The organism is candidate division TA06 bacterium B3_TA06 (genome assembly GCA_005223075.1).
GTDB lineage: Bacteria > Hydrothermota > Tepidihabitantia > B3-TA06 > B3-TA06 > B3-TA06.
This window is the reverse complement of sequence record NJBO01000011.1, coordinates 1-57,671: the sequence shown is the minus strand read 5'-3', so window position 1 is coordinate 57,671 and position 57,671 is coordinate 1. Positions and strand designations below refer to the sequence as shown.

At 51.9% G+C, this 57,671-nt stretch carries 47 protein-coding genes and 2 tRNA genes (1 of these 49 running past the window's edge); 17 read left to right on the top strand and 32 right to left on the bottom strand.

Annotation, left to right across the window (positions count from 1 at the left end; genetic code table 11):
- Positions 1 to 239: the beginning of a selenocysteine lyase gene (locus tag CEE36_07520; GenBank protein TKJ42063.1), read on the bottom strand. The gene continues 1,090 nt to the left of window position 1, outside the view; 239 of the gene's 1,329 nt are visible here — the first part of the coding sequence; the start codon lies at positions 237 to 239; its stop codon lies off the left edge, out of view.
- Between the two features lie 91 nt (positions 240 to 330).
- On the opposite strand from CEE36_07520, the gene CEE36_07515 reads away from it, so the two are divergent.
- On the top strand, positions 331 to 2,016 hold the full coding sequence (locus CEE36_07515) for a hypothetical protein (GenBank protein ID TKJ42062.1): 1,686 nt from the start codon (positions 331 to 333) through the stop codon (positions 2,014 to 2,016).
- On the opposite strand, the gene CEE36_07510 is transcribed toward CEE36_07515, so the two are convergent.
- The gene (locus CEE36_07510) at positions 2,000 to 2,212 is read right to left on the bottom strand and encodes a hypothetical protein (protein ID TKJ42061.1); all 213 of its coding nucleotides are present in this window, start codon (positions 2,210 to 2,212) and stop codon (positions 2,000 to 2,002) included. The genes CEE36_07515 and CEE36_07510 overlap by 17 nt on opposite strands.
- Positions 2,213 to 2,438: 226 nt before the next feature.
- Between CEE36_07510 and CEE36_07505 the strand changes: the two genes are divergently transcribed.
- Positions 2,439 to 3,674 (top strand): hypothetical protein, encoded by a 1,236-nt coding sequence (locus tag CEE36_07505; GenBank protein TKJ42060.1) that lies wholly within the window; start codon positions 2,439 to 2,441, stop codon positions 3,672 to 3,674.
- Positions 3,675 to 3,834: 160 nt separating this feature from the next.
- Here CEE36_07505 and CEE36_07500 read toward each other — a convergent pair whose 3' ends face one another.
- From CEE36_07500 to CEE36_07485, 4 genes are read right to left on the bottom strand one after another with little or no spacing between them, the layout of a single operon-like run.
- Positions 3,835 to 5,139 (bottom strand): hypothetical protein, encoded by a 1,305-nt coding sequence (locus tag CEE36_07500; GenBank protein TKJ42059.1) that lies wholly within the window; start codon positions 5,137 to 5,139, stop codon positions 3,835 to 3,837.
- 18 nt (positions 5,140 to 5,157) lie between these two features.
- Entirely contained in the window at positions 5,158 to 6,699 is a 1,542-nt protein-coding gene (locus CEE36_07495) for a hypothetical protein (GenBank protein ID TKJ42058.1), read from the bottom strand.
- On the bottom strand, positions 6,651 to 7,736 hold the full coding sequence (locus CEE36_07490; GenBank protein ID TKJ42087.1) for a UDP-N-acetylglucosamine 2-epimerase (non-hydrolyzing): 1,086 nt from the start codon (positions 7,734 to 7,736) through the stop codon (positions 6,651 to 6,653). The genes CEE36_07495 and CEE36_07490 overlap by 49 nt, the downstream gene beginning before the upstream one ends.
- Entirely contained in the window at positions 7,733 to 9,088 is a 1,356-nt protein-coding gene (locus tag CEE36_07485; GenBank protein ID TKJ42057.1) for a hypothetical protein, read from the bottom strand. Before CEE36_07485 ends, CEE36_07490 begins: the two co-directional genes overlap by 4 nt.
- Between CEE36_07485 and CEE36_07480 the strand changes: the two genes are divergently transcribed.
- From CEE36_07480 to CEE36_07470, 3 genes are read left to right on the top strand one after another with little or no spacing between them, the layout of a single operon-like run.
- Complete coding sequence (locus CEE36_07480) at positions 9,087 to 10,292, top strand: hypothetical protein (GenBank protein ID TKJ42056.1); 1,206 nt, start codon at positions 9,087 to 9,089, stop codon at positions 10,290 to 10,292. The two genes, CEE36_07485 and CEE36_07480, sit on opposite strands and share 2 nt — an antisense overlap.
- Entirely contained in the window at positions 10,289 to 11,371 is a 1,083-nt protein-coding gene (locus tag CEE36_07475; protein ID TKJ42055.1) for a hypothetical protein, read from the top strand. Before CEE36_07480 ends, CEE36_07475 begins: the two co-directional genes overlap by 4 nt.
- Before the next feature lie 13 nt (positions 11,372 to 11,384).
- Positions 11,385 to 12,446 carry a hypothetical protein gene (locus CEE36_07470; GenBank protein ID TKJ42054.1) on the top strand — a complete coding sequence of 354 codons (1,062 nt, stop codon included), beginning with the start codon at positions 11,385 to 11,387 and terminating at the stop codon, positions 12,444 to 12,446.
- A 138-nt stretch (positions 12,447 to 12,584) separates the two neighbouring features.
- On the opposite strand, the gene CEE36_07465 is transcribed toward CEE36_07470, so the two are convergent.
- Positions 12,585 to 13,142 (bottom strand): hypothetical protein, encoded by a 558-nt coding sequence (locus CEE36_07465; GenBank protein ID TKJ42053.1) that lies wholly within the window; start codon positions 13,140 to 13,142, stop codon positions 12,585 to 12,587.
- Positions 13,139 to 14,461 carry a hypothetical protein gene (locus CEE36_07460; GenBank protein TKJ42052.1) on the bottom strand — a complete coding sequence of 441 codons (1,323 nt, stop codon included), beginning with the start codon at positions 14,459 to 14,461 and terminating at the stop codon, positions 13,139 to 13,141. The genes CEE36_07465 and CEE36_07460 overlap by 4 nt, the downstream gene beginning before the upstream one ends.
- A 114-nt stretch (positions 14,462 to 14,575) precedes the next feature.
- Between CEE36_07460 and CEE36_07455 the strand changes: the two genes are divergently transcribed.
- Complete coding sequence (locus CEE36_07455) at positions 14,576 to 15,046, top strand: hypothetical protein (GenBank protein TKJ42051.1); 471 nt, start codon at positions 14,576 to 14,578, stop codon at positions 15,044 to 15,046.
- 98 nt (positions 15,047 to 15,144) lie between these two features.
- On the opposite strand, the gene CEE36_07450 is transcribed toward CEE36_07455, so the two are convergent.
- On the bottom strand, positions 15,145 to 16,233 hold the full coding sequence (locus tag CEE36_07450) for a hypothetical protein (protein TKJ42050.1): 1,089 nt from the start codon (positions 16,231 to 16,233) through the stop codon (positions 15,145 to 15,147).
- Between the two features lie 117 nt (positions 16,234 to 16,350).
- Between CEE36_07450 and CEE36_07445 the strand changes: the two genes are divergently transcribed.
- A tRNA-Leu gene (locus CEE36_07445) sits at positions 16,351 to 16,432 on the top strand.
- Positions 16,433 to 16,485: 53 nt separating this feature from the next.
- Here CEE36_07445 and CEE36_07440 read toward each other — a convergent pair.
- The 5 genes from CEE36_07440 to CEE36_07420 all read right to left on the bottom strand — a co-directional run bounded on the left by CEE36_07440 (position 16,486) and on the right by CEE36_07420 (position 22,333).
- Positions 16,486 to 18,927 (bottom strand): hypothetical protein, encoded by a 2,442-nt coding sequence (locus tag CEE36_07440; GenBank protein TKJ42049.1) that lies wholly within the window; start codon positions 18,925 to 18,927, stop codon positions 16,486 to 16,488.
- A gap of 35 nt (positions 18,928 to 18,962) precedes the next feature.
- Positions 18,963 to 19,337, bottom strand: coding sequence for a hypothetical protein (locus CEE36_07435; GenBank protein ID TKJ42048.1), 375 nt, complete (start codon positions 19,335 to 19,337; stop codon positions 18,963 to 18,965).
- Positions 19,334 to 20,272, bottom strand: coding sequence for a site-specific tyrosine recombinase XerD (gene xerD / locus CEE36_07430; GenBank protein TKJ42086.1), 939 nt, complete (start codon positions 20,270 to 20,272; stop codon positions 19,334 to 19,336). Before xerD ends, CEE36_07435 begins: the two co-directional genes overlap by 4 nt.
- On the bottom strand, positions 20,262 to 21,653 hold the full coding sequence (locus tag CEE36_07425) for an MBL fold metallo-hydrolase (GenBank protein ID TKJ42047.1): 1,392 nt from the start codon (positions 21,651 to 21,653) through the stop codon (positions 20,262 to 20,264). Before CEE36_07425 ends, xerD begins: the two co-directional genes overlap by 11 nt.
- 209 nt (positions 21,654 to 21,862) lie before the next feature.
- Entirely contained in the window at positions 21,863 to 22,333 is a 471-nt protein-coding gene (locus tag CEE36_07420; GenBank protein ID TKJ42046.1) for a hypothetical protein, read from the bottom strand.
- Between the two features lie 144 nt (positions 22,334 to 22,477).
- On the opposite strand from CEE36_07420, the gene CEE36_07415 reads away from it, so the two are divergent.
- Positions 22,478 to 23,308 carry a hypothetical protein gene (locus tag CEE36_07415; GenBank protein ID TKJ42045.1) on the top strand — a complete coding sequence of 277 codons (831 nt, stop codon included), beginning with the start codon at positions 22,478 to 22,480 and terminating at the stop codon, positions 23,306 to 23,308.
- Positions 23,309 to 23,442: 134 nt separating this feature from the next.
- A complete protein-coding gene (locus CEE36_07410) occupies positions 23,443 to 24,615 on the top strand; it encodes a hypothetical protein (GenBank protein TKJ42044.1) in 1,173 nt (390 codons plus the stop codon).
- Between the two features lie 521 nt (positions 24,616 to 25,136).
- On the opposite strand, the gene CEE36_07405 is transcribed toward CEE36_07410, so the two are convergent.
- The 7 genes from CEE36_07405 to CEE36_07375 all read right to left on the bottom strand — a co-directional run bounded on the left by CEE36_07405 (position 25,137) and on the right by CEE36_07375 (position 37,876).
- Positions 25,137 to 26,390 (bottom strand): hypothetical protein, encoded by a 1,254-nt coding sequence (locus CEE36_07405; protein TKJ42043.1) that lies wholly within the window; start codon positions 26,388 to 26,390, stop codon positions 25,137 to 25,139.
- The gene (locus CEE36_07400) at positions 26,387 to 27,106 is read right to left on the bottom strand and encodes a macrolide ABC transporter ATP-binding protein (protein TKJ42042.1); all 720 of its coding nucleotides are present in this window, start codon (positions 27,104 to 27,106) and stop codon (positions 26,387 to 26,389) included. Before CEE36_07400 ends, CEE36_07405 begins: the two co-directional genes overlap by 4 nt.
- On the bottom strand, positions 27,052 to 28,218 hold the full coding sequence (locus CEE36_07395) for a hypothetical protein (GenBank protein TKJ42041.1): 1,167 nt from the start codon (positions 28,216 to 28,218) through the stop codon (positions 27,052 to 27,054). The genes CEE36_07400 and CEE36_07395 overlap by 55 nt, the downstream gene beginning before the upstream one ends.
- Positions 28,215 to 29,486, bottom strand: a complete 1,272-nt coding sequence (locus tag CEE36_07390) for a hypothetical protein (protein TKJ42040.1) — start codon at positions 29,484 to 29,486, stop codon at positions 28,215 to 28,217. Before CEE36_07390 ends, CEE36_07395 begins: the two co-directional genes overlap by 4 nt.
- Before the next feature lie 443 nt (positions 29,487 to 29,929).
- Positions 29,930 to 31,009, bottom strand: coding sequence for a hypothetical protein (locus tag CEE36_07385; protein ID TKJ42039.1), 1,080 nt, complete (start codon positions 31,007 to 31,009; stop codon positions 29,930 to 29,932).
- Between the two features lie 9 nt (positions 31,010 to 31,018).
- Positions 31,019 to 34,690 (bottom strand): hypothetical protein, encoded by a 3,672-nt coding sequence (locus CEE36_07380; GenBank protein TKJ42038.1) that lies wholly within the window; start codon positions 34,688 to 34,690, stop codon positions 31,019 to 31,021.
- A gap of 12 nt (positions 34,691 to 34,702) precedes the next feature.
- Entirely contained in the window at positions 34,703 to 37,876 is a 3,174-nt protein-coding gene (locus CEE36_07375; protein ID TKJ42037.1) for a hypothetical protein, read from the bottom strand.
- A 371-nt stretch (positions 37,877 to 38,247) separates the two neighbouring features.
- On the opposite strand from CEE36_07375, the gene CEE36_07370 reads away from it, so the two are divergent.
- Positions 38,248 to 39,066 carry a hypothetical protein gene (locus CEE36_07370; protein ID TKJ42036.1) on the top strand — a complete coding sequence of 273 codons (819 nt, stop codon included), beginning with the start codon at positions 38,248 to 38,250 and terminating at the stop codon, positions 39,064 to 39,066.
- A gap of 143 nt (positions 39,067 to 39,209) precedes the next feature.
- Here CEE36_07370 and CEE36_07365 read toward each other — a convergent pair whose 3' ends face one another.
- Together CEE36_07365 and CEE36_07360 are read right to left on the bottom strand one after the other, a co-directional pair.
- Complete coding sequence (locus tag CEE36_07365; protein ID TKJ42035.1) at positions 39,210 to 40,169, bottom strand: hypothetical protein; 960 nt, start codon at positions 40,167 to 40,169, stop codon at positions 39,210 to 39,212.
- Complete coding sequence (locus CEE36_07360) at positions 40,166 to 40,924, bottom strand: hypothetical protein (protein TKJ42034.1); 759 nt, start codon at positions 40,922 to 40,924, stop codon at positions 40,166 to 40,168. The genes CEE36_07365 and CEE36_07360 overlap by 4 nt, the downstream gene beginning before the upstream one ends.
- A 399-nt stretch (positions 40,925 to 41,323) precedes the next feature.
- Between CEE36_07360 and CEE36_07355 the strand changes: the two genes are divergently transcribed.
- Both CEE36_07355 and CEE36_07350 read left to right on the top strand, forming a co-directional pair.
- On the top strand, positions 41,324 to 42,256 hold the full coding sequence (locus CEE36_07355) for a hypothetical protein (protein ID TKJ42033.1): 933 nt from the start codon (positions 41,324 to 41,326) through the stop codon (positions 42,254 to 42,256).
- Positions 42,253 to 43,032 (top strand): hypothetical protein, encoded by a 780-nt coding sequence (locus CEE36_07350; GenBank protein ID TKJ42032.1) that lies wholly within the window; start codon positions 42,253 to 42,255, stop codon positions 43,030 to 43,032. The genes CEE36_07355 and CEE36_07350 overlap by 4 nt, the downstream gene beginning before the upstream one ends.
- On the opposite strand, the gene CEE36_07345 is transcribed toward CEE36_07350, so the two are convergent.
- From CEE36_07345 to CEE36_07320, 6 genes are all read right to left on the bottom strand, one after another.
- Positions 43,029 to 44,255 carry a hypothetical protein gene (locus tag CEE36_07345; GenBank protein ID TKJ42031.1) on the bottom strand — a complete coding sequence of 409 codons (1,227 nt, stop codon included), beginning with the start codon at positions 44,253 to 44,255 and terminating at the stop codon, positions 43,029 to 43,031. The genes CEE36_07350 and CEE36_07345 overlap by 4 nt on opposite strands.
- Before the next feature lie 106 nt (positions 44,256 to 44,361).
- On the bottom strand, positions 44,362 to 44,799 hold the full coding sequence (locus CEE36_07340) for a hypothetical protein (GenBank protein TKJ42030.1): 438 nt from the start codon (positions 44,797 to 44,799) through the stop codon (positions 44,362 to 44,364).
- A gap of 305 nt (positions 44,800 to 45,104) precedes the next feature.
- Complete coding sequence (locus tag CEE36_07335) at positions 45,105 to 45,320, bottom strand: hypothetical protein (protein ID TKJ42029.1); 216 nt, start codon at positions 45,318 to 45,320, stop codon at positions 45,105 to 45,107.
- Between the two features lie 138 nt (positions 45,321 to 45,458).
- On the bottom strand, positions 45,459 to 46,097 hold the full coding sequence (locus CEE36_07330; protein ID TKJ42028.1) for a hypothetical protein: 639 nt from the start codon (positions 46,095 to 46,097) through the stop codon (positions 45,459 to 45,461).
- 123 nt (positions 46,098 to 46,220) lie between these two features.
- The gene (locus CEE36_07325; protein ID TKJ42027.1) at positions 46,221 to 46,988 is read right to left on the bottom strand and encodes a hypothetical protein; all 768 of its coding nucleotides are present in this window, start codon (positions 46,986 to 46,988) and stop codon (positions 46,221 to 46,223) included.
- A gap of 25 nt (positions 46,989 to 47,013) precedes the next feature.
- Positions 47,014 to 47,086, bottom strand: a tRNA-Gly gene (locus CEE36_07320).
- A 166-nt stretch (positions 47,087 to 47,252) separates the two neighbouring features.
- On the opposite strand from CEE36_07320, the gene CEE36_07315 reads away from it, so the two are divergent.
- Entirely contained in the window at positions 47,253 to 47,741 is a 489-nt protein-coding gene (locus CEE36_07315; GenBank protein ID TKJ42026.1) for a hypothetical protein, read from the top strand.
- A gap of 97 nt (positions 47,742 to 47,838) precedes the next feature.
- On the opposite strand, the gene CEE36_07310 is transcribed toward CEE36_07315, so the two are convergent.
- Positions 47,839 to 50,604 carry a hypothetical protein gene (locus CEE36_07310; protein TKJ42025.1) on the bottom strand — a complete coding sequence of 922 codons (2,766 nt, stop codon included), beginning with the start codon at positions 50,602 to 50,604 and terminating at the stop codon, positions 47,839 to 47,841.
- Between the two features lie 123 nt (positions 50,605 to 50,727).
- Between CEE36_07310 and CEE36_07305 the strand changes: the two genes are divergently transcribed.
- Complete coding sequence (locus CEE36_07305) at positions 50,728 to 51,324, top strand: hypothetical protein (GenBank protein ID TKJ42024.1); 597 nt, start codon at positions 50,728 to 50,730, stop codon at positions 51,322 to 51,324.
- 59 nt (positions 51,325 to 51,383) lie between these two features.
- Entirely contained in the window at positions 51,384 to 52,001 is a 618-nt protein-coding gene (locus tag CEE36_07300) for a hypothetical protein (GenBank protein TKJ42023.1), read from the top strand.
- 122 nt (positions 52,002 to 52,123) lie between these two features.
- Here CEE36_07300 and CEE36_07295 read toward each other — a convergent pair whose 3' ends face one another.
- Together CEE36_07295 and CEE36_07290 are read right to left on the bottom strand one after the other, a co-directional pair.
- A complete protein-coding gene (locus tag CEE36_07295; GenBank protein ID TKJ42022.1) occupies positions 52,124 to 53,053 on the bottom strand; it encodes a glucokinase in 930 nt (309 codons plus the stop codon).
- Entirely contained in the window at positions 53,043 to 54,218 is a 1,176-nt protein-coding gene (locus CEE36_07290; protein ID TKJ42021.1) for a hypothetical protein, read from the bottom strand. Before CEE36_07290 ends, CEE36_07295 begins: the two co-directional genes overlap by 11 nt.
- 168 nt (positions 54,219 to 54,386) lie before the next feature.
- On the opposite strand from CEE36_07290, the gene CEE36_07285 reads away from it, so the two are divergent.
- Positions 54,387 to 55,829 carry a hypothetical protein gene (locus CEE36_07285; GenBank protein ID TKJ42020.1) on the top strand — a complete coding sequence of 481 codons (1,443 nt, stop codon included), beginning with the start codon at positions 54,387 to 54,389 and terminating at the stop codon, positions 55,827 to 55,829.
- A 58-nt stretch (positions 55,830 to 55,887) separates the two neighbouring features.
- On the top strand, positions 55,888 to 57,336 hold the full coding sequence (locus CEE36_07280) for a hypothetical protein (protein TKJ42019.1): 1,449 nt from the start codon (positions 55,888 to 55,890) through the stop codon (positions 57,334 to 57,336).
- The last annotated feature ends 335 nt before the right edge of the window (positions 57,337 to 57,671 follow it).

Here is a 57,671-nt window from a genome sequence, read left to right as displayed (position 1 = left end):
CCGATAAGCTGTCTTATGGCCTTCCTGGACTCCTCGACCCCTTTATCCACCTGGGCAGCGAACCAGTGGGTGCTGCGCTCGCCGCAAGCCGGATATCGGTTGTAGTAATCAAGGATAGCATCAATAACCGGCTGAGGTTTAAGCGTCATGCAGGCGTTGTCGAAATAGATCGGCTGCCGCCCTCCTCGCTCCTGATTTAAGGATGGAAACAGATTCCGGTAATCTTTGAGTTCAGACATCCCCTAATCATAATAAAGATTAGCCGCCTGTCAATTGAGGAGACTTGACATCTTAGGTGGTTGAGTTAGGATAGAGCAAAGGAGGCGACTGATGAAAAAAGTGGTGTTGATTATGGGAGGGCTGATTTTATGCGGCTCACTGTGGGCAACCGCTCCGATGAGGCCAGGCAGTTATCCCCGTACCCCTAGAGTTTCGCCGCTGGCACAGGACACCATAGATCCCTTAAAGCTTCGCTTCAACTACCTGTACGAGTTCGCCCAGATAGCCGGGTTCTGCGCCCAATGGCAGCTTAACGATCCGGATTCGGCAGATCACGGCGGGATGATAGAGGCCGAGTCAGGCGAGCTGGAGAACACTATAGAGACCGACAACACCCAGGAGGCAATCTGGGTGTGGGCGAGATACGGGGAGCTGACCGGGGATACCGCAAGATTTAAGGAGAATATCGATAAAGCCTGGTTTTACTGCTCCAACTTCCCGGCATGGAAGGAAGAAGGAGGAAGCAAAGACTATTACCGCGCCCATAACTGCGCCTGGGGGATTGCCGCTGAGCAACGTTACAGAGCGGTCTACGAAGACGAAAGCTGGGCATGGTATCGTGATTCATGCGCTGAGTTCATAAAGACACACCCATTGGGGATGTACTGGGATATAGACCGCTTCGTCAAAGGCTGGTGTGCGGGCTGGCTCTATTCCTACGGGGTGGAGCGAGAAGACGGCGAGGCCCGGGACAGTGCGTGCTCGTTCGCCGACAGCCTGCTCAGCTTCATCGAACCCCAGATCGAGGCAAGGCTCGGGGACGAAAGATGGGCGATGTCCGCAGGAACCATGGTGTGGGGCATCTGTAACTCCGCCTTTCTGCGCGACACCCTCAGAGGTAAGGAATGGATCGAGGTAAACGGCCCCTACCTTGACACCTTCCAGGAATGGAAGAAGGTTGACTACTTCTCGTGGGATAACGCCTGGAACGTTGCCTACGCAAACGGGCACGGAGCGATGTACGATATATCGCACGACGAGACCTATGACCGCCACCACCGCTGGCTCACCCACAAGCTCCTATCCTATGACACCGACAATGACGGCGGTATCATGGCCACCACCCAGGACGCGGACACCACCGACATGAGCTGGGTCTCGGCCTATCTCTGCATGATGGGGCTGGATCGGTTGATTGGTGAGGTTTATGACTATGATGCAGGCGCGCTGGAACTTGTAGGGATCTGTGATGGAGATCAGATAGAGCCGGGTACGAGAATGGATCTGGTTGCTGTGGTTTCCAACTACGGCCGAGCCCTCCTCAGCAACGTAAAGGTAACGCTTTCAGGAGACGCCTGGGGTTCGGCTACATCCGACCTAGATTTCCTGGGTATGGACACGATAACCCTGGTTACAGACTGGTCAGTACCCGATTCGGCCGTGCTCACCCTGGCCCTATCTCATCCCCAGGACGAAGATCACGCTAACGACACATTGATCGTGCGGCTGAACAAAGCGGCAGGTGTGCTGGAAAAGCAAATCGCTTCTCTCCCCCTACGTTTGGAGGTTAAAAGCTTGACGAATTCTTCATGCCGCATCAGTTACGCCTTTCCATACGGAAGCAAAGGAAAGCTTGTGCTATACGACGTCCTAGGTAGCCGCATAAAGCAAGAGCACCTGAAAGATCCTGAAGGACAACTCATGTGGGATCTCTCGGATGTATCGCCAGGCGTCTACTTCCTACATCTCAAGATTGGTGAAAGAACTACCTGCGAGCGGTTTATCCTTTTGCGTTGAACTCCTGCCACGCCGGAAGGATGACTTTGTAGTAATAGTCCTCGGCCAGGCGTTTACGATCGAAACGCTCACCCACTTTTCTTGCCTGCTTTGACATCGCACGTAATCGAGCCGGATTTCTTAATAGAGCTGCAGTCTCTTCGGCTAGTCGTTTAGGGTCTTGATCCATTATTCCAGCACCATTGCCTACAATCAATTTACCTCTTTCTATATAAAACTCAGGATACATCAATCCAATTACTGGAAGTCCAGCAGCTAAGTATTCATGCTCTTTTGCTCCAACCGCTCCTATGCAAGTTGTACACCGCTGAATGAGAGAGTTGAAACACAACCCGAAAACAAGTTTGTTATGAAACTGTTAGACAAAACAGCGTTGCATAAGCCTTTAGTTGACTTACACCTACCGTTCAGTATAATACTTTGTGGTTAAACCTTTAAGACTAGGCGTTTTCCTTGATCACAGCCATCTAAGTGACGGGCGCTTTACCGTAACGCAAGATGAAGCTTTAAAGTTCATAGAAGGTTTGAACCTAGCTGAATCTATTACACAGGCAGTTTCGATAATTCCTGTTGAAAAATTAGATCCGGAAAAGTACAATATAGTCCTCGAGCAAAGAGGCGTAACTGTGATCCCTTTACCAAGTTGGAGAAACGCTGCCGAAAACGTTCTGTCTTTGTTTTGTGACTTCAGATCTCATTTTGCTAAAGCTTGTTTATTCGTAGAGAACTGTGACGTAATTTGGTTAAGAATTCCCTCGATGATTGGTCTGTTCTTTTGGTGGGTTGCGAGAAAAAAACGAAAACCACTAATTCTTCATGTGGTCAGCAACCTCCTTCTAGCGTCGAAACGATCTAAATATAAAGGGATAGTAAAAGTTTTAGCTCATTTGTTTTTTTTAATTTATCATCTAGCTGTTAAAATAATGACTCGTTATGGCCTTGTATTAACAGCCGGGGAAGAATTGAAGAGACTTTACTCGAATCCGTTACATCCCGCATTTTCAATAGACGACATTCTTATCAAGGAGAAGGATCTACAATCTGTAAAGAAAAAGAGCGGACAAGCGAAGGAAATACTATTTGTGGGAAGGTTTGCTTACGGTAAAGGGATAGATATTTTAATAGATGCAGTTGGAAATCTAAAATCTGAGTTTCCTGAAATACGTCTTACGATGGCAGGGGATGGTATTTTATTGGAGGAGATGCGTCAACGAGTAGCGACGCAAGGGTTGAATAAGCACGTGAAAATCCTGGGGTTCGTCTCCGCGAGCGGGCCGCTACAAGAGCTTTACAAAAAAACCGATATCGCTGTACTACCATCTGATAGTTATCCTGAAGGATTCCCAAGGGTAATTTTAGAGCTTTGGTCAGCCGGGTTACCTCTCATTGCAACTCGTCTAGCCGGGATACCTTATCGGGTTAAAGATGGCGTCAACGGTTTACTCGTAACGCCAGGGAATCTCAAGGAATTAACCGATGCAATCCGCAAGTTGATTGTCGATTCTGATTTACGACATCGACTTGCGGAGGGTGGTTCTCGGACTGTAAAAAAATTAACCTTTGAACATCAGACAGATATAATCAGAAAACTGGTAAAGAGATATTTCCCGGAGCTCTATACTCGGGTTGAAGCCAACGGGGACGCTGCTTTAGACTAAGATGCAGCACGAGTATGTGGCTTTAACCGGCAAAAATGTCACCATGCTTAGTGGGTTTTAGGAAGTGGGAGAAGCGCTGACCTGCAGAGAGAACCTGAATCCTGATATATCCAGTCGCCCGACGGCGTTTGCTTTATAAGGCCTGTGATTGGCTACTCAGCTAAAAATCAGAGATAGATTGTCTTTCGTTGAATTCCTTCCAACAAGGTAGGATGACTTTGTAGTAGTACTCCTCGGCAAGCTTCTTGCGGTCGAAACGCATACCCACTTCGCGGGCGCGTTTGGACATCTTGCGGAGCCGGGCAGGGTCTTTTAATAGGTCCACAGTCTTGCGAGCGAGACTTTCAGGATCAGGATCTAGGATGCCTGCACCATTATCAAGTATCAAACGTTTGGTTTCAACGTAAAAACCAGGATCAAGCAAACCAACGACCGGTAAACCCGCTGCAAGATATTCGTAGTCTTTCGCGCTAGCCACTCCTTTATGGTTATATACTTCAGGAAATAGGGAATCAATTCCTAATCTCGCTTTTCCAAGATAGTCCGGAATCTGCCGTAAAGAAGTCATCCTTTCAAATTCTACGTTCTTACTTAAATCAAACTGTCTTAGACCAAGAATAAACTGACTTCCTAACGCCGTCTCAAGAATATCCGAAAGAAAGAGTACTTTCAGTCTGGGATAAATATCCCTGAGGCAGTGTAAAAACTTAAGCATTAAGACTGGATTTCTTACGGGTATTAATGTTCCTGAGTAAACAAGGTCAAACTCCTTCTTCACCCGAAGCGCCTTTTCGAAAAGCCTCACATCGCTTCCGTTAGGGATCAAAAAGATTGGCTTTCGCCGATAGCTGAGGGTTTTTATCAACTCCTTCCGTAACCAATCGGTCACTGTTGCAATTCGTGACGCTTTGCAGAAAAGATGGTAAGAAACGAATCGCATAGAAAGGTTAAAGATGCGACGCACAAAAGAGCCTTCTTTGAGCGGGAACATCGCAGCAGGTAAGTCCCGTATATCAACAACCAGCGGGCATCCCAGACGACGGGATAAGAGATAGCCTTCCAGTATCTGCCATGTTGGTGGAAAACTTGCAAAAATAACGTCCACCTTCAAGCCTCGCACGAGGTGCAGCAACTTCGGGAATCTAGAGGGAAGCTTCAGAAAATCCATGCGTGGTCCAGTAAGAGGAAATGCTATTCGAGAGTAACCCTCGTCGGAGTTCCCAGACTTATCTGTAACTACTGTCACATAAGCGAGGTTGCTCCAATATCTCGCCAGAGAGTGAATGCGTGAGGATGCTGCCTTGTGGCTGGGGGGGAAATGTTTCTGCTCTACCAGGATGAGGATGTGAGGCTTACCCTTGTCTTCGCCAACCAAATCTTTGGGGATTCGAGAGAATGGTGTTCCTTTCGAAGCAGAGAGAGCGTACTCGGACATGGCAAGAATTGTATCCCTATCGATAACCATTGTCAATTTTTGAGATCTTCAGCTTTTGTTCCTGTTGCGCCTGAGCAGCTTGAGAATGAAATTGCGTTCGGATGGGAGAAGGAACCCGAGTAAGAAAAGAATCCCCAGGTAAGCCGCACTCCCCAGACCAAGCTTTAAAAGAAACCCTACCAGCGGAGAGGAAACATGCCAGAAGTAAGAAGCAGCGGTTATTCCTGCAGATATTAAGGCGATGAGAACAATCCTTTTTGTCTCAAATGGGATCCTCATCAAACGACGGCTGAAAAAGAACATTGACAAGGCCATCGCCCCATAGGAGGCGGCCGAAGCGATGGCCGCTCCCAAGAGCCCTATACGTGGCAGCAAAATCACGTTGGCCCCTACCGCTACACCCGCTCCAATAAACGTAACCAGCGTAAAGTAAATTGTCTTCCGTTGAAGATGGCAGGCGGTACCAAGAATAAAGTAGACCGCATAGAGACAAACCCCAAGAACCAGGAGAGGAACAAGAGGAGCTCCCTGCCAGTACTCGGGGCGCTTTGCAATGAGACGTAGTATCTCGGAGGCCGCTCCCCCAAGTATCACAAGAGCCCATCCCGCGAGGAAAAGAAAGTAAGTCAAGACACGTGAGATTATATCCGGAAGGTCAGGTTGCTCCTTGACGGAAAATGCGTAAGGCAACCACGCCAAGGAAAGGGGGACGACTAAAATAAAAGATACGATGTTGTGAAAATTTAAGGCAAATGCGAAGATACCCACATCTGTATGAGTAAGATAGAGTGGGATGAAGAGAAGTCGATCCAACATCCCTCTTCCCCAGAAGAAAAGAGAGGTAGGGATCAGGGGCAAAGAGTAAGCCAGCATACTCTTTAAGCTTGCAAAAGAAAATTTAATCCCTCGAGAATAGATATAGACAAAAGCTGAAGTAACGAGAAGAACAGGCACAACAAACAAAACATCTACCTCATAAAGCCCTTGTAGCCCTCGTCCGAGAACCACGAGAAAAACGATGGTCAGAGCCACGCGCACAAGGCTGGTGGAGATAGTAAAAATACTGTACATCCCCGGTCGTTTTTCACTGCGCAGCAAGGCAAGAAAAATTAAAACCGCAGGATTGCCCACCGTATAGATCCCGAACAGACGCAGGATCGACCTCAACTCCGCTGACTCAAGCCCCATTATTCTCTGAACGATGGAAGAATGAGACAGAAGTGGTGCAAAAACAAGAAGCAAACCGCCAAACAGCAATGAAGCCACTAAGGTGTAGGTAAACGCCGTGGAGACAAGCCGTCGGCGCTCCTCTTCACTCGTAGCCTTGTAGTAATCGGCGATCACAGCTTGGTTGAGTGCAAACAGAATAATTATCTGCAGAAATCTGTAAAAAGCTGCGGTGATGGAACGCACTCCGTAAAGATCTGCCGCAAGGTACGCTACATAAAGAGGAGCAAGCAAAACGCGAATGATCTGGTTGCTGGCGTTGCCTATCCCGTAGATCAGTGTATCTTTGGAGAGAAGTTTTAGATCACTAAGTTTCATGCAGCTTGATTTTCTAAGAAGCCAAGCATCTCGCGGCACATGCATTCTGCCGCCCTGCCGCCGCCGAAACTTTCGATATCCGGAGATTGTGTTGGGATCGTTTCTTCCCTAATTCCCTCAAGTATCCGTTCCGGATCGATCCCCACGAGGCGATTCCACCTATCCTTTAAGGTCTCGGGCCACTCGGTCTCCTCCCGAAGCGTAAGACAGGGACGGGAAAGGAAGTATGCTTCGCGCTGCACGCCGCCAGAATCCGTAAGGATCAAGGAAGCATGTTCCTCCAGCAAAAGCATATCGAGATACGGCAAAGGGGCGATGATATCGATATGGTCGAGTTCGCTACTGGAAAGCTTCTTCAGGGTCTTGGCCGTCCGGGGATGGCAGGGAAAAATGATACGGGGGTGATTGTCGTGAGCGAGACACTTAATGACCCTTCTCAGGCAGCGCTCCTCGTCGACGTTCGCGGGACGATGCATCGTGAGGAGCCAGAAAGGTTCTTCTTCGATCTCCAATTTCTTAAGGATGTTGGACTTTTCGCGAGCTATAGGGAGGAAGTGCTGGAGGGTATCCAAGAGGATATCTCCGGTGTGCGTTACACCCTCACTGCGCCCCTCGTTCTTGAGGTTGTCAACGGCGCTCGGGGTAGGACAGAAGCAGAGATCGGAACAAGCATCGGCAAGGATACGGTTAATCTCCTCAGGCATTCTCCGGTTACCGCTGCGTAGTCCGGCCTCTACGTGGACTCCAGGAACATGAAGCTTGACCGCGGCCAGTGCTCCGGCGAGCGTTGAGTTGGTGTCGCCGTAAACTATGACCAGATCAGGCTTCTCATCCATAAGCACCTTCTCAATCCCAATCATCGCATCGCCGGTCTGACGGGCGTGGGTTCCTGAACCTACCCCAAGATCGAAGTCAGGACGGTAGTCGAGTTCGTCGAAGAAGACCTGGGCCATGTCAGGACTGTAGTGTTGACCGGTATGAAGATGAAGGTGTGCAAGATCGGGAATTTCGGCAAGAGCCCGGGAAAGCATCGCCGCCTTGATGAACTGAGGACGAGCCCCAACAACCGACAACAATTTCATTCCGGCTTCCCTGACCCAATAACTCCTTCTATAACTTCGAGTTCATAATTTATGCGCTGTGCCCAACTCCTCATCTGGCTACGCGTTTTCTCCACCCCTTTCCGTAATTTTCCGTACAACTTGGGGTCCTGGGCAAGGCACACCAGAGCCGAAGACAGCTGTTCATTAATATCATCCGTATCTACCAATAAGGAATCCCTCATGTGTTCCAAAAACCCATCTAATGAACCATCATCCAAGGAAACGACCGGACGTCCCGCCATCACCGCTTCTAACGTACAATTAGAACGGTTGGTAACGTACTGGGTTGAGATGAGAACATCCGCCTGTCTTATGGTATCGATAACCATATCGTGAGGAATCACCCCTTGGAATTTAACGAACTCCTCCATGCCCGACTCTCTTACCAGATCCTCCAGGGCTTTGCGTTCGTTCCCGTCGCCCACGATAACGAGCCTCAAGCGTGGCTCTTTTTTTATCACAAGGGGGAAAGCCCGTATAGTCCTATCCACCCCCTTCCAGGGGACTAATCTGGTGACAGTTACCGCCAAAAATACATCCTTGCCGAACCCTTTCCTCAGATTCGCTTTCGATTTTCGCTCCCTCTGATAACCTATACCGTTCATTGTAAATAAGGACCTCTGCTTGGGGACCCCGAACGCCCTCATGACCTCTCCACCCCGCGTTCCGTCGTTACCTATAACCATAAGATCCCCAGGATACCTGTAGCTGTAAGTCTCTGGGGTGCTACGGATACGATCCCAGAGGTTGAGTCTGATGTGGCCAGTAGAATCGAGTTTTTCCCCTAATGCAGTACCGAACATCCGATAAACTAAAGGCACACCGGTGCGAAGTTGGAGGAAATGTCCGTTTAACGTATTGTAACCCATCTGATAAATGAACAGCGGTTTTATATGCTTGATCAATCTCATGTGAAACCCAAAGGAAAAAATCATTGTCAGGAATATAAACAAGAAGTTCAATAGAAAATTCCCTCGCCATCGGAACAGCTTTATCAACGGAGAAAAACACGCCGGTATCTTATAGGGATAGACTACTATCCTTCCTTCTCTCACCGTTCTTTTACAAGGGTATTCCCTTCCCAGAACGGGCAGGGTAATGTGTACCTGATAGCCGCGTTTTGCTGTCTCCCTTAAGAAGTTGACGATAGCAGGCATACCATCAGGGGGAACCCCTTCCATCAACCATCTTCTGAACCCTGTAAGATAATAACCGGGAAAGGGAACGGCTATCACGAGAATAGTCTTATGCACAGTTGAAATCATACCGGCTTTCCCCAACAAGTCAACAAATACATTGACACGGAGTTCAGACGAGGTATTATCTGTCATGCATAGGTTTTCGCGCTACGTTCTGCGGCAATACATCGTCCCTCTTGTGTTTGCCTGGGCGGTCCTTACCGGCGTATTCCTTATGGACAGGCTGTTTTTGCTCGTTGATCTCATCATCCGTAAAGGGCTGGCTTTGCAACACGTGTTCGAGATACTGCTTTACACCCTGCCCTTTGTCATGGCTATGTCTGTCCCCCTTGCCGCCCTTGCAGGAGCGATGATGACCTTTGGCCGATTGGCGCAGGACAACGAGATCCTCGCCTTGCGCTCGGCAGGGGTGCGGCTCTTTTCGGTCTTTGTGCCCATGCTTGGATTTACCGCCCTGCTTGCAGGGCTCATGGTGTTCTTCAACCTCTATGTGCTGCCTGAAGCCAACCACCGCGTAAGGAACATGCTCGCAGACGTCTCAAGCAAGAAGCCAACGGCGCGTCTTGAGGAGGGGCTATTTAACGAAGACTTTCCAGGCTACACCATCTACATCGGTCGAAAGGACGAGCGCCGCTCCAAGATCTACGATGTGATGGTATATGTAAAGAAGAGCACGGTTCCCACGATGATCACAGCACCACAGGGTAAACTTGAGGTCACCGCGGATGAACGCTACATGATAATGACTCTCTACGGGAGCGAGATCCATGAACAGGTGGGGGATAACTACCGGCGCATCCAGTCGGACACGCAGGTAATCAACCTTGAGATAAACACCGAACTTGTAAGGCGGGAACGCAGCAGGCGCTCGGAAAGGGAGATGACCCTGCCGATGCTTACAGTGGATATAGACAAACATAGAAAGAGGATAGAAGGATACGAAGCAGAACTCGCAGAAGTAGGAAGCAACAAGATTAAACGTGAGGAGCTCGATCGTCGCATAGCCAGCCTGGGGCGAAGGATCAACCGCCTGCGGGCTGAGATCCACAAATCCATTGCCTTTGCGATTGCGGGAATCATCTTCCTCTGCTTCGGTTCAGCCCTTGGAGGCAAGCTTCGCCGAGGCGGGATTGGACTTGCGATCGTGTTGAGTCTTATCTTCTTCGCATTCTACTACATCCTTCTCATAGGAGGGGAGAATCTTGCCAAGTCAGGCAAGCTGACCGCATGGATCGCGATGTGGATGCCTAACCTCATCTTCCTTCCATTCACTGTTGAGATCTTTGGAGAGGTGTTTTTCGAGAGCTCCCTCTTTTTGTGGAGGCTGCGCAGATGAACCGCATCGATCGCTTCCTTGCGCGAGAGTTCATCCTCTTTGCCTTGCTGGGGTTGGTGACCGTCGTGGTTATCTACGATCTAATCAACCTTATTGAACGAATGGGTTACTTCCTGCGCCACAAGTCCGCTGCAGTGGAGATATTGCTTTACTACGTCTACGATCTTCCTGCAACGATTGAACTTCTCCTGCCCGTGGGTTTTGCATTGGGGGTGTTCATAGTGATTGGACGTCTTATCCGCTCAAACGAGCTTGTCCCACTTCTCGCCTGTGGGGTGAATCTCTACCGCTTGTTCGCGGTTTTCATTGCCGTATCTCTGGCTGTGGCCGTACTGGCCTTCCTCCAGAGCGAGTTAGTGGCGCCTCGCACCAAGACCCGTTTTGTGGAATACAAGACCGAGACCATTGAAAAGCGCAAAACCAAACGCAAGCAGATAAAGAACCGGATCTTCTATATCTCGGAGAGTGGGCGTGTCTACTACATCCGCCAACTTCGTCTTCCCGACAGCCTCGCTCTGGACTGGGTAATATGGGAACTTGGCCCCAAACGCAAGATAGAACGCAGTATTCGTATAAGGAGCGCAAGATACTCCTCAAGCCAAGGCTGGAAGGGAGAGCAGGTTGAGATTCATGACTTCAGGGGGAGGCAAACAACCTTCACAAGTTACCCCAGCCGAATTATGCCTGAGGTTACGGAAACACCTGCAGAGCTTGGGGTTCGCACCAAGGGAACCGATGAGATGGGGGTTGGTGAACTTAGAGACTACATACAACGCATGAGAGCTGCGGGATCAAACGTGGCGGTGGAGCTTGTCGAGTACCACTTCCGCTTCTCCTCCCCTTTGATTATTGTAATCGTAACGGTGATCTCACTTGCTGCGGCTACCATGCTCAGAAGGGGGAATATAACCCTGGGGGTCGGCCTGGGGCTTCTTCTCAGTTTCCTTTACTGGGGTGCGCTCCAGGCGTCACGGGCCTTCGGTTACGCCGGCGCTTTGCCGCCGTGGCTTGCCGCCTGGCTACCGAATATCTTGTTTTCTGGTCTTTCAGGTGTATTATTGGCAAAAGTCAAACGCTAAGCTGGAGGTTTGTATGAAGAGGTTAGGACTTTGCCTCACATTTATCTTGGCTCTTGCAGGCTGCGGTAAGAAACCGGTGCATATAATCTACGAAGGCGATCCTATTGCTACCGATACCTTCGGAGGCCGTATATTTACAATAGCCTCGGATCCTTCAAGCGCGGGCTTGGCCATAGGATTCTCCGACAGCCTTGTTATGATATGGGATCCGGTTGAACGCAAATCCATAAAGAAAATTCGCCGACACCGCCACATCATCAACGACGTGGCCTTCTCACCCGACGGCAATCTTCTGGCGGTGGCAGGCGCTGATGAGGTATTAACCGTCAACGACTTGCGTACGGACCAACTCCTCGATTCGATAGTGCTCTTCAATGGTGCGGTGACCAGCGTGGACTTCTCATCCGACGGCCGCTTCCTGGCCGCCGGCTTCACCGGCAGTGATGTGGAGGTCTGGGACGTGGCTAAACGCGAACGTTTCGGCGAGTTCGATGGACACACCGGGGTAGTTACCGATCTGAGGTTCAGACCCGGAACATCCGAGCTCTACACCGCAGGACGCGACAGCCTATTCTATATTACAGATGTGGAGGACACCATCTCCTTCAAATCCAAACAGAACTACGGCTACCTCATAGTGATCGCCTTCTCTCCGGACGGGGAGTACTTCGGCACCGGAGGCACCGATAAACTCATAAAGGTATGGAGATGGCTGGGGGAAGAACTCAGCTCCATAGGTTGGTACCAGAGCGATCTCGGAAATGTGCTTGACCTTATCTTCTTGCCCGACGGCTCAAGGATGGTGGCTGTGGACCAGGAAGGACAGGTTGTCTTCCTAAAGCGCACCGAGCCGGTTGATACAACTAAGGAGAAGGGGCTTGCAAGCGGAGGGGCATTCAGACTTGGCATCGTTGAAGTCGGACGCTTCAAGGCGCATGATGGAGCCATCCGTGCCTGTGCAATCTCGGCTGACGGCAGCAAGCTTTACACAGGCGGCGATGACCGCACGCTCAAGGTGTGGGATACAGAGGCCATCCTTGCCCAACTGAAAGCCAAGGCACCTGAGGAGAAGTAAGCTCTTAAACTCACGAACCTAAAGGCTGCGGGGAGCATCCTAGATGGTTAGTGGTTGGCCGCTATCCAAGCAAAGAAAGAAAATACCCTAACCAGATTGAACTCCCCTCAAAAAGACCCTGGATACGCCTGGCTTGATCTAGTCTTTCTTCCCCTCGATCCGACGTGCCAGGGAACCAAGCTCATCTATCTTCGGTTGAATATTCTCTATCTCTTCACGAGGGATACCCTTTTCTTCGAAATCCTTCACCGCACGCTTCAGGCTCCAGAGCTTCATCAGAAAAACATTAAGCGCCCGTTTGCGTCTGCCTTCGGCCTTCTCTGCCTCCTCGTCTTCTTCCTCACCACGGGCCGCCTCGATCTCCTCAAGCTCGGCGGAGACCGCATCCCCTAAGGCCTCGATATGACGCAGTAAGCGCTTGGCATCCCCACGGGAAAGATCGTGTTCCAGAAGCACCACAGCCCCGGTAAGGCTCATGGTGCGAACGCCGCCCTCGCGCTTTAATAGGGTGTCAGAAACGGCCACTGTATCCACCACAACCACCGTGTCGACTATCGTATCCACCGCGTGCTGCTCGCTGGTATCTTCTGAGGTCTCCTCCTGGATTATGACCACTATCTTCTCTTCCCTCGCTTTCCGGCAAAAAATCGCTACCAGAAGCAAAGATAAGGGAAGAAGCAAAACTAACTTCCTCATGTCTTAACCTCCTTGGGTTGAAGTAGTTCAAATACCTCTATCTCGGCATCTCCGTAATCTTCTATTCTTATGCGCCGTGGAAGGAACGTCAAACGCTCGCCCACAAGCTCACGAGTACGAGCGGATACAAGTATCTCGCCCTGCATAGCCGACTCCTGCAACCGCTCGGCGAAGTTGACGCTCTCCCCTATGATTGTATACTCCATCCTGCGGGAAGAGCCGATGTTGCCTGCAATGGCCGTACCGGTATGTATCCCCATCCCCATCTGGATCTGGACCTTGCCTTCGTTCTCACGCTGGAAATTCAGCCTGGCGATTACACGTTTTATCTCAAGGGCTGCCTGGCATGCCCGCAAAGCGTAGTCACTCTGAGACAGAGGTGCATTCCAAAAAGCGAGGAAGCCATCGCCTATAAACTTATCCAGCACCCCTTCATTCTCGATTATCACGTCAATTATGGGGGCGAAGTAGTGGTTGAGCAAAGCTATGATCTCCTCGGGGGACATATGCTGGGAAAACTTAGTGAAGCCGCGGATGTCGGCAAAGAGAATCGAGACCTCTCGCCGATCACCCTTAAGATTAACGAATTCCTTTTCGGAGAGTATCTTCTCCGCAACCTGACGGGTCACGTATCGTTTGAAGATACCCTTAACGAACTCCCCCTCTTCCAGCCCGCGCATCATCCAGTTGAACGCCTCACTCAAGACACCAACCTCGTCTCTTGAGGTGATGCTGACCCGGGTAGAGAGATTCCCTCGTCCCACCTCCTGCATCGCCGAGGCAAGTGACCGCAGTGGCTTTGTGCTTTGCCTGACGAAAAGAAGGACAAGCGCTATCCCGACCACAAACGCGGCTGCCCCTACAACAACAATCCGCCAGACAAAACCCCATATCCCCCGCTCAAGGTTGGCCAACGAATAAACAAGGTCTATGGTATATGCCACCTTGTTTGTCTGCGGGTCTTGTATCTCAGTATGGTAACGTCTAGTACGCCCTCCCTCCGGCGTCTCGCGCTTCTCGCTTAAAACCGTACCGTCTGATGCTATAGCGATCTCCGTAAGCTCAAGATCGTACCCTGCTGCGCTAAACCGTCTGGTTAAGAGATCGGAGATATAAGCTTCAAGCTCCTCGGAAGCCATATACTTATGTGCAAGATCTATGGAGTTGATTACGTCAAGCACCCTGTATTGGGCATCGCGTTCCTTAGCCTGGATAAAGAAGTGGGCCGACATCACCAGTACCCCGGCCAGCAGTAGGGCGTAAAGCGCGCCAAAGATTATAACCAGCTTACCTGCAAGCCCCATGCCCTGCCTTTTCATTATTATAGCATACTCCCCATTAAGAACTTGTCAAGACTACAAGCCAAGATGCAGTAAAACGATTGACAAATCCTCCAGGTGGGATATGATTTAGGCATAAAAGACGGAGGCAAGATGAAGCATGTGCTTTTAGTGGTCTTGGTGTGTTCAACTGTCTTCTCAGGAGCAGCATTAGCCGCCCATTCAGACCACGGGAATATAGGGGCAGGTGTTGTTTTGGGAAAACCTACAGGACTCTCAGGCAAGTTCTGGCTCTCGAGGAAGGATGCTATTGACGCTGCACTCGGTTGGAACTTCGAGGAGGATCTGTTCGCCCTGCAGGCTGGATACCTGTACAACCATCCTATAGATGTGTCGTCAGGATTCCTTGCTGTCTACATAGGAGCAGGCGGATTATTTGAAGCCGTATCTCCATCAGACGAACGACCAATTGACAAGATTTACCTCTCTGGAAGAATCCCGCTGGGTCTTGAGTATATCTACGAACCGATAAGCTTCTTTGTCGAGGTCGATCCGCTTCTGCTCCTATATCCTGGCCTGGGCTTCGATTTCGGCGGCGGGGTGGGCTTCAGGTTCTATTTCTAATTTAAGAAAGTAAATAAAGGAGCGACCTAAAGGTCGCTCCTTACTTATCTTAAATCCGCTACACCGATTGCGTGGTCCAGCTTTGACTGACAGTGAAGCTACTCTTCACCAACGACAAAGCGCCAGGCCTTCAACCCCGTTGTATCTTGAGTTGCCTCCCATAAATCCGTGGGAACCGGGTACCAGTAGTAGGTAACACCCGCCGCCGATACCTCTACCGAATACTCCGCAGCCGTCATCAAACTATCCAGCTTCCCCAAATCCGAGACGAAGACTGTATCCTTTTCCGGATCGGGCGCGAAGTAGAGATCGTAGGTAAGTGGGTCACCGTCCGGATCATCGGGGCGCCAGAGCAGCTTTACAAAACCGCTGGCTGGAGGATCTATAGGAACGAAAGTGTCAGGGGGAGTTGGCGAATAGGCTGACGGGACCCTGTTCGTGCCGCGAGCAAAGTGATAGATGTCACTTTCAGTTCCCTGGCCATAGGGATCTCGACTCAAAATCATCCAGTAGTAATCCTGTTCGGGGTGAAGATAAGGGGGATCGTGTTCCCACTCGAGGGTTCCCCAACTGCCAGTGTCGGGATAGGTGCCCTTGGTGGCCATATTTACCAACTCCATCTTACCGGAACTCCCCTCGCCAAACCAAACCTCAAAGGTCAGTTCTTGTTTCGGGTACTTGTCAGGGTCACTACCCTGCCACTTCAGAATCAGGGAAGCCAGCTGAAGTGTTTTATCGTTCTCTGGAGTCATCAAATTAGCCTTGTTGGGGGGATCGTTTGGGATCCTGATGAGGTAGGAAAGGGAGTTGGAGACCCCTTCGTTTCTAGCCGCATCATACGCCTTTGCACCGATGGTGTATACAACGTTGTCCTCAAGCTCTTGAGTCTGCCACTTGTAGACGTATTCATTCTCCCCTTCCCCGTTTGGCTCTGTCATGGGTTGTCCCACGTGTTCATCGTTTACAAAGAACCTTACCGTATCTACACCGACGTCGTCAGTGGCTGTTGCGATTACTTCCACTATTCCTTTGATGCTATCACTGAAAAGCTCTGAGCGGTAGTTGTCAGTTGCCTTAACGGTAATCGATATCTCAGGGGGGGTGGTGTCTTCCGGCTTACAGCCTACGAACACTCCCATAACCACAACCAACATCAAAGCACCCAGAACCACAAAGGTCTTCTTCATTATGCACCTCCTAACGTGCTTTATTTCATCCTAATACTAAAGAATACCCGTGGAGTGAAGCTTGTCAAGACCTGCGGGCTTGACTTCCTGCTTTAATCAGTTATATTTATGATCCGCGCCGGGGTGGTGGAATTGGCAGACACGTACGTTTGAGGGGCGTATGGGTAACTCCGTGCGGGTTCAAGTCCCGCCCCCGGCATAAGAATAAAGGGCCAACCGTTTAGGGTTGGCCTTACCTTTTCGTTCCGCGATTTACCCGTCTTCCTCGGAGAAACCTAGCGATGCCTGTTTTGGTGACTTATATTTGGGATTACTGGATAGGTTGAGCAAGTCCCCTAGTGTGATACCCTTCCGCCTCTTATGCTCCAAGTAGAAATCCTCAAGATCACGGTAGAAGATGAAGTGCCAATCACTAATACCTAGCTCTTGTAAACCGGGTTCTTGTATTTTTCGGGAAATCAAATTCTCTCGCTCCTCCGGAATTACGATAAACCGATGAGGCTTATACTCGGAAGGAATGTTGGCACCCCTCACAATCGCCTCTGTGATAGTAGTGGTGTTTTCTACCTCAAATTCGATCCTGATTACCCCCTCGGACAGCCAAAGTACGTCGATCTCTTTGATTCTGTCTAATTGTTCTTTGGGAAGCGAATCTGCTAGCTCCAGTTCCTTTTCGCTGTACTCAGAAAGTTTATGTCCCTTGTAAGTATCTCCTTGTTCCCTGGAGCCAATCCAAATCTTGTAGCCCATCTTTTCCCCTATTTTAGCGAGGAAGAAAATCATCTTACTATGCTGTCTTTCTCTTGCCGCTACCTCTGGTTTCAACCGCCACAATCCCTTCTCTGCCTTAGTGGCATACTCTTCGAGAATAGACTTAATTTTTTGAGTTTCTGGTGTAAGTGCATTGGGGAAGGCGATGAAAATCTCCTGCAAGATGTCATCAAAATGAACGGTGATTTCTCTATTAAGCACATTGATTACAGCCTTCTCGACCCGTTCGTCTAAAGGTACAAGATCAATCTTGGATTTGCGTACATCCTTAAGCCACCATTTCTTTTCGACCAGTACAAACTCTTTGTCAAGGTTCTCTTTGAGAACATCTCGTATATCTTTGGTCCCTTTAAGCAATACTCCATTTTTATCGAGGATTGGGATTATGCCGTTCAGAATGTATTGGTAGGCCGTAGGTTCACCTCTTTTGGCTATTAGTTCTTTCGTGGCTTCTACCACGACTCTTTCATAATGACGTTCATCGATTTCAGAAGATGAAATAATGGTTTTCTCGTATTTAGGTTTTCGGAATCTAATGTAGTAATCTCCTACTGCGCTATAATAAGGGTGAAGCGACGCCTTGGATGAACGCTTGGCAGGTGGCTGGTACACAATTTTCTCTAGATTGAAGTCGGCCATAACTGCCGCGTGTATAATGGCATTCCAAATTTTGATGTTTGTGTTGTGAAAAGTGACAGTCATCCAGCGACCGGGCTTTAGCACACGTTGGACTTCTCTGAAGGCCGCGTTCAGCATCTTTTCGTACATCTCGAAGTTTTTTTGCCTTGCAGGACTATCACTAATGATGATCTCATCCTCAAAATTGGGTTTCATCCTTAACCAGGTAGCCCACATGTAGTCTGCCTCAAGATAAGGAACACTGTCACCATAAGGGGGGTCAGTAAAAACGTAGTCTACTGAATTAGAGGAAATACCCTTGAGTTTTAAAGCCGATATATTCAAAAACAGAATGTTATTTTCTCCCTTAAGATCACCGAAGGTTTCAGCCTCTTGGTAATCAGGGATCAGCTTATTGCTTTCTTCTTTTCCAGTATACAATAATTGATATCTATTTTCAAAATAATGCCAAACATTAAGTTCTCGATGTTTGTCGGGGATCCAGTAACCTCTAACCTTCCAACTTGCACTACTCGTTCCACCCTTTGGCGCCTGAATGATCATTCTACTTGCTTGGGCAAGCATAGATGTGAAAGCTAGCTTAAGGAGATTGCGTACAGTTTCGTCTTCGACTTCTTCAATGTGATGAAGAAGTATTGAGAGAGCTATGAGATTACGGTGTGTAAAGAGATCTGTGATTTTAGTTCCCTTGTCTACATTCAATCTAGGATTCCAAATAAACTTTTCCTCAGGAACCCAATAAGGGACTGGTCTCTTATCTATAGACCGGATCCTCGGTAAATCCTTTTTGTCGATTTTCTTGTTCCAAAGAGAGTTACTTTTACACTTCTCGCAAGAATACCATAGGTCTGTGGGTTTTTCTTTATATGGCTTTCTGCTAGTCACTATCCAATTGACTTGCCTAATAAGTCCTTTCGAACCACACTTTGGGCAATTCGTCTCATATAACTTGTTGATTGTAACCTTGCAGGAATTTTCTATTTTTTTGAATTGGGCGTCAAGTTGCTTCAGGTCCACAGGAATGGCTGTCATCCTTGCCAGGAAGAGAGCAAAAGGGTCAAGGTCTACTGCAATAACTTTTCTTTTAAGTTTGAGTGCCTCGACTGCGGTAACTCCACTCCCCACAAATGGGTCTAAGACTATGTCCCCTTTCTTCGAGTAGCGTCTAATATACTCCGCAACCACGTTGTGCGGCTTGCGCGCCCAATATTTATGAATCCGATACATCGGGGGATGTGTTCGCGCTACAAGAGGGTGGTCAATATGTTTCACCATTTTATGCATTGTATGTCCAGGAATCAGGAAGTCAATATGAGTGGTTAGTATCCAAGCTTGCGCAGCTCGGCATCTGACAGCCCGAAGAAGTGGCCGATCTCGTGAAGAACCACGCGGCGCAGGAGTGCCTTGATCTCGGAAGGTGCACTGGCGTAGCGCTCAATCAGAGATTTGTAGATAACGATCCGATCCGGCCAAAGACCGTAACCCGTGGCTCCCCTTCGCCGCAGGGGCACGCCGTGATAAAAACCCAACACCCTCCCTCCTATAAACGAAGGTGGATCAGCGGCATCCGGGTAATCCTTGACCGCGATAACGATGTTACGCTCATCGAGCGCCTTGCGAAACTCCTCGGGCAAACCGTCGATTGTCTCCTGCACGATCCGCTCGAACTCCTCGTAGCTCAGCTTGGAATTCATGGCCGCGGATGGAAGATCTTGTAGACCTCTCGCAGGTAGGAGCGGTCTACGTGGGTGTATATCTCGGTTGTGGAGATGCTTGCATGCCCAAGCATCTCCTGAACTGCCCGCAGGTCTGCTCCGCCTTCCAAGAGATGGGTGGCAAAGGAGTGCCGGAAGGTGTGAGGGGTAACGCGGCGCTTGATCCCTGCCGCCTGAACGTAGGAATGAATGATCCTCCACGCACCCATGCGAGAGAGTGGCCCACCGCGAACGTTCAAAAAGAGCACGTCTCGTGCCTGACTGTGCGTGCGAAGCAACTTAAAGCGACCCAGATCAATGTAGCGGCGAACCGCACGGATCGCAGGCTCGCCTAGAGGAACCACCCGTTCCTTATCACCCTTGCCGATGACCCGAAGAAAGCCTTCGTCTAGATAGATATCCCCCAGACGCAGGCCGATCAGCTCGGATATGCGCAGCCCTGCCCCATAAAGTACCTCAAGCATGGCATAGTCACGCAGAGCTAGGGCGGTGGAACGCTCGGAATCCGCGGATCTCTGGGCGCTCAAAGCGGCCTCAAGCACCCTTTTAACCTCCTCCACGGAAAGCACCTGGGGCAGCTTGCGAGGCAGCCTGGGCCCGGAGATATTCTCACCAGGGTCATGAGAGAGCTTACCGGTATCGTTGAGGTAGCGCAAAAACATACGTATGGCTGATAGCTTGCGAGCCACAGAACGGGGAGCAAGCTCTGCCTCGGCAAGTCTCGTAAGGTAATCCCTCAGGATGCCTGACGTTACATCGAGGATCATCTTGCCCTTCTCTCTGAGAAAAGAGATGAACTGGCCGAGGTCACGCCCGTAAGCATCCACCGAATTCGGAGAGAGCCCACGTTCCGCAACAAGGTAGTTAAGGAACTCCTCAAGCAGAGGGTCGTCTTTCTTCTTATCAGCGTATATCAAAGGTTTGTTCTACCTCCGGAATCTGGATGTTCGCATAGCCCAACTCTGAGACAGCCTCGGCAAGTGCTTTAGATTGGTCCTCATCTCCATGCACAAGGAATACCTGCTTTACCTTCTTAGGGTTATAAGCACGGAAGAACTCCAGAAGATCGTTTTGATCCGCATGAGCCGAGTACTCGTTGAGAACCTCCACCTGACAGTTCAAGGGATACTCCTCTCCATAGAGACGAACCACCTCTGCCCCCTCCACGATACGCCGACCCAGGGTGCCTGGAGCCTGAAAACCGGTGATGAGGACCAGGTTCTTCTCATCAGGGACGATGTTCTTTAGATGGTGGACGACCCGACCGCCCTCGCACATCCCTGAGGCCGCAATAATCATGCACGGACCCTTGATGTCGTTAAGCGCTTTAGACTCCTCGACCGTCTTCACGTAACGCAAACGGAAGAAACCGAAGGGGTCTTTATCCTGCTCGAGATACTCACGTGTCTCGGCGTCAAAGCACTCAGGATGCTTTCGGAAGACCTGGGTAGCCTCAAGCGAGAGGGGCGAATCGACCCATATCGGCATCTGGGGCAGCCTCCCCTCATCCATAAGCTGATGCATGACGAACACAAGCGACTGGGTCCGGCCGACCGAGAAGGCCGGAACGACCATCTTGGCCTTACGGTCATAGGCATCTTGAAGGATCTTCTGCAAACATTCTTTTGCTTCTTCAACCGGAGGATGTACCCTGCCCCCGTAGGTTGATTCCGAGATGATGACGTCAGGATCAGGGACGCACTCCGGATCGCGCACCACAGGCAGATCAGGCTGGCCCAAATCACCGGTGAACAGGATGCGTCTCCCGCCGATCTCATAGAGAACCTGGGACGACCCAAGTATGTGCCCTGCGTCATACAGGGTAACGCCCACCCCCCGGGCAAGCTCCCGGGGTTCATGATAGTGCAGGTGACGGAAGTTCTGGGTAGCTGCCTCGGCCTCTTCGACAGTGTAGAGCGGCTCTACCAGAGGCTCTCCCCGTCTGGCGTGTTTCTTGTTCACGTACTCGACGTCACGCTCCTGGATCTCAGCCGAGTCAAGAAGCATTATCTTTGCAAGATCAATCGTGGCAGGTGTAGCATATATTAGACCCTTGTATCCATCTGCCACCAGCCTGGGGATGTTGCCTGAATGATCGATATGGGTGTGTGAAAAAACCATAGCGTCTGCATTAAGGGCCGCCTGCGGCACCCGGCTGTTGATCTCAAATGCCTTTTTGCGATGGCCCTGGAACATTCCGAACTCGGTAAGGACTGAAGCTTTGCGCGTGCGCAGGACGAACTTGGAGCCTGTAACCGTCCTCACCGCACCGAAGAAGGTCAATTTCAAGGACATTGCTTAGTTTACATAAAATCAGATCGGATGCAAGGTCCCCCTCCCGATAAAGATAACTGGAGCTGGCCGGTTCCTTAAATCCCCCTAAGCCTCTTACCAGTAAACCCGAAAGGCACAGTAACTCTGGGGGCAACTACCACAGTCCCGTCCTTGCGCACCTCTCCCGTCAACGAACCCTCCTCAAGATATTTCTTCATAACAGCCTTAACCTAGGCCGTTGTCATCCCTTCGAAATGCACCTCGAACTTGGTCGCATACCAGAGTCTCTGCTCCAGAAAACAGTTCTTGAGTCTCTTACCTGCCTGCGTTTCTAGAAATTTCTCGATTGCCTGGGCTTTCTTTATTAGGGTGTTGGGGGCGTTAAATTCCTTCACCCTGACGTCTTCAACTTCGTAAGTGACTGAGCTAGCGTGCTGCAATCCGCCTGAGATGTTCAAACCGAAGTTCTTTGCGCTCGCTTTACCCTTAAGGCTCAATCTGCGGGTGAAGTTACCTACCACTATGCTGGCGTCGTCAGAGGAAGCCGCCCACTCCACCTTATCCAGCAGATCATCCAACCTGCCCTCCTCAAATAATCCCCGCCTATCTGGACATAAGATAGAAGCCGGGTGCAGCCTTCTGGTCGCCACCGGCAAGGAACGTATCCCGTTGCGCTTCAAATATTGCATGTAGGTTGCCATTATCTCCTCCTTTGATGAAACTTATTATAGATTTTTTTCGTGAAATGTCAAGTTATTTGCAGGTTTGTTTGTCTCCAATACCTCGTTTTAATGGAACCCCTGGCCATACCTTGACTAAGCCCGAATTCTCGCTATTCTTTTAATATGCCGAAGTTTACACCTAAAGCGAAGAAGGAGAAAAAAGAAAAACAAGCCCCCAAGCCGCCTGAGAAGAAAGAAGAACCCAAGCCTGCGGACGAGGAGCTTGAAAAACTGCGTGAACTAGAACGCAAGTTCGGCAAGATAAGCGGTGCTGAGACCGCCAAGGAGGAAAAGAAAGAAGAAAAGGAACCTCCCGGGGAGAAGGAAAGGGAAGAGAAAGCCTCAGACAAGCGTGAGCGAATCCTCCAGCATGAGGCAACCCGTCATTACAGGCCGCCTGAGGGGATGATAGGGCGTGGCGAACCCGAATACATCTCCCCCGAGAAGCTTGAGAAGTGCAAGCGTGAGCTGGCAATGACCGAAGCGCGGCTGCGCACCCTGGAGCGCGAAGAACATGATATCAACAAGCGGCTTGAGTACCTGCGCAAGGAGCACTCGGCCATGGAGATGGCTATCAAGGAGAAGACCTACCTTGAGCGGGAGATAGCCGAGCTGCGCGAGGACCGCGACCGGATAAAGTCCAAATTGGACGAACTCAAGGAGATGGAGGGCGAGCTGGAGAAAAAAACCTGGGAGGAACTTAAGCGCTCGCCCGCCATAGGTGCCAAGATCTCAGCGCTGGAACGGCGCATCCACGAGCTTGAGGGCCAGATAATTGAACTCAACGAGCAGCGTTTGAAGGCGGCAGGCGCTCCTGTGGAGACCCCTGAACCGAAGCCCGCTCCCAAACACCGGCCCAAGGTAGAGAAACCCGTAACACCAGCACCTCAGCCTGAGCAGGAAGAAAAGAAGAAACCGCCTACCAAGAAGAAAAAACCCCGCCTGACATTTTGACACCCCACGACCGCACTATCGTGCGCTCACGGGGACCCCGACATAGAATTTGTCATTGCGAGCGACTTTAGGAGCGAAGCAATCTCATACCTCTAAACCCTTGACTTAAATCAATCCCTACCATAAAATAGCGCATGGCGAAATCCAAAGGCCGTAAACCCGTAACACCCCTCCCCGACCCGAAAGAACTGAAGAAGTGTAAGCACGAAGGGTGTGAGGAGTACGCCGTCTTTTTTGAAGATTACTGCTGGGAGCATTTGAGTAAAAAAGCGAAATCAAAATACAAAGCAAAGATTGAGGACTGGGTGAAGAAAGGCCGCTCCCTTGAAGGAGCTAACCTCGAAGAGGTGGATCTAAGTTATCTTGACCTTCGACTTCTTAATTGTAATATGAAGAATGTAAACCTCAGCAAAGCTAACCTTACAAAAACACTTCTTTGGGGAGCTAATCTAGAAGGCGCCGAACTTGAAGGAGCAAAGCTAATAGAAACTGAGTTTTGTCGAGCCAATCTTAAAGAAGCTATCCTAGAGGAAGCAAACCTTCAAGACGCTAATCTATATGGCGCCAACCTTCAAAACGCTTACCTCGGTGACGCCTCTCTCCAAAACGCTTACCTCATGGGGGCGAATCTTAGAGGAGCCATCTTCGATGGCGCAGACCTAGAAGGTGTTTGGATTTGCTCGGCAATTCTTGATAGTTCAACTTATTTAAGCTGGAATCAAATACGTATAGTGGGTACTGAAAAAATGAACTGGGGCCAAGCGGAGGAGGATTATTTGCTACTCAAAAACTACTTTCATCAACGAGGACGCTACGAAGACGAAGGTAAAGCTTACTATCGCGAGAAACTTATGGCTAAACACCAGGCACATGAGGAATTGTTCGGCAAAAGTACCTCGAAGGGCTTCAAGAGGGCGTTTCAGAATATAGGCAGGTTCTTTGTTCATAACGAGAATAAGGGCGTGCGCAGGCGTTGGCTTGGCCTGTGGTTCATGTGGGCTTTGGCAGGTTTCGGGGAACGGTGGATACGAACAATCTTTTGGGCGTTGGGCACCTTCGTCTTCTTCGGCCTGCTGCACTGGTTGGGGACGAATGCGACATGGTGGTCACTTGTTTCACGCGGCGGTGAGATCAAACACCTTCTCGATTGCCTCTATTTCAGCCTAGTGACGTTCGTTACCCTTGGCTTCGGTGACATCTGGCCGGAGGCGTGGGCAACAAAAATCCTTGTGGGGGTGGAGGTGGTTCTGGGCTACGTGTTTTTAGGCATGATCGTTACCCTAATCGCCCGCAAGATGGGAAGGTAACACACCCCACAAATCCGCTCTGCGGCTTTGCGGGGACACTGAAAGAAAAATCCCACCCCTTCGTCATCGCGAGGAGCGTAGCGACGAAGCGATCTCATATATCTTGCCGCGCAGAAAAGAAGCTGCGACCTTTATCATCCCGCTAACAAGGGAAAAAGAATTAAGTTCTCGATAGTCAAGAAATAAAAAACTATTCTTTTACTTTAACGCCCTACCCCATATAAGATTGCTCTGTGACTGTCGCCCTTCGGAGCTTCGTCCTCCATCGCCTTCGGCTCTGTAGTTCTCGCAATGACGAGTGGTGTTTTACTCGCTTTATGGACAGACAAGAGTGTCTGTTCTACCTTCACCCCCTCCTTTGTCCTCCCCCATCAAGGGGGAGGTAATATTGTGCTCCTTTTCGCTTACGCGAAAAGATCGCAGAAAAATAAAGACGATACATTAACCCCCGCAAAGGAGCGAAGCTACTTTGTGGGGGGCAATCACCCCTCCCTTGATGGGAGGGGGTAGGGGGAGGGTGGTTATTCGTACCTTATTGCGTCTATCGGATTAAGTTTGGAGGCCTTCTGCGCCGGGTAGATGCCGAAGAAGATTCCCACCGCGGCTGAGAAGCCGAAGCCCAACGCTATCGTCCACCATGGCGATGCGGCGTCCAGGAACTTAACCAGGACAGAGACCAGCCGGGCGATCCCTATACCCACTATGATGCCTATAAGTCCGCCCAGCAGCGCAAGCACCACCGCCTCCATAAGGAACTGGATCATGATGTCACGATCCCGCGCGCCCACCGCCTTGCGGATGCCTATCTCGCGCGTGCGCTCGGCCACCGATACCAGCATGATGTTCATGATACCTATGCCGCCCACGATGAGCGAGATGGCGGCAATCCCCACCATCACTATCCACAGCGTGCTGGTGATTCCCTGCAGGGCGGTCATAATCATCTGCTGGGTGTTGAGGCCGAAGTCGTTATCCTGGTCGTAGCGTAAACCACGCCGCAGGCGCAAGAGCTCTTCCACATCCTCCATCGCCTTCTCAAGCACCACCCCGGGCTTGGGCAACGCCTCGATACTCAAACCACCCCAGATGGCGCGCCAACCCCGGGGCAAGGGGTTGTATTTGAGATAGGTGGAGACAGGGATAATAAGCACGTTGTCCTGGGTCTGACCGAACATGGCACCCTTCTCTTCAAGCACTCCCACTACGAAGTAACGGTGACCGTCCACGTCCAGCGTCTGCCCCAGCGGATTCTCCGCCCCGAACAGGTTTTCGGCGATGTAGGAACCTATTACGCAAACCAGACGGCGGTGAAGCCTGTCCTCACGGGTTATAAACCGCCCCTCGGCCACGACCCAGTTACCGGTAAGATCGCCGCCCTCGGCAGTACCCTTCAGTTGGCAGTTCTGGGCCTCATTACCCAGACGTTTAATGGTGCCTACCCCCTTATCTATGCTGGGAACAGCAGCCTCGATGCTAGAAAGTTTGGCAAGAGCTTCCGCATCTTCGACAGTGAAGTTGGGGCGCTTGCGAAGCTCCTCGAAGTCAAGTCGATGCCGCCCAGGGCCGACCTGCCATTCCATCTTCTGGATGTAGATGGTGCTTGAGCCCAGGGTGGAAAACTCTTCTTTTATCTTTCGGTTAAGACCTTCTAAAAGAGAAAGGATGGTGATCACCGTCATCACCCCGATGATTATCCCCAGGGTAGTAAGGAAGGAGCGAGATTTATGATGGCGCAGGGTGACCACCGACAGCCTAAAGAGGGAGAGAAAATTCATACTATCCTCCCGTCCAACAGATGTAGGGTGCGCTTGGCGTGTTTGGCGACAGTGTCGTCATGCGTAACCACTATAACGGTCCTTCCCTGTTCGTTGAGTTCATCCAGGAGTGCCATTATCTCTTCCTCGGTCTTGGTGTCCAGATTTCCGGTCGGTTCGTCGGCCAGAAGAATGGCAGGGTCATTCGCCAGGGCACGGGCGATAGCCACCCGTTGCGACTCGCCGCCTGAGAGTTCGTTAGGACGGTGATGCCCGCGGTCCCCAAGACCTACCTTGGCGAGCATTTCTGCCACGATCTCCTTCCTGGGATCGATGGGAACGCTTGAGTAGAGAAGCGGGAGTTCGACGTTCTGGGCCGCAGTAAGACGGGGCAAGAGGTTATACTGCTGGAACACGAAACCCACCTCCCGGTTGCGCACCCTTGCGAGTTGATCGGAATCGTAGCGGGATATCTCCTGTCCCTTGAGGAAGTACTCGCCATAGGTAGGGACGTCAAGACAGCCAAGGATGTGCATGAGGGTGGACTTGCCGGAACCTGAGGGTCCCATGATGGCCACGTACCCACCCTCATAAATCTCAAGGTTAATCTCCTTGAGCGCCTCCACCGCGACAGGGCCGCCGTCGTAGGTCTTCGAGAGACCCTGAAGCCTGATTAACGGCTCTACGTCCGGACCCTTACTCTTCTTACCTGGGGGCCGTCGGATCTTTCCTGCCATTCGGTTTCTCCTTTGCTGGGTTTAACCTCGTCTCCGTCTTGTAGTGTTCTCAGCACCTTGTATGGACCGATGATCACAGTCTGGCCTTCCTTTATACCTTCGATGACCTCCACCGAGCGTCCGTCCGAGATGCCGGTCTCTATAGAAACCAGTTTAGCCTTTCCGTCTTCAAGAACGAACACCGTCTCCGAGAGCTTCCCCTCGACTTCACGTCTGCCTATGGCCTGCAGGGGACAGGTGATTACATCCTCGCGCATGGCGGTGGTTATGTCGGCAGAAACACTCATACCAGGCCGCTGTGCAGGGTCAATATCCACAAGGTCGAGGATCACTTCAAAGTCAGTTACCCCTTCTGCGGCGGAGGTTAGGTTCGTGGAGGGCATGTAACTGATGCTTCTCACCGCGGCCGCAAATGCGGTGTCAGGCATCGCATCAAGTTTAACCTGTGTGCGCTGGCCGGTCCGCAGATCGACAACGTCGGATTCATCCACATCCACCCTTGCCTGCATGGCGGCTAGGTCGGCAATCGTCATCATAATGGTTCCGGGGTTGTTCATGGTGCCCATCATCACCGCCTCACCCTCCTCGATGTTCAAGCGAACCACCCTGCCGGAGATGGGGGCGTAGATACGGGTCTTGGCCAGTCTGTCCTCGCTCTGATCGAGCTGCGCCTTTGCCACCTCAAATGCGGTTCTGACCCGCTCAAACTCAGCGGTGGATATAAGAGTGTCTCGATAGAGAGCTTCTCCTCGTTTGTATGCGGCAGAAGCTTCATCGAAGTTGGCCCGGCTAAGGTCGCGGCTGGAAAGCAACGCGGCGTCGTCAAGCACGCAGAGAAGCTCGCCCTTGCGAACCTCTTGTCCTTCCTTCACGTAGAGCCTGGAGACGCGGGCAAGGATCTCTGCAGAGATATCCACCTGATTGGCGGCGCGAAGCTCGCCTGTGGCGGAGACGGTGGAAACTATCCTGCGCTTGCCAAGCTCCATAACCGTGACCTGAGGTGTCCTGGGGAGCCTGCACTGAACGACACAGACGATTATCAAAACAAACACCACCCTTGCGGGGATGCCAAGCCTTAAGGCTAATCTACGTTTCCTCTTCTTCTTGTTCATTTAACCTCCAGTGAAGTTCCCAAAAAGTAGTTAAGCTCTGCGCGGCTGGACCAGTAATCCGCTTTTGCCTGGACCAATGCTCGCTCCGCCTGAACAAGCTCAGCCTCCACCTGGAGTAGATCAGCCAATGAACTGGCCCCCAACTCGTAGCTGCGGAGGCTGAGGCGGTAAACCTCGCTTGATAGTTCAACATTCTTGGATGCAACCTCCCATCCCTTGTAGGACGAGGACTGGGTAGCGAGTAGTGCGGCCAGACGCTGACGGAAGCTAAGCTCCTGCCGGGCCAGAGTTATCCTCGAGTTCTTACGCTCCAGCCGAGCCCGGTTGATGGAAAGTATCTTCCCCTTGAGATCAGCTATGGGGAAGCCTATTGCGAGGCCGTAATTCGTAACCCCATCGTCCCAATCCGAGAACGCGGGAAGGATCTCTTCCTGGATGAAGTTCTTCGAGGCGGTTAGGGAAAGGGAAGGCAGGATCGAAGCCCACGACCCCAAGTATGTGAGCTCGGAGGCTTTAACCTGCCGCAGGAGCACGTCGAAGTCCGGGTTCTCGGCTAATATGGCGGCGGAGATAACTGTGGTGGGCAGGGAATAAGGTTCCTCTACTTGCGGGAGTTTGTCAGCCTCTATGGGCTGCCACTGGGAAAAACCTATGAGATCTGAAAGGATGCGTTGGTTGTTCTCAAGCGAAGTACGAGCTGAGACGAGTTCCATCTCCGCCGAGAGGAGACTCGCTTCCGCCCTCAACTTATCAGCCTTGTTTGCTGCCCCCAGTTCAAAGCGTTTGGCAACGATCCGCAGGTTCTCTCTACCACGGTTGTCCCGCCCCTCGGCACTGGCCACCAACGCCTGGGAGGCGGCAAGGTTGTAGTAGAAGTTCTGGACATCCAGGATCAGCTTGGCCATACTCTGACGAGCCTGTGCACGGGAGACTCCGTTCTGCTGTATGCCTCCGATCAGGCCAAAGATGACGGTAGCATCAACCACAGGTTGGGACAGGGAGAACTGAGAGACCCACATTCCATCACCCAGGTCGGCGAGAGAGGAGTCAGTGGTTGATGAAGATGCAGCGAGGCGAGGCAGTAGTCCTCCCGCGCCCTCGACCAGAGACTGCGCCCCTTTAGCCTTCTGGATATTCGTCTCATCTACGGCCAAACTTTGTTCCAACGCGATCTCAAGCGCCTCATCCAAGCTGAGCTTTAGACGAGCAGGCTCAGACTCCACGGACAGGAGCGTTGCCAGTAGCAAAATGAGACCTGTGATGGTCACTCCTTGGTTTAAAATTAAACGATTACAGCAAGAGTTTTGTCTGCTTGCCAGTATCCTTTTCTATACCCATTAGACACCGGGATTATTCAAAAGTAAAACCTTTCTCTGTCCAACTGGGTTACTGACTATACACACTAGACGCAGGAACCCTTCAAAGGTTACACAAGCACCCCAACCAGAAGCTTCGCTTCTGGCCGGGGACCCCGTTTTTGACGCTCCTTTTTGTCCGTATAAAAAGACCGCGATCAATACTATCAATGAAGGATAATGCGATCTTTTAACCTATCGGTTCACAAGTGTCTCCGCAGAAGAAAAGGAGCACAGAGGAGTCCCCGCGGCCTTGCGCAGCAAGGACGTGGGGTGTAAAGTGGGGGCAACCCGCGGGTCGCCCCCATCAGATTTTGTCTCTGCGACCTTTCTCCCTACGGGAGAAAGGAGCATCCTTAAAACGCTATCCCGAGCGATGCGCGATGAACCGGTGCTAAATACCAGTGCCACTCGAAGCTGTAGTCAACCCCTACCTCGTAGCTTCCAATAGGAATCTTGACACCGAGCCCTGCCGAAGGACCACGGGTGTTGCGGTTAGAAAGCACCTCACGAACGATAGTGGCTGCATCAACGGATGTGTTGTCCTCTTCGCCTCCAAGCTCAGGTGCGGTGTTGAGTCCGAGACCCAGGCGCAGGAAGAGCGTCTCGTTGAGCCCATACTCCAGGCCGATGGCACCCTTGGCAGGCTGGTCCGATATATGAGCGAAATCCGCTGTCACGCTAAGACGTGAGGGTGGGCCTTCAACAAGGTCTATGGCCGCACCACCGGCAAACGTGAAGGGCATGTGGAACGGCTCGGATTTGTAGGTGGATGGTATATCCTCGGTTTGAAGGGTGTCTTTGTTGGTGTTGAAGATCAACCCTTCACCTTTGTAGGTCATGTCCGGACCAAAGTGCTGCACCACGAATCCCAACCTGAGGTTGCGGATACCCACATTATAGGTAGCGCCGACATCTAGCGCGAATCCCCAGGCCGCAACTCTGTGCAGGGTAAGATCGATGACTTTAAAGGTGATACCGGCCGAGAACTTCTCGGTCATCTTGCGTCCATAGGAGACACCCACTGCGTAGTTGTTGGCCGTGTAGTAATTGTCCGTACCGTGTTGATGCTCATAGGTTGTGATTTCAATCGGTCCGGAAAGATGTGCAAGAACCTGGAAACCTATCGCATCGAGCTCGCTTAACGGAACCACGAGGGCAAGGTTCTCTTCAAGCATACCGGCAAAAAGGATCGCCTGACCGAAGCTCCCAGCTATCCGGTCCATCCTTGCTATCCCGGCCGGGTTCCAGAATAAAGCGTCCGGTCCATCGGCCAAGGCCGTATAGGCACAACCCATAGCGATGGGACGAGCACCGCCACCCATCGTAAGGAAGGACACTGAGGCCCCGGATCCGCCCAGACGGGCCGATAGCGGCGTTGCGATCACCGCCAGCGCCAGGACGCTGAGGATAAGGATTCTTCTCTTTGTCTTCATCTATTCCTCCTACCTGACGATGGCAAACTTGCCAACTTTGGTCTTCTTCTTGCCATCTGCGGTTTCGGTCTCAACCTGCCAGATATACAACCCGCTCGTGCAGTCCAGTCTTTCGTCGGTTCGCAGGTTCCACTCCTCGGAGCCTGCAGTTCCATACAGGCCTACTCCATCGTGTTCAATCGTACGAATAAGTAGACCTGCCGAGTTGAAGATCCTGATTGTGCACGTAAGGGGTAGACCCTGGAAGATCACGTGGCGCTCATACTGGCTGAGATCCCAGGGGGCACGGACATAGTAAGGGTTGGGGACGACACGAATCTCATCCAGCAACGAATCTATGTCCTCTTCACTCATCTGGATGGCAAACGTGGTGTAGCGGAAGCGATCCTCTTCGGTGGTAGCTTTGAGCGTCTTTATGAGGAACTTGTCCCCGGGCTCAGGCGGTATAACGTACCTTGTGGTGTCCCAACCTATTGTGTCGTTAGTAACGGTATCGACAATCGGCCTCCGGGTCGTAGCCGTGTCAACGAAGGAGAGCTTGAACACCTCGTTACCAGGCCTTATCTCTTCCCAGTAGATGGAAACACTCGTGTTGCCCGTGATGTCCAAGCGATCAATGTTCGGGTCGCCGTCTTTATTCCATAGGAAAGATTCCACCGGCTCGTTATTATCGTATCGATTAACCACCACAGGGCCCCACCGATTTAAACCGTCTTGTGCGCTGTCGACCACGGTTACAAGGTAATCGATGGTGTAAGGAACAGGTCTTCCTCGAATTGCGTTGGTCCAGTCAACATTGAAATGCATGTCGGTCTTAGAGGGCCTCTCGAGCCATCCGGTGTAAAGGGTATCAATCAACTCCTCGACATCCAAAGTATCCATGGAAACCGCTGCGACCTGAACCAGCACTCCGTCGATTATCGGACCGCTCAGCTCACCGCCGTGCACCAGGAAGCTGTCGAGAACAAGGGAGTCGGCATCAACGTCCTTGAAGTAGGCGTACTTGATGATGTACAATGTGTCAATCGTCACATCCGATCCTTCAATAATGGTATCGATCCTGGTCACCGCGCGGAAGCCTACCTCGTACTCGTGACCTGTGATCTCATCCGGGGAAACGAGGCTGTCTTTCACCAGCGCACTGCCGTCGCCAGCAACACGAATTACCGGCCCGACCATCGCATCCTGCCAGCCCATCGGATTGGTGCGAGGAACCGCCCAGTATGTCTTGCCCGTCTTGCCGCCTTCAAGCGACTCCACACCTTCTGTGGGCTGCTGACGTGAATAGGAGGCAACGGAGTAGTAGTAGATCTGACCGTTGCGAACATCCTCATCGATGTAGTAGTGACGCACGCCGGCCTGTCCGCCGAGCTGCTCTTTGACGTAGGTTTTAATGGAGAAGACCTCGCCGTGGATGGGTTCAAGGATATCCCCGGGGGCGCCGGAGTCAGGGTTAGAGATACGATACTGCCCGCCGTCTATGAAGATTATATCCCCGGACTCGTAGGGATAGTGGTCCTTGCCACCCACGCCGCCGGTAATGGGCTCTGCATTCGTAACCGAGGTAAGACCCTCAATATCGTCAACGATGGTAGTGATCTGACCGGCCGTGACGTTGCCTATAGTACCTGCTAGCCCTGCTTCGATATCCACGTCCACCGTGGTTCCCGCAGAGTCAATCGCCGCATCTTGCGTAGTCTCGAACTCTACGTATCCGAAGACAGGGTTGTCGGCATCGGTGGCGACGATCGTAGCTTTGGGGATCTGTGTGCTACCGGCACCCGTAAAGGTCACTTTACCCTTGGCCCTTACCGCTGTAGAGAGAGCCTTGGAGGTGCCGTTGATTTCGTCAAGCACGCAGTAACCGCCTTCGTCAAGGGCGTCGGGGTTGTAGGGCAGCATTCTCTGGTCCGCAATATCATAAACGATGTAGTAGGTGTAGCCCCTGTCCGTCTGGAAGGTGATGGTGTAGGTGTTGGGCTCGAATCCGTACTCGGCTAGCTCCTTTGGATATGCTTCGTCATAGTAGAGACCAAGGAACTCTATCGTGGCCTTACTCGGCCCGGAGGTATGTTCGACAACCGCCGTATCGGGATTCTCCGAATCCTTCAGATCGTAGTCGCCAAGAAGTTGCCAGGTCTCTGAGAGCCCTGAAAGACTCTTATAGACCCGGTAACCTTCAAAGGTCGGCTGCCCACTCATAGGATCGATATAGTGCTCAGGTTCACTGCCCCAGGTAAGATAAACCATGCTGTCACCAGGAATTACTGAAAGAGAAGGATTCGGAGGAGGTGCGTAACCGAAGTAACCGTTCTCGAACTGAACCTTAGCAGACTTGGCCTTCTCTTTGAGTTCATCAAAGGAGTAGGCGACAATAACCGCGATGGTTAATTCTACCTCCTCACCAGGCTCCAGGTAGGGATAAGGGCCGCAGTTCAGAAGCATGCGGACGTCGTTGGGCTTATCATAAGTCCAAAACTCCGTATGGGCCATGTAAGCGTACTTGAGGCTGTCCTGACCCTCGAAGTCTATCTCATAACCGTTCGGCCAGGTCTCGAAGCCTGTGAGTCCGATATCCAGAGGGGTATCGAGGAAAACAGCACCTATGTATCCTGCCGGGGTAACCCAGCCTTCCTCCGAGCCGTTGGCATCGTAGGTGTAGCCCAGGTTAAGTTCCTGATCGAACCCGATCAGATCGTCCCAGAAACCGTCATCACCTGCACTGGTTCCACCCTCTCCGATGTCGTTGTCCATGAAGAAGGAGAAGTAGACCGAATCCAGCGGGAAGTTGTTCATGTTCTTAATCTTGTAGTTGATGAAGATGTAGGAGTCGTTGTACTCGTAGTTCCAGGCGTAGGTGCGCTGCTCGATTCTTAGCCCCTGCCCACGCAAGTCGTAGGCACCTGTTGGAAGTATCCATATGCACGTGGCGTCACTCACGGGAATCCAGTCCCCACCGCAGGCGTAGCTATCCTGCTGGGAGATGATGTCTCCGTTTCCAAAGGGACCAGGGCTGACCTCAGGCATCCCTATCGCTCGGCGATACTTGTTGATCGTGGTATCCGTAAACGGCCAGAGCACCTGGTAGTCAAGAGGTGTAGTTCCGGGGGTGGCAAAGAGTCTTCCGCCTTCACCGTTATATCCGTAGCCCTCAGGGATGGTCATATCACTGAAGTAAAGCCCGAGGTTGCTGATGTCGCGCATGCCGCCTGCGATTTCCATCTCCGGGGCGGCCATAGCTCCAATGTCCGAGTTAAAGGCCCCCTTGGAGACGTTATAGACCATCTCGTCTCCAACCGGGTAGTGGCTGCCGACCCAAAGACCCCAGGCATAGGTGTAGAACTGCTCCGAACCTTTGGGATACTCGGCGTTCCTGCCTCTCGTGTCAGGATAAAGCCTGCGAGACTCTATGGGGAATTCCCCTCTGTATTCGTGTTCGTCTGCGGCGTGGCGGGCAAAGGTGCCGCCCTGAAGGGTGTTGCTGACCAAGAAGTCTGAGATGTTTCCTGCATCTACCCACCATATCATCCACCAGGACGCCGGCTCGTCGGTCACCACGCTCAAGAGGCGGTTTTGAGGTTGAGGTACAAGCTGAGCGTTGTTATCCATTCTGGCAAGAGCGGGCAAAGCCAGAAACACGAGCCCCGCTAAAACAAGGATTGATTTTCTTCTCATCGTCATCTCTCCTCTGGCCTAAAAGCTCACACGGATGCCGAAGCGCAGCTCACGCGGAGCACCAAACATCGTCGGATCCTGAGCCACACGGCGCTCCCAGTCAGCAACGTCGGCTTCCCACTTCGCATATGAGTCTGCGTAGCCGTCCTTCTCGGGATCACGGTAGGTGGCTTCTTCGTAGACAGGTCGTTTACCATCATCGTCAGGAAAACCGGTGCCGCTGTAGACCTTCGCCACATTTGGCCAGTCAAAGAGGTTGCGAACATCTACATACGCTCCCAGCTTGAGCTTCTTTCCGAGAGGGAACCACTTCTCCAGCTTGGCATCCATGGTCTTCGTGCCCGGCATACGCCGGCTGCCCATGGGTATTATGTTACCGCGGGAGTCGGTTCCCCAGTAGGGCTGTCCTGAAGCGTAGTTGAACTGAACGTTCAGGTTGGTCATTCTTAAAGCCTTAACTGAGAACTCCGGATCAAGATAGAAGTTTACGTTCGTCTTTAGCGAGTGTGTGATGTCAAACTCCAAGGGGTACTCATGCTTCGGTGGCTCCAGAGCGGTGCCGCGATAGCGGTAGTAGAACTCCCGGCCTGAAGAACCGGTACCCTTGGCATCCATGAAGGAGTAGGTTATATTCCAGGAAAGGAAGCGTGGTGCCCGACGCACCAAACCCACATCGAACCCTTTGGTCTTGGCAAAGTCCTCGATCACATACACGGTGTAGGTTGCAAGTTTACCTTTGTAGATGGTGTTCACACTGCGAGTGGCCAGAAGGTTCTCCTGATCCTTGTAGTAGCCCTTAAGTTCAAACGCCATGTTCTTGGATATGAGGTACTTGTATCCCGCCTGGTAGAAGATCGTCTTTAAAGGCGGCAGGTTGGGGTTACCCAAGAGGGGTATGCCTACGGTGATATCGGCTTCCAGGTTCTCATAAAGATCCCGCAGGTTGACCGGCTGGAAGAAGTGCCCGTAGGAGGCATACATCATGGATTTTTCAGAGACCGCGAAGGAGATCGAAAGACGAGGGCTGAACTGGAATTTAGGCTTTGCCCGTTCCTTACCGACGTCGATGTTCTCAGAATCAACAAAGTAGTCGGATGCGGGATGGAAGTAGTCGAAGCGAACACCGGCGTGAAGCTCCAGGTCCTCGTATTTGACCTTGTCCTGAACGTAGGCTGCAGCGATGATCGGTTCCTTGTGGTAGGTATCGTTGTAGGGATTCTCGTTGACGAACTGAATCTCTTTGTAGTCGAGGAAATGGTAGTTCCCGCTGACCCCGGCCTTGAACCAGTGAACCTCGTTGGGGTTCCAGTCAACAGCAACATCCGCTATGTACTTGGTGGTGTTACGCTCCGCCCAGGCGGGTAAAAAGTAATAACGGAAGCGACGGAACAAGGGATCGGAGTTGTAACGAACGTAGTAGAGGTTCCCTGAGCTCTCAAGGCTGTCCTCGTAGGGATTGTCCACGTCCAGTGTATCGAACAGTGTGTCGCCGTTCTCGATAACGGTATCCACGGGTGCTCGCCAGTCACGGTACTTATCGTAGTACTGTTTGTAGAGGTCAAAGTCAAAGGGGTGGTAGTGCACGCCTACTGTATCCCCGTTTTCATCAAGCGTGGGTCGCCACTCGTTGACCTCGTACCAGCGCCAGTTGAGTGCCTCAAGCTGCTCTTTCAAGCCTACCCACCGGAAGGCGTCGTCCTTATCTATAAGGTAGCCACTCTTTTTGATGTATTGATTGTGGAAGAACCAGACCGCGGAGTCAGGGTCCTCGGTGATTGCTGAGTAGTGCTCAAGGATGTTGAGGTAAATAGAGTCTTGGGTGTTCTCGTCAACGTAGGCAAAGGTCGAGTCGGGGATACGAAAGTTCATGGAGTCCGCGTTGTAGAGGCGGTGGAAGATCGAGTCTATTATGGTGTCTCCTTCTTCGGAGATGGTGGTATCTGGTTCCCACCAGGTCTGAGAATAGGCCCAGCTTACCCAGTCCATCAGCTGACGACCGATCATGCGGAACTCGTTGTAGCCTGCGCCATCCATGTAAGAAGTCTTGGTGTGGGTGTTGAATGTACCCACGTTGACAGTGTAGGCTATCTTGTCAATGCGCTGGTTGACCTTGAGATTCAACTGGTAGTTGTCCTGGTTAACCATGGGTCCCTTCTGTAACCAGATGCCCTTCGAGTAAACATGGCTATAGCCATGACGCCAGGTGTTCGAGTAGTTGCCTGAGAGGGTGAACTTCGCCCCGCCCTTGAACGGACGCCAGGCAAGCTTAAGCGTCCCGTTCTTGCGGTGCTGATCGTTGAACGGAAGCCTATCTTCATGCTCCAGGATGTTCCCAGAGATGAAGAAAGAGGAGCGCGGCAGACCCAAGGGTCCACCAAGGGACAAGGACCCCTTGTTGTGCCACATATCCTCGTTAGGAGCCTTGATCGGGTCTTTGCTCAACCTCAGGTGGGCGTCGGTCTCATACTCCACCGTGCCCTCGAATCTCTGGCTACCTTCGCGGGTGACGATGTTGATCACCGCCGACATGGCATCACCGTACTCGGCATTAAAGGTACCGGTGTTGATGGTCATCTCCTGGATGGCGGTGTTGTCGATGTAGACGCCCGATTGACCTGTAACAGGATCGTTGGCGTTGATACCGTCAACCACGTAGACTACCTCGTTGGCTCGACCGCCCTGGATGTGCAGACCGGCCGAGTATCCACTCGAAGTCTCGGTAGCTCCGGCAACAAGCCCTACGACGTCCTCGTAGTTATCCACCGGCCTACGTGCGATCTCCTCGTGCTCTATGGGAGGTGGTTCCGTGGTGAGAAGTTCCCGCTCGGCCGTAATAATCTGCTCAGGCATCCCGATGGCGCCGGGCTTTAGCCTTGCGTCCTGTTTGGTAACCTGGTCGGCCGTAACCTTGACGTTTTTTACCAGGACGGTCTGGTAGCCAATCATCGAGAACTCAAGGGCGTATGTGCCGGCACGAAGGTTAGAGATCACGTAGGTTCCATCCGTCCCGGTCGCAGCACCAGTGACAGGTTCCCCATCTTGTTGCACGGTCACGTTCACAATGGGAAGTGGTTCCCCTGTTTCGGCGTCTCTTACCCGCCCGGTGATCTTCCCCATGATACCGGCCATCAAAAAACAGGGAATAAGAAGTAACACCAGGACGAGAAAAACGCCCCTTACTTTTATTCTCATGTTGAACCTCCTAGCTTAAGCTGGATGGTTTGCTCAACATACTCTATGTTAACTGGGGTCGGAATACTCCGATTGGTGGAGATTGAAGCACCTCCTTTTCTTTCATGTGAGTTTACACTTTGGCATGCAATCATAATACCCGTCCATTTTTCCGGGCCACCCTAGAAAGCCCGACATTAACCTGCTCCAAAAGGTTACACGGGGAGACAATTCGACTCCTTCGTGCATCCCTTTTTACTTGAGTATAGGTTTCTTTCCCAACTTGTCAAGAGGTAAGAAGGGTTAATCTAACTGGAATTTCGCCTCAAAAAACGCGCTCATCAGCCAGTACGTAGGTTGACGTATCCTCCTCGAGGAGTATTCTAGGGGTTATGGGACGGAAATCTCTTCTTCAAGCAAGTGTCGCAATGATTGTGCTGATTGCGGCAATTTCCTGTACGCCTCCGGCACAGATCCAGCCCTTCCTTTGGATCAAGTGGATCAAGGCGCTGGAAGGCGACGGGAGGGTCACTGTCCAGTTCTGGCTCACCGAGGAAACCCTACTTGATCAGGGCGGCCGATACGGCTACTTCACGCTGCTTCGTGCCGAAGGCGAGGGGAAATTTATCGAGGTAGCCGAGTTAGGCCCCATAAATCCCCTGCGCGTCACCTGGTGCTGGACCGATTCTTCGGTTACGAACGGTAAAAGCTACCGCTATCTAGTGCACGCGATCTTTGCGGTCTTCGATGACCCTGAGGCTGAAGGCTACTCGGACACGTTAACGGTCACTCCCCAGGCTGGTCTTGCCGACCCTCGCCACCAACCCCCGGAAAGCCTTAGACATATGCCTTTATTCGAAGACACCGTCACCCTTCTCTGGGCAGAGCCTTCTGAACACGACAGCCTCTACTACCTTCTATATTACTCCCCTGCCATCCACGATTTCACCACCTACGAGGAAAACCTGGATGGCGCGGGCCACGAGTGGGACCCGACCGGAGGCGATCTTGGAGTGCACCCGGTTCGGTTGGACTCGGCAAGGTATACCTTCTATTGCGACCGCGACGGGGAAACGCGAAGCTACAGGATAGTTGCTTTCGTGGATTCGGTTATGTCCTACCCCTCACAGATATTGGAGATCGAGCACACCTGGGAGCCTCCCCAAATCCTCCCTCCGCCATCTGGCGAAGGATTGGAGATGAATCTGTAAAGACGCTGGGACCCTGAACAGCAATCCCCCTTTGTTACAACGATCCTTGCGGCCTTAAGAGGCAAATGGTTGAAGACGGATTCTGTATAACAGCTTAAGGAACTCTCTTACAAAGAGGGATTGAGTTCTAGGGACAGGGAGGGCTAAAGCAAGAAGCCGAGTAAGATAGCGACAACCAGAACGAGGAAGAATCCGCCCCCCAGCAATGTAAGCCCCTTGCTGGTCAAGAGCGGTCGTATGCCGGGCAGGGAGAATATCTTCCCCCGAATCTCCTCCCACCGCTTCGGAGTAAAGTAGGCAAGCGGGAGCTTCTTCAATATCCCAAGGAACCTTGCGCGTACGGCCCCTGCCGGGGTAAGCAGGGTCTTGAGATTCGTCTCGCGCTCCACTATCAACCGCCGGACATGCAGCCGGTCACGATCGAACACCCCGTTTGTGCCTTTGTCTGCGGAGAAACAAAGCCTGTAGCCCTCGCGCAGGAGAAACTCGTTCAGCCGGCGGCGATAAAAGTTCCCCGGGATTCCAAGTGAGATTACCTCCTCCCCGGTTATATGTTCCAATTCAAGTTTGGAGTAGCGGAACTCGGCCACAACCTCCTCATCACGCAGCTCCGAAAGCGGGCGATGAGTCAAGGTGTGGGACTGAACAGAGACACCGTTTTGGGAGAGCTCGCGGAGCTCGGCCGGGCTAAGTATAGGATCGGCCTTGTCTTCAAAAAGATGCTTGTAAGGATAGGGCGAGGCAAAGAGAATAGCAGGGACCTTGTTGCGTTTCAGGATGGGCAATCCCCTTGTTAAGAGGCTTTGAAACCCATCGTCAAAGGTAACCGCAACCGTCCGACGTTTGAGTTTCAGGCGGCCGTTGAAGTAGGCCTCGATCTCACCGATCCCCCAAACGTCAACTCCACCCCCGCCAAGATACCTCATCTGCTCCGCGAAAGCGGATTCGTTAACGGTGTATAAGAGGTCATCGTAGGCCTCGTCGGCGTCGGGCGCGATACGGTGATAAATCAACACGCTGAGCCTCGGCCCTATGAACTCGGGCAGCACGGCGATTACTGCCGCCGTCAAAAGCACCACTATTATTACAAGGAGAAAAATCATCCCTGCACCAGCTTCCTAAGGCCCGAAAAGAGGCCGGGGAACAGCCTCTTGCTTGAGGATTTGGAGAGGTCTATCACTCGATGCAGGGCAGTGGCCGAGGAGTTAATACGGGCGGTTGAGCGAAAGAGCCATTCAGGGGTCTTGCGTTTTAAAGGAAACCTGCCGAGCATAAAATGAGCAGGCAAAGGGTTGAGGATTCGTCTTGAGGTGCAGAAGTGCAGATAGCCAGCCTGGCGGGCAATTGCGGCAGCCCGGGGATGAAGGCTTCCACCGGGCGCGGCAAGAACCCTCACTTCGGTGCCCAACTTATCCTCAAGCTCCAACTTGGAACGCACTATCTCCTGCCTCAACAAGCGATCATCAAGGGCGGCAAAAGGAAGATGGTAATACCCGTGGGTTCCAAACTCAGCACCCTGGCTTGCCATCCGCCGCACCGTGGGCCAGTCAATGTAGCTTGCCTTGCCGATGCAGCCCGGTGGGATAAAAAAGGTGGCGCGCATCCCGCGTTTCTGCAACTCGGGCCAAACTGACTCCCCGGCGGATGAAAGCCCGTCGTCAAAGGTAAGCACCAGGTGATTGCATCGGGTTCGGTCTACGGCAGCAGAAAGGATAGATAGCTGACAATTCATACCGGAGATATAGTCAAGCTGAAGGGTAAAGTCATTATGGGGTATGGAGTAGATCGAATCATCCTGCAGTGGGTTGTAGGCCTCATGTATACCGTGGTATGTAAGGATAAGTAATCGTGCATCCACGGCCAATTCTAGAAGCCATCAGGACTTTGTCAAGCAAGAGTAGTTCGTGAGCGGGGAGATAGTTACCAGGGTTAGGGTATGCGAGCAAGGGTGCTATTAGGAAAAGCAGGGATCTCCTTTAGACCTAGCAAAAAGGAATTAACCAAACAGATCCACCTCCTATGCAGATTAACTACAAGAGATCATACGTCATGAATGCGGTCGAAGCAAGGCTTTTGATCATTGAACACTATTTAGCCCGCAATGTAGCGCAGACACTCCTGTCTGTGCTTTCGGGTTGGAACAGACTTTTGAACAGACAAGTGAAGTTCCGATGGAACCCCTAGGAGCTCGGCTTTAGCTGGGATTAAGTGTTCACTGGCGGGTTGACATGTAGAAAGCGCCCTGTATCATCCGGGGATGTCTTCTTCCTCCCTGCCAGGCTTTGCCCCACAGAAGATAACGCTGCGCAACTCAAAAAAGGTGACGCTTCGATCCGTTACCCCTAATGACAAGGAGAAGTGTTTAGGCTTGAGATTGGCGGTCTACGGCGCATCCTTTCAGTCTGAGGTCTGGGACTGGAAATACAGCGAGAGATGCCCTTATCCCCACGACGTTCTGGTGGTGGAAGCAGAGGAGGAGGTAGTTGCGATTCAGGCGATGCTTGTTTTTCCTTTTATGATCGGAAAGCGTCGTGTCCATGCGCTCTCACTTCTCGATCTCATGGTTCATCCCGCCTGGAGAAAGCAGGGTCTATTTGCGCACCTTATCAAACGTATCGAACGAGAGCTGCTAAATCGTTTCGCGTTTTTCTACTCCTTTCCCAACAGACGCTCGTTCCCGGGATTTATCCGCAGATTCGGCTGGCTGATTCCCTTTCATCCAACCCTCATGGTCCGCCTTGCCCTGCCTAAAAGGGTAAAAAAAATCCCGGTAGAAACCCCTCACCCCAGCAGACCTCGTGTTCACCTGTTTAAGGATCAGACCTATCTTGACTGGCGCTACTCCCGACCGGATATGGAATACCAGAGACTATCAGATCGATCAGTAGTGGCATTCCAGGAACACTGGAAAATAAAGACCGCGTTCGCAGCGGAGTTCAGCCCTCAGGAGGGAGAGGAATCCTCTTCATTGTTGAAGGCGATGGAGCAAGCCGCCGCAGCCGCACCATTGGTTTTTCTCACAAACCCTACATCGCCTACCTTTGGTTTGCTTAAGCGAAACCATTTCTCTACGCGAATTAATCTTCTGCGGCGCTTTCACCTTGTGGTCAAGATGGCGCCAAGGCATAAGGAGCTGCTACAGGACCTGGCCGACTGGGATCTATCCTTTGGAGACTTTGACGGGATATGAAGAAAGGACTCCTGACATTCGACGTCGAGACTTGGTTCTCCGTAACCGACTTTGCGGAATGCATCGACCGGCAGTCCTTTTCCCGCATGCCGCTGAGGCTTGAGAAACCCATCAACCTCCTGCTGGATATGCTTGATGAGCAGGGTGTTACCGGGGTGAGTGCGACCTTCTTTTTCATGGGCGCTGTTGCGGAACGAGAGCCTCGACTCCTGCGACTGGTTACTGAAAGAGGTCACGAGATAGGATGCCACTCCATGAGGCATCGACTACTTTACGATCTCGACGACGCGGAGCTTAAAACAGAGATTATGGATGCCAAGCGCCTGCTTGAAGATATTGCAGGCTGCCGGGTGCAAGGCTTCAGGGCCCCGACCTTCTCTTTGACAAAAAGGGTGATCGAGCACATGGTGAAAGCAGGATACCGCTACGACTCCAGTTTATGGGTTGGGCGGGACGATCTGCTTAGTGAACTTAACGAAGCCGGGATAAAGGAGTTTGCGATCTCCACCCGCAGGTTTATGAAGCGGCTTGTTCCCATGGGAGGCGGTTACATGAGACTGCTTGGACCCGGCTTTTACAACAAGGTATTGAGGCAAGGGCCTGAACCACTGGTTCTCTACCTGCACCCATGGGAGTTTGACCCTTATCATCCACGTATGCCGCAGGCTTCGCTCTGGTCCCGGTTCAAGCACTACAACGGTCTTGGCCGCACTAAAGCGATACTTTCTTCCCTTCTACGCAGGGCGAAATGGGGTACCTGCCGCTCAGCTCTCTAGCGATGAGCCGTTTGCTCCCACACCGAATAATCCTTACCTCTGATGATGTTGAAGATCCCGATTAACGATGAGCAAAGGGAAAGGATAAAGTACCAGATCGAGCCTGCAAGGGGAATCCTAAGCTTCAGTTTGGATGCCACCCCACCGATGATACCAGCAAGATAGAAAAGGCACTGGGCGCAGAAAAGAGCGAGTCCTAATGGATGAGTTATCAGAAAGGCGCTGCTCACGAAAACGAGGATGAAGGGAATGGCTATAAGCCAGCGCAGGACCTTATGGGAAAAAAGCTGCCAGGAGAGAAATGGGAAGCGGAACGGGTTAAGGTAGCCGGCGTTGCGAATAACGCTCCAAAGCCCGAGGGTGATCATCCTCACCCTGCGTGCAAGCAAGGGTGCAGAGCTTGTCGGAGAGTAATCCAGGGCGGAGATACGGCTGAGGAACAGCACCTTCTTGCCATGGCCGATCACCTGAAGAGGGGCAAGGAAGTCGGCGTCGCATCTGGGGTCGGAGAGATCGAAAAGATCGGGCCTGATGGCATAGATCGCACCAGTCAACGCCACAACCCTGCCCATAAGGTTCTCGACCTTGCGCATCAGCACCTCAAATCGCCAGTAAAGCCCCTGACCACTACTGATGCCAGACTCACCTACGTTCGCGTAGTGGATGGTGCCGGTAGTAGCACCCACCTTGGGATCGGCAAACGGAGCGACAAGCTCATTGAGATGGTGCGGTTCAAGGAGTGCGTCTGCGTCCGTTACCACGAAGACATCTGCCTGGCACTGCGCAAGAGCCCTGGCCAAAGCGGCACTCTTCCCGGAACGGCGAGGATTATAGAGCACTCGAAGGATACCCTTGCGTTCGGCTCGCTTGAGCACTTCGAGAGTCTCAGGGGTGGCTGCGTCTGAAACCGCCACGATATCAAGCTTCTCACTCGGATAATCCAAGGCAAGACAATTCTTGATCTTCTCCTCCAGCCTCTTACCTTCCCAACAGCAGGCAAATACAAACATAACACTGGGTAGTTCCTTGTGGGGATAAGTCCTCTTCCTCCATCTCAAGCAAGCAGCTATTGAAAGCAAGATCAATGGGTACCCAAAGAAGGAGTAAAGCAGAAGGAAAGCGGCGCATAGAAACAGAACAGTCATTGTCTCAACTCCTAAAAGCTCGGGGTGGTGAAGATGGCAACACAGTAAAGCCTGACCCTGCGCAGAGGCACCATCCATATCCAGGCTCTGGGAAAGCTTATGATCACCTTGCTGGTGCCAGACTCCCGCATCCCCTTAAGGATAGGCAACGGCTCTTTGACGTAATCAAACGATCCGATGCCAATCATGGTTTCCGCTTCCCTGTCCCAGAGATCTTCCTGAAGGGAGAGATCCTCCCGTAATCAGGATGGAATGCTATAGGGAACACCGAAGAATCATACTTGATCCCTGCCCTTTTTGTAACCTCGAGCGCCCTCTCCAGATCCTCGCGGAAGGATTGCGGGGTCATACGGGTAAGTGGGGTGTGAGAATACCCATGGGTGGCGATCTCGTGGCCTTCCTCTTCGATCTCCCTTACGAGACCTGGAACCTGCTCGGCGATCCACCCCAGAACGAAAAACGTGGCTTTGGTGTTATGTATGGAGAGGAGTTTCAATATAAGCCTGGTACTTTGATCTATACGCAGCTCCTGGATGTCCCAATCTTCCCGTCTGACCACATCCCTTAGGTTATAAACACAGAACCAATCTTCCAGGTCAATTGAGATACCGTTTTTCACCAGACTCTACCTTTGCAGCCCCATCTCCTCTCTCTCGAGAAACTGAATTCCCCCAAAGTCCTACCGAGTATCATCCCTCCCATCAACTTCAACTTACCCATTGGCACAGTATAGTCAAAATCCTAAAGGGGTCAATCCGAAGTAATATATTTTCTGGTTCGAAGATGGTAACGTTGGTCAACGTCCACAAGAACGAGGGGCTGAGAGACCTAAAACAAAGTCTGACGAAACAAACGAGAACCCATGAGCTTTAACCCTGAAGGCTCTTAGCGAGGGGAGAGAACTAGATAGATCTATCTCTGTTCCGTTCAGGAACGCAACTCGGTAACAACTTCTTTAAGTGCTACAAGCTCTTTATTCTTATAGGGTAGTCCAGGATCGGGGTCAACTTGAGCCTGCACCCACCTTCCTGAACTCTGATATACACGGTAGACATTTCTTACCTGTCCCGTCAGATTCCATACCTCCTGACCTATTCTTACTATGTGAACAAACTTTTTGGGTCTATCTGGCGTAACACCCATACAATCCTCCTACAAATAACTACAACTCAATACCTAAGTAAAGTAACCGACAGGGCTATTACACCCAATCTAAGCCACTTTGCGTTGATTACGCGGGGTAAATTCTTGAAGACTTGAAGACTAGAAAGCCTTACCTTACTACTTTAACTTCACTATCTTGGTGGTTCTTCCTTCACTACCTTTGGCGAAGTAGGTTCCTGCAGGCAACTGGTTAAGGTAGACATCGCCATCGTTTATCTCACAATCAACCTTATTCCCTACTATGTCATAAATCTCACTACAGCCTTCAACATGGACAAGGGGACCGGAAGATAGAATACTGTGGCTAGACAACCCATCCGAAGACTCCGGTGGAGCTTCAGTTACAAAAGGCTCCTCATCCGATGGACAGAAAACCATTACTTGAAGTGTAGGGTTTCTAACTGTACATACACCTGCTGAAAAAATGCCTCCTCTTACCCAACTTTGGACAACAACCCGCCCACTATCCATAGACATCATATAGGTAAGATTAAACTCAGAAGCCGAATGCCTTTGCTTTTCCCCATTCACATTAAACCAACCTTCTTTTTTCATAGCATCAGGATAGTTACTATAAGAAAGAACGCACGAAATCAGAAGATAGGAAGGTTGATCTAAGGTAAAAGTAACTTCCAGGATTTTCTGTATGGACAAAGAACACTCAACATCACCTTCTATGTACTTCTCCACCAAGAACATCTCACTCGCCATTCCTATGACTACTAAAGCCATTAGGACTAGAAGAACTTTTTTCATTTCTCCTCCTTTGTTCTTCTTTTTACGTGTCTACAAATAGGAAAAACTAGAAAATTCTTGACTAAATCTCGCTAAATCCCCATCCTGCCTTTCCCATACTATTTTCCCCCAGCGCTCGGCGTTCTATTGCCGGTCGATGATGATGGTCACCATGCACTCGCAAAGCAAACGCAGGTTAAGCGGCGAATCCAGGATACGTTCTGCGTCCGCAGCGGAAAGGACGATGTCACAGCGATCACGTCCAACGGTACGTTCGGCTACCAACCTCAAGGGGTTGAGTCCAAGCTCCCGGGTTTGGAGCGCGGCCCGCGGTGAGTATGCATAATGCACATAGCCACGTTCCAACAAAACATCTCTATCCACGTTGCCCGCATCAAGGATTACGTTACCCTGTGGATCAAGGAGTCGCGGAAAGATACCCGGTCGGAAACCTGTGCCTCGCGCGTCGATAATGAAGCCGGTGCTGGGTATGGAGCTCAGGTTGTTCTGTTCTGGGCCGGTTGAGGCATCCGGTTCTTGCTCATGCAAAGTAGGAGGTTGCATGGGACGCGGGATGAGTTCTTCAAGGAAGGGACCAACCAGGCTTATTACATACTCGTTCTGGACCTCTCCTGCGGTGGAGTAGCGAGTAGAAACGACTTGTGGATATGAGAGCGCGGTTTGGAAATAATTCTGAGCATCTCGTGAGCGAGCCACCGCATCCCCTAGACTCAACTCCCCGTATAGGGGTATAGTTGCAAGCATTGAATCGAGGCTTGCCTCGAGCTCCCCCTTATAGAGCGTGTCGCTGGCGAGATTAACCGGTCCATAGAAGTGAACCGAGAGTTCGCTCCAATCCACCTCCAACTCAACACCGCCGATCAATAGGAATGCTAACACAAACTGAGCCATTCAGCCTCCAGTATTAGACACTTCAAGCGGACGACGGGGCTTGAACCCGCGACCACAGGCTTGGGAAGCCTGTGCTCTACCAACTGAGCTACATCCGCATCTTTCAAGAAAAGTATAGGCCAGAAAGCGGGTCTGTCAAGAGGGGGGAGTTCGTGCGCCAAGAGATAGTTACCAGGTAGGTAGAGGGGTGTTGAAGGTATTTGAGAAAGCGGGGATCTCCTTTAGACTTACAAAAAGAGAACTAAGAAAGGAGATCCACCGCCTATGCAACTTGCTTATAAGAGACTACTCAGTATGAACCTCCTAGAAGCAAGACGTATGATTATAGAGGTATACGAGCGTTATGCAAGCATCTCGGCAACAGCTCACCAGATGGGGACTTCACGTCAGGTGGTACGCAAGTGGATCAGGCGTTACGAAGCAGAGGGGAAGAAAGGACTCATGGATCGTTCTCGTCGTCCCCACATCTCGCCTCGCAAGACGCCCTATCACCCCAAGCGGTTGCTTTGCAACCGCTTGGGGACCCCGATCTTTTGTCCGAAGGACAAAAGGAGGGTTAAGGACGAGGAGTTCTATCTACCTTGCATACTCAGTTGGAACAATGCCGATGACATGTTAAGATCAGCTCAAACGTGGCAGTATGTCTATAATATCAAAAGGCCTCACTTCGGTAAAGGTATGGGTGGACTGTCTCCTCTTGTACCCTTGAGGGGCATAAACCAAACTCCAATCTCTTGGTTACAATCGCCTTGATGATAACTTCTGCTTCTTCCCTGTCGTCCTACTCGATGATCTCAACCCCCTATTACCTGGTAACGATGTATTGACCATGGACAGTTTAAGAGGAATGTTAGCGCGTCTCAACCAGCTCCACATCCTTCCAGGAGTCGGGCCAGGGGTCGGCTGCAAACTCAACTGCGTCCTTTCTTGAACGCATGATCTCAAACGGAAGTGAGGTTGAAACACCACCGTGGACGTTAATCTCACCATTCAAATTAACGCTTACCCCAAAGATCGGTGCAAGTCTAAGAAAACCCCAGAAGAGGTGTATCTCAGGTGAGAGTTCAAGACCAACGGAAGCACCAAGAAGATTCCGGGAGTCAAAAGCCGCATCCGTGAAGAGGTTCACGTAGAGGTCTTCAAAGAAGATATTCGGGTTCCATATCCCGAACCGCATCACAAGCAGCCGGTGGCGGTATTCAAGGGTAGTGGTAGCAAAGACGGGATCGGTGGTTTCGATCTCCGCATAGCCGCGGATGGGAGCAGAATGATTGTAACCCGCAGGAAGCTGCGCGGAAAGGTCTGCAAAGGTGGAGACATCAGCCAGAAGAAGTCCCCCGGCAAGATCGAAGACCGCCGCAGAACGTGTGAGGAGCCAGGAGCGTTCATCTGGGGAGAAGATGGGTGATTCCCATTGGTGGGATGCGGCAAGACCGAGTCCCCAGAACGGCCAGGAGAATGACAGGCTGATATTGCTAACCAGAAAACGATTCTGAAGGCTATCTCCCGTAACCAGGAACCCCTCGCCCCAGCGGATGACGTTGAGGCCGCGCCCGGGGCGGTAGTAGATAGGATAGTTGAAGGAGGGATAGATTCGGTAACCATAACCGAGAAACTGACCGGCTGTATCCCACATCGGATTATGCGAGTAGTCTAGATTCAGGCTGAGCGGAGCGAACCGTTGGTTGCTCCAGTTCGCATCCACGGAGTTGGTGTTATTTATGACGTCGTAACTTACATCCGCCTGGTAGAAGTTCTCTCCCAGAACGTCCGCACCCAGAAGGAAGATGCCCATATCGAGATTTGTAAGATTCCAGGCATCGTTAAAGCTCGGCCATACGTAAGGTATCCTTGCCCAGGGACGAAAGAGGGAGAGGTAGGGGCAAAACCGCGAGCGGGTCTTGAAGCCCCCGGAGTAGGTCGGGAGCCTCTTGTCCCAGAAGGTAAGACCTCGGGAAAGAGGGGGACGGCTGGGCATATCAGCAAGCGACAGCCGAGCAGGCACCGAGTAGATGTCATAACCTTCCGGGTTCAGCCCCAGAAAGAAAAGCTCCTCACCAATCAGGACCGGATTCAGTGCATAGCTGGGAGCATCAAATACCTGATGAGTCATGGTTTCGGTATCCAGCACGTATACACCCACCAGACCTTTCGGCCCTTTTGGATTTGCGGCATACAGAAGATTGCCCTTTTGGTCAAGCCAGAGGCTGAACTCGCTGTAGTCGGTGCGGGTAAGCTGTTCCCAGGATTTATTATCTGCTGAATATCTCCACAGATTCCAGTTGGAACCCTGCTCGCGCGCCGAGAAGAAGGCGCTGCCGTCTCCACTGATGACAATCTCACCTACAAGCGTATCGCCTTCCCAGAGCCTCTCCGGCTCACCACCTCGAGGAGGTATTCTGAGCAGGGCTGAGCCGAACCCCGGGGTGCGGTCCATGGACAAAAGGAACGAGCCGTCGGGCAGGCGGTCGAACGCACGAATTCTGCCTTCATAGAGCTTCTTGCTCCTGCCTGTGGAAAGATCGTAGGAGCGCAGCTCGAAAAGCTCGCCGAAAGCGTTATTTGAAGTATTACTAAACCCCCGCTTGAATGTGGTTGTGGCACAGTAAAGAACCCCGTCGTGAACGCGAAGCATCTGAACCGAGGTGTTCGGGCGAAGGATAACCTCTTCTTCGCCTGTAGCCGGATCGAGTGCCACGACGTCTAAGTACCAGGATGTGTTGAGTGCAGCCCGCTTCTTGATGGTGGTACGGGCGTAGTAGATACGTTCGCCGTCGGTGGCAAGACCCGAAACATACCAGCCTTTCTCAGTTAAACGTCGCGCTACCGAGTCGGCGGAAAGCCAGGACGATGCCTGCTTATAGGTAGCCTTCTTCCAGTCGTGCAGAAGATAAGGGAATCCATCACCAAAAGACTTGCGCGCGCTGCGGTCGATAAAGAAGAAAGGTATGCTCGCCCCGTTCACCCGGTAGAACTCGGCGATCGTCTCTGGCCCCTTCTCATCCACCACCCACTCGAAGAACGGCCCTCCGTAGGCATAGATGGAGTTGTCCATTGGGAACTGGGTGAGCGAACCGTCCATCTCCCAGCGCTTCGGGAACATTCCCTGGGATGTGCGCGTAAGCAGATTGGCGTCGAAAAAACCGCCTTCGAGCCTGCCCTCATAGGGCTCTACCTGGGACTCGTAGTAGACGGTAACACCCTCTATCATCCAACCGGGGACGAGCGCGTTGGGCAGAACCCAGGGGCCAAGGAGAAACTTGAGGAACTTGGGGAGTCCGTAAACCGGCTGTATCGAGGAGATGTGTGTGTACTCGTGCACCCCCACGGTGCGCATCCAGTCACGGGTGGAGATGTCAAGCCCTGAGGGCGGGGTGGTAAACAGGTGAATCTCCGATCCCACCGGGTTGGCAAACCCGTTAACCCACATACCCACGTCCTCGATAACCACCCAAACCTTGCCCGGGTCCCAGCCGGTAAGTTGATTCACGTTGTCGCGTTCGGTTTCCATCCAGGAAACTGCGTGCCGCGCCTGATCTTCGTAACCGCGAGGATAGACCAGCCTGAAGTTCTCGCTTTCGGCTACCTGCCAGCGGGTGAAGGCGGAGAGCACCATCGGCAGCAGTAACAATCCAAATACTAATCTCCTCACAGCTGGAAGTATAGGGTCTGACAAAGCGGGTGTCAATGTTGACAGGTTAAGTTCTGCAAGTATATTAGTCCAGATGAAGGAGGAAACATGAAACGCTGCATCCTTTTGATTGCCCTTCTAGGGACGTGTGTGGGAGCGTTGGAGATAACCGCTCTGGGTGGAGGGAACTACCAAGCGATGAATCCCGAATATTATCATGAAGGCGCATGGGGATGGCATGGAGGCTTGCTTACAGAGTTATCTATAGTGCCCTCGTTATTGGGAATCAACATAGGTCTTGAGAGCGGCATCCTTTTTCAACAAGCCAATTACTTCATCATTCCAGCAATACCTGAGTATCCTCCCATGGTTACTCATCAGTCCAATTTAATAATTCCACTCCTCCTAAAACTAAGACTTGCCACTGTGAAAGCGTTTCATTTCCAATGGGGCGTTGGTCCCTCGCTGATCCGCAATGTTTACGGCTGGTGGGAGGATGCAGAAGGCGGTGAAGGTGTCGTAGATAAACAATACTATGAAACCGATTTGGGATTGCACCTCAAAGGAGAAATCAACATCAGATTGTCTCCAAAACTGTGGCTTAATCCTGCAATCACCAGACAGTTTAACCTAACCGCCAAAGATACGTGGCTCGACAAGGGTCAAAACTGGTTCTTTTCCCTGGGCCTGGCCTTGAAAATCTAAAAACTTACAGGTATACTGGGGGACAACTCGGAGAGTAGAACAAAACCAAAGGAGCAGGCATGAAGAAATTCGTTTTGCTTCTCGCCTTGCTGGCGAGCGTTGCGTGGGGCGTCGAGGTTACGGGCGTAGGTGGACTCAACTACCAGAGCTGGGACGACGGCAATGGCAACATAGGCTCGGGCGTGGGCCTGCACGCAGGTCTCCTGGGAAGCATCGGGATAACCCCGTCGTGCCTGCCTGCGTATATCGGAGCGGAAACCGGATTCCTCGTACAAAGCGCCAAATATAGCTGGGAAACCGGCTTCGGTGACACCGATCTTATCCTGAAATATAATAACGTGGTTATACCTGTCCTGCTCAAGGGCACTTTGAAGCCCACCGGCAAGTTCCACATAGGAGCAGGTCTTGGTCCCGCTTTTATCGTCCACACTTCAGGAGCCACCGGGATAGGTGCCGGCAACTGGGACCTTATGGTTGACATCCCCGATGATGACTTAAAGACCGACGTTGGGTTCCAAATAAAAGGTGATGTGGGTATAAAGCTCATCCCCATACTGTGGCTCAAACCTTCCCTTACCGTGCAGCTTAACGGCAATCCTTACTCACCGGTAACCCATGAACGGCAAGGCTCCGAAACCACCATCCTCTTCTCCGTGGGCCTGGCGGTAAGCCCGTAACACGATGCTCCTTTCGTCGGGGCACGAAAGATTACAACGCAACAGGAAGGCCGCCGAAGGCGGCCTTTAATTCCCAATAAATTCGCACTTTGCAATTTGAATTATAAAAGTGGCTTGCCCTATCATAGTATCTCGGCCAAAGCCGCTGCGCCTAGTATTCCTGCCCTGTCGCCGAGTTTAGAGCGCACCACCCTCAGCCTGCGGCCGCGAAGCGGCATGGTGTAGCGCTTAAGGGATTTCCGGATCGGCTTGATGATAAGATCACTCGCTTTGCTTATACCCCCGTTGACTACAATCACCTCAGGATCAAGAAGTTGCACCACGTTGCCAAGCGCCCGTCCAATGCGTTCTCCCGCTTCAGCAAAGATCTTCTGTGCCACCTCATCACCCTCACGCGCGGCCTTGGCCAGAAGCTTGGGGGTAAGCTCCTCCTTTGATGTCAATCGGGCTAAATGGGATCTTTTCTTCATGCGGCGCTTTGCCAGGGCTGTCAGATGACGTGAGCTAACGTAGCTCTCAAGGCACCCTCTCAACCCGCAAGCACAGCGAGACCCGTCGGGTTCAAGCGAGGTGTGCCCGAACTCACCCGCCGCATCGTTTGCCCCAAGAATCAACCTGCCATCGGACACAATCCCACCTCCCACGCCTGTCCCAAGGGTGAAGCAGAAGAGGTGCTCGGTCCCATAGCCCCCGAAGCGGTACTCCCCCCAGGCAATCACGTTGGCGTCGTTGCCCACCGCAACCGGAACCCCGAAGCGTTCATGAAGCATCTCTTTTAAGGGCACGTCCTTCCAACCCACAAGATTCGGGGAAAACCGAACTATCCCCTTATGATGATCTATGAGACCGGCTATCCCCACACCCACCTGTGCAATCGTTTCATCATTAGCGATGCTTAAAGCTTTTGATGCAATACGTTCCACAAGGCTTTCCGGGCCCTCCCTCATAAGTGTAGGGATACGCGCACGGGCTACGATCTTGCCATGCTCATCCACCAGACCAAGACGGGTGTTGGTGCCCCCCACGTCCACGCCGAGCGAGTTAACCGACATAGGCCTTATAAAGGGCGATGATACGTTCCCTTAACGCCTCACCCATGCTCACATCTCGACGCTGCATCACCTTCTCAGCGGTCGAAAGCAACTTCTTTAGCTCGTAAACGTTGGCCTCGCCCCAGGAGAAGGAAGGAATATTCTTCGAACAGAGCCCGCCTCCCAGGATGTTTGCAAATATCCCGATCATCGCACCGGTGGGGATAAGGGTTCCTATGGCGGTCTTGGTGTGATCGCCCATGATGCAGCCGAACTTGACAAGACCTGTGGAGATGGTCTCGCCTGCAAGGTTGACCTTGACCTCGGAGTAGTTGTTCTTGAGGTCGGAGTTGGCGGTCATGGCACCCAGATTAACCCACTCGCCCAGGTAGGAGTGGCCGATGAACCCCTCGTGGTGCTTGTTGACGTAGGCGTGGAAGATGGAAGCCTCGACCTCGCCGCCGGCACGGCAGCAAGGGCCTAAGACGGTTCCTGCTCTGAGCCTCGCGCTGTCCACGATACTCTCAGGACCTACGTAGACCGGGCCTTCGATCAAAGTGGGGCCTTTAATAAGTGCGTTTCGAGCCACGGTCACCGGGCCTTTCCGGCAGTCTATTACCGTACCTGCCTCGACCCGTGCCCCTTTCTCTAGTCTCAGGGCTGAGCCGTAGACCGTGGCGTGGGGATCAAGCGTACCTTTTGCAAGTTCACCCTCAAAGTCACGCGTGACCTCAAGCTCTAGGGAAGCAAATATCTCCCAGGGATAGAGCATCCGTCTGCCCCCTATCCGGTGTTTGGTTAGATCTGCATCCTCAAGAAACCCCTGAATACTCTCAGCACTTTGATAGCCTGAGAGGGAGTCGGTGCTGAAACCCAGGAGATTTTCGGCTTCACCAACCAGAAGTTCGTCCGAATCGATATATGCCAGCGGTTCGGTGAGCACGCTTCCCGCGGCTATGAAGAGGTGGCAGCCCTCAGGCACCTTGTTGGCATCCCTGGCCAGCTCGGGCCAGCACTCGGAGAGAAGGTCAAGCAGCTCTTCCCGGATGATACCCCGGATATCCTCGCCTGAGAGCCTTGCGAGTTTTTCGCGAAAGCTCAAGGCACCGCAGCGTGTCTCGGTTACGGGTCGAAGCAAAGACAACGGCTCGAAGTTCTCCCATGAGTCCTCGTAGATGAATATCATGCCCTAGACTAGCGAAGATTAGGAGATTGTCAATAACATGCCACCACACTGAGGCCGATCTTGACATACTCACTTAATAGCCTATTATAAAAATAAGTGGTCTTTTAGCTGAAAAAATTCAGGCTTTGTGGTCAACGCCGGGCAACCGGCAAAAACAAGGAGGCTTACATGCTTAGGAAGTCCTTGTTCATTCTACTGGCGGCATTGCTTGCCGCTATCCCCTTAACAGCCCAGGGCGGCTGGATAAAAAACTACGGCGACGCCGATTACCAGTTCGGAGAATTAGTGGAAGAAACCTCAGACGGTGGATACTTTGTTATGGGCAATACAATCTCCGAGCAGACCAAAACCGACATATGGCTTTTAAAGACCGACGAAAATGGAGACACCTTATGGACGAAAACCTACGGCGGGCCTCTTGAGGAATACGGGTTTTCCGGACAGATCACTTCCGACGGTGGATTTATCATCGCCGGGTTTACCGAATCCTTCGGTGCGGGAAAATACGACGCCTGGCTTTTGAAGATAGACCCTGATGGAGATACCGCCTGGACTCGGACTTACGGGGATACGGGTTATGATGTGGCAAGCAGTGTCCATCAAACCACCGACGACGGCTACATCATAACCGGCCACCGGGACGGTAAGTTCAGCCAAGTGACCAACTACGTGATACCCGGCGACATCTGGCTTATAAAAACGCAGGCGGACGGCACGTTGATGTGGGAGAAAACCTACGGCATCCCGGATCAGGACTACGAAGAGGGGCTGTGTGTGCGTCAAACCTCTGATGGCGGATATATAGTAGGTTGTAACGGATTGGAGGAACCTGCCACCATGAGCGCGGCCAGGCTTATGAAAACAGATGCAGCGGGCGATTCGGTTTGGGTGTATAGAACCAGTGATGACAGATGGTTTAACTGCGTTCGCCAGACATCAGACGGATCGTACATGATTGCAGGAAGCATTGATACAGACTTGGGAATAGCCAGGTTTTCAGAAACTGGTACTCTTATGTGGGAAAAGACTTACGGGAAATCTTCCCCGGCATACGATTGGGCCACCTGGATAGAACCGACCCCTGATGGGAACTACATCGTAACCGGTATTTACGGCGCAATTCTCCTTGGAAGCAACCCCAGGGACGCAGATGTGTGGCTTCTTAAAGTAGACGAAAACGGAGATACCCTGTGGACACGTCTCTTCGGCGATAATCCAGAATTTGACGCCGGCTGCTGTGTGAAACCTGCATCAGATGGAGGCTACATAATCACCGGATATTCAGGCACCTACTCCAATGGTGAGTATGACATCTGTCTCATCAAAACCGACTCCTTGGGCTACGTTGGTGTTGCCGAGCCCGTAACACACCCATCTAACTGGCAGATTTCATCCTCGATCGGACAACAAATCACCCTGCGCTACGCGGATCACCCACAAGGTTTCCACGCTCAGGTCTTCGACGCATCGGGCAGAAAGGTGGATGAGATACACGCAGGAGGAACATCAGGAACTATTGTTTGGGGAGATGAACAATCTCCTGGAGTCTATTTTATAAGGGTTGACGAAAACAAAACACCCCGGACGGAGAGGGTGATCCTCGTCAGATAACCGTCGGGGTCCCCGCACGGCTACGAAGTAGACGTGTGGGGTGCAAAAAGGAGGAAACATGAAACGCTTAGCGGTCTTATCTATAGCGGCAGTGATGCTTGCCGCTATCCCTCTCGCAGCCCAAACCAGCTGGATGAAGACCTATGGCACAACAGGCACCTCTTCCGGTTGGTCTGTGGAACAAACCTCAGACGGGGGTTACATCGTTATAGGCGGAAGGGCCTTACCTGCGCAGACCTCAGAGGTATGGATTATCAAAACAGATTCCAATGGGGATACTATCTGGACAAGGTCCTTTGGCGGCCATGCTGAGGATTGGGCCTACGGCGGCCAAGAGGTCTCGGATGGCGGCTACATCATCGCAGGCTACACGGAGTCCTTCGGGGCCGGGAATTTCGACCTCTGGCTTTTAAAAACGGACGCTGATGGCGATACCTTATGGACAAAGACCTACGGCGGGGAAAACTATGATGCGGCTTACGGCGTGGATCAGACCTCAGACGGCGGATACATCGTCACCGGCTACAGGGATGCCGTTGAGCATGAGGAGTCCGGCTATCCATGGAATGGCGATCTATGGCTTCTAAAGACCGACTCAGAAGGTGACACCATCTGGACAAAAACCTACGGCGATGAAGATACATGGGACGAAGGCTGTCATGTCCAGCAAACCTCCGATGGAGGCTACATTATAGCTTGTTTGGCTCTGTATTCTGAGGCTACTCTGAATTCAGTTATGCTAATGAAAACAGACGGTAAGGGAGACAGCCTGTGGACATACAGGGCCGGAGGCACACAACTCATGTGTGTGCGAGAGACCGCAGATGACGCCTACGTCGCGGCTGGCATAGAGATGGGTGATTTAGTGTTACTCAAAACAGATGGAAGTGGAAACCTTTTGTGGAAACGCACGTGGGGGAAAACGAATCCTATCTATGCCAACGATTGTGCAGACTGCGTGCAAGAGACCTCGGACGGCGGCTACATAGTTACGGGAATCTACGGACTAAAATCTTACGTGGGTGGATATTCCGAAGACGGGGATCTGTGGCTCTTGAAGACCGACGATAAAGGTGATACTGTATGGACGCGTCTCTACGGCCAGAACCCTCAAAAGGATTACGGGAGCTGGGTACAGCAAACCACTGACGGCGGCTACATTATCACCGGAATGACCGAGACCTACGGAGGTTCCGAAGGAAACCTCTGGCTGATCAAGACCGATTCAGAGGGGCGGATAGCTGTAGCCGAAGAACCGCACGTAACACAATCCGATTGGCAGATTCCAGTTTCGGTTGGCCGCCGGATAGTGTTGCAGTATACCGATAGACCGCAGGGTTTCTCGGCTTCGGTGTTCGACGCATCGGGCAGAAAGGTGGATGAGATACACGCAAGCCAAGCATCCGGCACGATTATTTGGGGAGACACCCAGACGCCGGGCGTCTATTTCATCCGTTCATCTTCGGATAATACAATGATTACCCGGAAGGTTATCCTGGTAAAATAAGAACTCGGGCCGACCTAAAGGTCGGCCACTACAGATTCTTCCACCCCACACGTCTGCTACACCCGACGGGGGCGCAGGCGCAGCCGTGCGGGGACCCCGAAACAAAAGGATGGCATTGATCATCCTTGACTTAGAGCCTTCGCTAAGGTAAACTTAAGCTATGACCCGCGGAGTGGAGATCCTCAAGGTGGCCGAGCTTGCCCGTTTAGAACTCAAGTCAGGGGAGAGGCAACGGTTTGGCACTGAGTTCGAGCGGATAACCGCCTACTTCGCACAGTTGCAGAAGTTAAGCCTGGAAGGTGAGATAACGTTTCCCTATCCATGTCCACGTACGC

Bases quoted from the DNA above. Each gene is read 5' to 3' on its own strand.
- CEE36_07515 (TKJ42062.1), top strand. From the start codon at position 331: ATGAAAAAAGTGGTGTTGATTATGGGAGGGCTGATTTTATGCGGCTCA.
- CEE36_07500 (TKJ42059.1), bottom strand. From the start codon at position 5,139: ATGGTTATCGATAGGGATACAATTCTTGCCATGTCCGAGTACGCTCTC.
- CEE36_07495 (TKJ42058.1), bottom strand. From the start codon at position 6,699: ATGCATGTGCCGCGAGATGCTTGGCTTCTTAGAAAATCAAGCTGCATG.
- CEE36_07490 (TKJ42087.1), bottom strand. From the start codon at position 7,736: ATGAAATTGTTGTCGGTTGTTGGGGCTCGTCCTCAGTTCATCAAGGCG.
- CEE36_07480 (TKJ42056.1), top strand. From the start codon at position 9,087: ATGCATAGGTTTTCGCGCTACGTTCTGCGGCAATACATCGTCCCTCTT.
- CEE36_07485 (TKJ42057.1), bottom strand. From the start codon at position 9,088: ATGACAGATAATACCTCGTCTGAACTCCGTGTCAATGTATTTGTTGAC.
- CEE36_07475 (TKJ42055.1), top strand. From the start codon at position 10,289: ATGAACCGCATCGATCGCTTCCTTGCGCGAGAGTTCATCCTCTTTGCC.
- CEE36_07470 (TKJ42054.1), top strand. From the start codon at position 11,385: ATGAAGAGGTTAGGACTTTGCCTCACATTTATCTTGGCTCTTGCAGGC.
- CEE36_07465 (TKJ42053.1), bottom strand. From the start codon at position 13,142: ATGAGGAAGTTAGTTTTGCTTCTTCCCTTATCTTTGCTTCTGGTAGCG.
- CEE36_07460 (TKJ42052.1), bottom strand. From the start codon at position 14,461: ATGAAAAGGCAGGGCATGGGGCTTGCAGGTAAGCTGGTTATAATCTTT.
- CEE36_07455 (TKJ42051.1), top strand. From the start codon at position 14,576: ATGAAGCATGTGCTTTTAGTGGTCTTGGTGTGTTCAACTGTCTTCTCA.
- CEE36_07450 (TKJ42050.1), bottom strand. From the start codon at position 16,233: ATGAAGAAGACCTTTGTGGTTCTGGGTGCTTTGATGTTGGTTGTGGTT.
- CEE36_07440 (TKJ42049.1), bottom strand. From the start codon at position 18,927: ATGCATAAAATGGTGAAACATATTGACCACCCTCTTGTAGCGCGAACA.
- CEE36_07435 (TKJ42048.1), bottom strand. From the start codon at position 19,337: ATGAATTCCAAGCTGAGCTACGAGGAGTTCGAGCGGATCGTGCAGGAG.
- CEE36_07425 (TKJ42047.1), bottom strand. From the start codon at position 21,653: ATGTCCTTGAAATTGACCTTCTTCGGTGCGGTGAGGACGGTTACAGGC.
- CEE36_07420 (TKJ42046.1), bottom strand. From the start codon at position 22,333: ATGGCAACCTACATGCAATATTTGAAGCGCAACGGGATACGTTCCTTG.
- CEE36_07415 (TKJ42045.1), top strand. From the start codon at position 22,478: ATGCCGAAGTTTACACCTAAAGCGAAGAAGGAGAAAAAAGAAAAACAA.
- CEE36_07410 (TKJ42044.1), top strand. From the start codon at position 23,443: ATGGCGAAATCCAAAGGCCGTAAACCCGTAACACCCCTCCCCGACCCG.
- CEE36_07405 (TKJ42043.1), bottom strand. From the start codon at position 26,390: ATGAATTTTCTCTCCCTCTTTAGGCTGTCGGTGGTCACCCTGCGCCAT.
- CEE36_07400 (TKJ42042.1), bottom strand. From the start codon at position 27,106: ATGGCAGGAAAGATCCGACGGCCCCCAGGTAAGAAGAGTAAGGGTCCG.
- CEE36_07395 (TKJ42041.1), bottom strand. From the start codon at position 28,218: ATGAACAAGAAGAAGAGGAAACGTAGATTAGCCTTAAGGCTTGGCATC.
- CEE36_07385 (TKJ42039.1), bottom strand. From the start codon at position 31,009: ATGAAGACAAAGAGAAGAATCCTTATCCTCAGCGTCCTGGCGCTGGCG.
- CEE36_07380 (TKJ42038.1), bottom strand. From the start codon at position 34,690: ATGACGATGAGAAGAAAATCAATCCTTGTTTTAGCGGGGCTCGTGTTT.
- CEE36_07375 (TKJ42037.1), bottom strand. From the start codon at position 37,876: ATGAGAATAAAAGTAAGGGGCGTTTTTCTCGTCCTGGTGTTACTTCTT.
- CEE36_07370 (TKJ42036.1), top strand. From the start codon at position 38,248: ATGGGACGGAAATCTCTTCTTCAAGCAAGTGTCGCAATGATTGTGCTG.
- CEE36_07365 (TKJ42035.1), bottom strand. From the start codon at position 40,169: ATGATTTTTCTCCTTGTAATAATAGTGGTGCTTTTGACGGCGGCAGTA.
- CEE36_07355 (TKJ42033.1), top strand. From the start codon at position 41,324: ATGTCTTCTTCCTCCCTGCCAGGCTTTGCCCCACAGAAGATAACGCTG.
- CEE36_07350 (TKJ42032.1), top strand. From the start codon at position 42,253: ATGAAGAAAGGACTCCTGACATTCGACGTCGAGACTTGGTTCTCCGTA.
- CEE36_07345 (TKJ42031.1), bottom strand. From the start codon at position 44,255: ATGGATGGTGCCTCTGCGCAGGGTCAGGCTTTACTGTGTTGCCATCTT.
- CEE36_07335 (TKJ42029.1), bottom strand. From the start codon at position 45,320: ATGGGTGTTACGCCAGATAGACCCAAAAAGTTTGTTCACATAGTAAGA.
- CEE36_07330 (TKJ42028.1), bottom strand. From the start codon at position 46,097: ATGAAAAAAGTTCTTCTAGTCCTAATGGCTTTAGTAGTCATAGGAATG.
- CEE36_07325 (TKJ42027.1), bottom strand. From the start codon at position 46,988: ATGGCTCAGTTTGTGTTAGCATTCCTATTGATCGGCGGTGTTGAGTTG.
- CEE36_07315 (TKJ42026.1), top strand. From the start codon at position 47,253: ATGCAACTTGCTTATAAGAGACTACTCAGTATGAACCTCCTAGAAGCA.
- CEE36_07310 (TKJ42025.1), bottom strand. From the start codon at position 50,604: ATGGTGCTCTCCGCCTTCACCCGCTGGCAGGTAGCCGAAAGCGAGAAC.
- CEE36_07305 (TKJ42024.1), top strand. From the start codon at position 50,728: ATGAAACGCTGCATCCTTTTGATTGCCCTTCTAGGGACGTGTGTGGGA.
- CEE36_07300 (TKJ42023.1), top strand. From the start codon at position 51,384: ATGAAGAAATTCGTTTTGCTTCTCGCCTTGCTGGCGAGCGTTGCGTGG.
- CEE36_07295 (TKJ42022.1), bottom strand. From the start codon at position 53,053: ATGTCGGTTAACTCGCTCGGCGTGGACGTGGGGGGCACCAACACCCGT.
- CEE36_07290 (TKJ42021.1), bottom strand. From the start codon at position 54,218: ATGATATTCATCTACGAGGACTCATGGGAGAACTTCGAGCCGTTGTCT.
- CEE36_07285 (TKJ42020.1), top strand. From the start codon at position 54,387: ATGCTTAGGAAGTCCTTGTTCATTCTACTGGCGGCATTGCTTGCCGCT.
- CEE36_07280 (TKJ42019.1), top strand. From the start codon at position 55,888: ATGAAACGCTTAGCGGTCTTATCTATAGCGGCAGTGATGCTTGCCGCT.